The sequence below is a fragment of the Pseudomonas sp. MM227 genome (assembly GCF_947090715.1).
GTDB classification, from domain to species: Bacteria; Pseudomonadota; Gammaproteobacteria; order Pseudomonadales; family Pseudomonadaceae; genus Aquipseudomonas; species Aquipseudomonas baltica.
Genome location: NZ_OX352319.1, coordinates 3661346 through 3719016 on the forward strand (window position 1 = coordinate 3661346; position 57671 = coordinate 3719016).

Sequence of the window (57671 nt, forward strand, 5' to 3'; positions counted from 1 at the left end):
CATCGGCCGCCGAGCGCAGCAGGCTCTGGCCCTTGCCCGAAGAGCTCATGACCGGCTTGACCACGCACGGGAAACCCAGGTCCTGCACGGCCCGCGCGTAGTCTTCGAAGGTGTCGGCAAAATGGTACGGCGAGGTCGGCAGGTCCAGCTCTTCGGCGGCCAGGCGGCGAATGCCCTCGCGGTTCATGGTCAGCTGGGCTGCGCGCGCAGTCGGCACCACGGTGAAGCCTTCGGACTCCAGCTCCACCAGCGTGGCGGTGGCGATGGCCTCGATCTCGGGCACGATGTAGTGCGGTTTTTCCGCTTCGATGACCGACCGCAAGGCGGCGCCATCGAGCATGTTGATGACGTGGCTGCGATGGGCCACTTGCATGGCCGGCGCATCGGCGTAACGGTCTACGGCGATGACTTCGACGCCCAGGCGTTGCAGCTCGATCACCACTTCCTTGCCCAGCTCGCCGCAGCCGCACAGCAGTACGCGGGTCGCGGTCGGCGACAGGGGGGTTCCGATACGGGTCATTTCAGGTCCTCAGGGAATCGTCTGGATCGAGGGGCAGCACGCAGGCCGACCCGACAGGGGCGGGCATTTTAACTCAACGCGGCTTTGCGTGCGCCAGTCTCGCCGCCCACAGGCAAGGGCCGGATCAGCCGCCCGCAAATACCAGGCCCTGGGCCACGGCTCGCTCATGGGCGAGGCGCAGCACGGCGCGGCGCTGGTCGTCGCTCATGCGCCCCCACTGGGTAATTTCCGCGGCGGTGCGCTGGCAGCCCGTGCACACATCCTGCTCATCCAGGGCGCAGACACTGATGCAGGGAGACTTGACCGGCTTGGGCAGAGGGTTCACGAGTCCTGCTCGATCAGTTCGCGAGCATAGCGCTGGGCATTGTGCACATAGTGCGCGGCGCTGGCTTCGAGCATGCGCTTCTGGGCTTCGCTCAGCTCGCGCACGACCTTGCCCGGCGAGCCCATGACCAGCGACCCATCGGGAATTTCCTTACCCTCGGCAATCAGCGAGTTGGCGCCGATGATGCAGTGCTTGCCGATCCTGGCGCCGTTGAGAATGACGGCGTTGATCCCGATCAGGCTGAAGTCGTCCACAGTGCAGCCATGCAGCATGGCATTGTGGCCAATGGTCACGCCGCGACCGATGGTCAGCGGCACGCCGGCATCGGTATGCATCACGGTGCCGTCCTGCACGTTGCTGTGCTCGCCGATGTCGATCAGCTCGTTGTCGCCGCGCAGCACGGCGCCGAACCACACGCTGGCCCCGGCCTGCAGGCGCACCTTGCCGATGAGGGTGGCATTGGGTGCGACCCAGCTGTCGGGATGGGTTTCGACGCGCGAGTCGCCCAGACGGTATTTCATGTGATCTCCTCGACGCGGCAATGGTCGGCACGGCGCCCCGCCGCACTACGTTCAGATGACGGTCAGATGGCGGTGTAATGCTCGGGAGGCCGATGCAGGCTGATCCGGGCGTCATACATAAGGTTGACGAGTTCGACGATCATGATCGCCGACAATCCCCATATCTTGTACTCGCCGAAGCGATAGCTGGGTACGTACCAGCTGCGACCCTGGTAATCGATGCGGTGGGTGTGCTCGCGCGGGTCCTGCCGAAAGAACTCCAGCGGCACGGAAAACACCGCGGCGATTTCGGCATCGTTGGGTCGGTATTCGACATAGTCGGGAATGATGCCCACGAATGGCGTGACCTTGAGCCCGTGCTTGGACACCAGCGGGCTGAGCGGACCGATGATTTCCACCAGCCCGGGCGGCAGGCCGATTTCCTCTTCGGCTTCGCGCAGGGCGGTGAATATCAGGTCAGGGTCTTGCGGGTCGCGGCGTCCGCCGGGGAAAGCCACTTCGCCACCATGGGTCGAGAGCCCCGAGGCGCGCAGTGTCAGCACCAGCTCGGGCTCGTCGCTGCGGGTGATGGGCAGCAACACGGCCGCTTCGGGAAAACGGCTGTCGGTTTCCAGTGTGCGTGGCGTATGGTTGCTCACTCGGCGAAGTAGCTCGTCCAGCATGGCGTTTCTCGATCCGTGGCCTGCTGGCATGATGCACCAAAAGCCGCTGGCAGCCCAAGCTCGATTTGCCGTGCCGCAGGCTTGCGGCACCTCGGCACTACGGCCAAGATAGCGGCAGCCATCAAGGATCTGAGCATGAATTTCTGCAGCCATTGCGGCAACCCGGTAACCCTGCGCATCCCTACCGGCGATACTCGCCCCCGATTCGTCTGCGGGCATTGCCACCTCGTCCATTACCAGAATCCCAAAGTGGTCGCGGGCTGCATCGCCGTGTGGCAGGACCAGGTCTTGCTGTGCCGCCGGGCCATCGAGCCGCGCCGTGGTTTCTGGACCCTGCCGGCAGGCTTCATGGAAAACGGCGAAACGCTGCAACAGGCTGCCAGCCGGGAAACCGTCGAAGAAGCCTGCACACAGGTGACCAACCTTGCGTTGTACACCGTGTTCGATCTGCCGCACATCAGCCAGGTGCAGGTGTTCTACCGAGCCGAAATGTCCGAGCCTTCGTTTGCCGTGGGCGAGGAAAGCCTGGAAGTGGGCTTGTTCGCGCAAAATCAGATCCCTTGGGCGGAGCTGGCTTTCCCCACCGTCGGCCGTACCTTAGAATACTTTTTCGCCGACCGGCTGGAGCACAGCTACCCGGTTCGCAACGAGTGCCTGGGGCCGCTGCTCGCGCGCTGGCCACAGGCCTGACCCATCGCACCGGCGCCAGCGGCGCGTTTCCATTGCAGGAATATCCCATAGATGCGTTGCCTGACCGCCCTGTTCTGCCTGTGCTTCGCCGTGAGCGCCCAGGCTGCCTTCACCGTTACCGTTGAACGCAAGCCGGTCGACCAGATCGCCCCTGCGGTGCAATCGAGCAAGCGCCTGGGCGTGGACCCGATCGACAAGGTGCTGGTGCTCAAGACCAGTCGCCAGTTGCAGTTGATCAGCGGTGGCGAGCCGCTCAAGAGTTACCGCATCTCGCTGGGCAAGCAACCCCAGGGCGCGAAGGCGCGCGAGGGCGACAAGCGCACGCCCGAGGGCTTCTACTGGCTCGACTGGCGCAAGGTCAGCGATCGCTTCAACCTGGCGATGCACGTTTCCTATCCCAACATCAGCGACTCGGCCCGCGCTCGCCGCGAGGGCGTTCCACCGGGCAGCATGATCATGATCCACGGCACGCCGATCGACGAGGAGTACCCGGAATGGTACTTCGCCACCCTGGACTGGACCGATGGCTGTATCGCCATGAAGAACGACGACATGCGGGAGGTGTGGAGCCTGGTCAAGGACGGCACGATGATCGAGATCCGGCCGTGAGCACGGCGTTCTCTTTACCGACCCAGCCTTGACCTTCCTTCATCTGTCATAGGAACCATCCTACAACTGGTTCCTTTTTCGAATCCGCCCTTTCCTACTGTCTGTCAGATTCTTCCTACCAACAACCCCTCTCCCCTGCCCGTTCCCTGGGAAGTCCCCCCTCTTAAAGTGGCCGCCTATTGATTGGTCGACGATTGGGGCTGGGCTGCAATGACGATTTTCCGCAAGGACCGGCTGTTATCCGCACTGCTTTTCGCACCCGCCATGGCGCTGGGCGAAACCGGCGCGCAACCGCTGAATGACCAGATCCTGCGTCAGTTCGATACCCAGCGCCACGAGCGCGCCGCTGCCGAACAGGCGCAACGGCTGGAAACCCTTCGTGAAGATGCGGCGGGGCCAGCCAGCCCCGCACCGCAGCGGGTCGAGCAAGGTGATGGCGAGTGCTGGCCGGTGTCCGCGGTGCGCGTGCAGGACAACCAGCTGCTGGACACCGCTGCGCTGCAAGGTGTCCTGCAGCCATGGGTGGCGCCGTGCAGCGGCGTCGATGACATCAACCAGATGCTGCTGGCCTTGACCGGTGCCTACGTGAAGGCCGGCTATATCGCGGCCAGGCCCTATATCGCTCGCATGCCCGAAGCAGATGGCGAGCTGGTCATCGCCATGCTAGAAGGCTTCATCGAATCCATCGAAATCGCCGACGGCAGTGACGACCTGGCACTGGGCAGCGCTTTCCCTGGAATGATCGGTCGCCCGCTCAAGCTCACCGATGTGGAAAGTGGCCTGGACCAGCTCAACCGGTTGCGCTCCGTCGACCTGATCCTGGACATCGCTCCCGGCGAGCAGGTGGGAGGTACGCGAATCGTTCTGCGCCCACAGGGCACGCACAAATCCTGGACCCTGGGCACCGGCCTGAACAACCGTGGCAGCGATGCATCGGGGCGCCACCAGGCACAGCTGAGCCTGAGCCTGGACAACCCATTTCGTCTCAATGATTCGCTGGCTGCCAGCTATGCCCACAGCCTGGACGGTGGATCGGGCCGCAGCCGCCAAGGCGGGATGTTCTACGAAATACCCTACGGGCGCTGGACCCTGAACGCTTCGGCGAGTCGTTTCGAATCCCGCGCCCCGCTGCCCAACCGCCATGAGGTGGCGCAGAGCCTGGACAGCTATGGCCTGAAGCTGGATCGCAGCCTGTGGCGCAACCAGACGACCCTGCTCAATGGGCACCTGCGCCTGGACCAGACCCGTACCGATCTGCTGTTCGACGGCACTACCGTACGCAACGGTCGCACCACGCTGAGCGTCGCCAGCGTCGGGCTCAACCTGACTCACCTGGGTGATTCGGTGTGGAGTGGCGCCCTCGGCTACTCCCGCGGCCAGGGTTGGCTGGGGGGCGATCGCACACCCCTGCGGCATGATGCGCCGCAACCGCACTTCGAAAAATACCGAGGCACCGTCACTCGCCGATCGCTGTTCGACCTGCTCGATCGACGTTGGGCGTGGAGCAGCGAACTGGACATGCAGTACAGCCCAGACCCGCTACCGAGCCTGGAGCAGATGCGCCTGGCCGGCAGCGCCAGCGTGCGCGGCTATCGCCTGGACAGCCAGCCGGTTTCCAAGGGGGCCACGTTGCGCAACACCCTGAGCACTTCGCAGCTACTCGCCCAAGGCCTGTACCTGACCCCCCAAGCGGGGCTGGACTCGGGCTGGGGCCGGCACACGTACAACCAGGTCGAGACCCAGCACGCCATCGGCTTGAGCGCCGGGGCCACCCTGAGCTGGGCAGACGGCCAGATCACTCTGGATTATCAGCGCGGCCTGCATCGGCGTGCCAGCGCTTCGCCGGAACCAGGTTTCTGGACCTTCGGGCTTTCGCAAGTCTTCTGAAAAACAGGTAGATATCCCCATGACCAAACCATCACGTTGTGTTCAGCGCGACGCCTTGCGCCTAGCAATCGCCGGTGTCGTACTGGCGCCTTACATGGCCAGCGCCGACGTCATCCAGCCGGCCTTCGAGCCGGGTGCCAAACCGATCGTCATGACCAATGCCGGTGCCGCCCCGATCGTCGACATCGTGGCGCCCAATGCCGCCGGTCTTTCGCACAACCGCTACGAGCAATACAACGTCGGTGTCCCCGGCGTGGTGCTGAACAACAGCCTGCAGGCCGGCCGTGCGCACGTCGCCGGCGAATTCTTGAATGTGCGGGCCAACGGCCAGTTCAAGGGCCAGGCGGCAAGCACCATTCTCAACGAAGTGATCGGCCGACGCCGCTCAGACATCAACGGTGAACAAGTGATCTTCGGCCAAGCGGCCGACTATGTACTGAGCAACCCCAACGGGATTTCGCTCAATGGCGCACGGATCAACCTGCAAATGGACAAACAGGCGACCTTTCTGGTTGGCCGGCCGCAGATCGAGAACGGCAGAATCACCGGGCTCAATACCGACGGTGGTATCGACCCCCGCACCGCGCTGAAGGTAGACACCCGCGGGGTGACCGTGAACGGCGGTTCGCTGGCCTTGATCGCCCCCACGATCGACCAGCGCGGACCGATCAGCGCGGCGCAGAAGCTCGACATTCTGTTGGGCACACACAAGGTCGATGCCAGCGATCTGAAGGTCAGCCACGTCCAGCAGAACGCGTTCAGTACCGACGCGCGCCTGATGGGTGCAATGCACGCCAATCGCATCAATATTCTGAGCACCCGCGAAGGCGCCGGCATCAACATGGGCATCAGTCGGACCGCAGCGCGTGAAGGCATCGAGATCGCTTCGCAGGGCGCACTGAACATGATCAGCACCGCCAAGCGCGATGGCTTGGCCACGCAGGGTGTACTCGACGCCGGCGCTGGCGATGTGCGGCTGAGCTCGGCAGCGAACCTGAACATCAAGTCGGTGGCGATCAGTGGCGCGTCGATCAGCGCCGACGCCGGTGCCGATCTGAACCTGGATACGTTGACCCGCACCGTCGAATCCAGCCGCAGGAGCGGTGTGGAGTACGACTGGTACATCCTGCCGGCAGGGGCGACCACTACCACCGTCGAGATGACGCATACCGAGCATCTGGCGAATGCCCTGAACGCCACGCAGTCCGTGACCCTGACTGCGGGCAACGATGCCAGCCTCGCCGCCACCCACGTCAACAGCCTCGGCGACGTAGACATTGGCGCGGGCAATACGCTGGAGCTGACCGCCAATGTCGACCGCAGGCTTGACCGCGTCACCGTCAGCAACCGACGCCAGGGCGCTCAACGCCTGGACAGCACGGCCACCCAGACCACTCAGAGCGCAGCGTCGACGCTGATCGACGGCCAATCGATCAGCCTCACGGGACGGGCAATAACAGTCATGGGCAGCGACTTGAACAGTCGCAGCGACCTCAACCTCGCAGCAACCGAAGCGGTGGAGATCGGTACCGTCGTTCTGCATGGCTCGGTTGCGCAGGACAGTCGCGAGGGCCACGTGATCGTCCGCCGTTCGGCGACCGAACTGCACGACCGCGAGCAGACCCTGGACCACCGCGGCAGCCGGCTTGCCGCAGGCAATGGCAAGCTCGCCGCCCAGGCCGATCGCGTGGACCTGATAGCCGCGCAGCTGGAGGCCCGGGACATTGACCTGCGAAGCCTTGCGCAAGACCTCAGGGTACAAGGTGCCCAAGCCCACCAGCGTATCGAGAATGCGCGCCAGGACACCGCGCTGTTCAGCGCGTCCGACCGCCGCTACGACCGCAGGCAAAGTACCTATCAAGGCAGCTCCCTCAGCGCCAGTGGCGCCCTGCTTCTGGACGGCAAGCGCGACACCCTGATCGTGGGATCGAGCCTTGCCACCGCTGGCGATCTGACGGTCAAGGCCGAGCGCAACCTGATGGTCGCTGCCGGCCAGCAGAGCAGCGAATCCACCCTCAAGGGCAAGGACTGGAAACTGACCGTTTTCGGCGAACAGACCACGCCAGGCTCCGGCCAGCCAGGCGACGCACAGGGATCTGCCGGGCAGTGGGACGCCGGTGCCGGGATGCGCCAACAGTGGACGCTGGACACCGCCCGGCTGAACACGCATCAAGCCAGCCAGCTCAAGGGCGGTAACGTCGCACTCGAGGCCGGGCAGGGCCTGGCCATCGTCGGCTCGTCGGTACAAGCCGAACAGAACGTGCTGCTCGATGCCGATGACATGCGCATTCTGGCCACCGAGGCGCAACGCAGTTTCCGCAACCAGGAAACCGGAAGAACGGTGGGTTACGAGATCACTGCGGGCGTTGACCGTTTCGGTACCGGCGCCGCTTTCGCCTTGCAGACCGACACCGACGGCCGCAGCGAGAACGTAAACACGCGCAGCTCGATCAAGGCCGGCAACGACGTACGCCTGACCGCGAAGGCACTGACCACCCAGGCCGCGCAGGTGGAAGCAGGCCAGTTGTTGAAGGTGCGCGCCGACCGTGTCCACAATCAGGCCGTTACCGACAGCACCAAGACCGCCCTGGACTACAACAAGATCAAGCTCAGTGCGGGCAGCTCGCTGGACTACGGCGCCATTACCCGTCAGGTACAGAAGCTGTGGAGCGGGGTCGACCAGACCAGCCTGTATGCCAGTGGCCTGGAGGATGGCCTGCTGCCGTGGAGCGTGGGCATCAATCTCAAGGGTGACTACCTGGACCGCAATACCCAGTCGCTGACGCACATTGCCCGGGTGTCGCAGTTCAAGGGGGGTGAGCTCGATATCGCCGTGACCGGCAAGCTGCACGACATCGGTACCCAGTACGAAAGCACGATCGGCGCCATCGCGCTGAGCGCGGACAGGCATGTCATGGACGCTGCCAGAAACAGCGTGCGTAGCGCAATCGACGCGTTGGGGGTGGACGCCATTGCCAGGCTGGAAACCTCGACCGGCGCCGACTGGGCCATGGGCGCCGCAGCCCGCGGTCACAGCAGCGCACAATACAAGACGGTGGATACGGCAGTAGTCGGCAGTCTGCTCGGCAACAACGGTATCCGTATCCAGCTGGGCACCGATGGCCTGTATGAAGGCACGGTCATGAGCAGTGTGCAGGGGCCAATCCAGATCCACAGCGGCGGTAACCTGCAGTTCCTGCAAGCCGGCAACAGTATCGTCAAGCATGACGATGGCACGCGCGGGCGGGGCGCAGCGCAGCTCAATGGGGTGGTCGCACCAGCCCCTGTGGTTCAGGGTGGCGCCATCGGCGGCAGCGGGCAATACACCGTACTCGACAGTACCCAGACCTTCGCCGTCGGCGCCAGGCTGGACACCCCCGGCGCCGTTACATTGAGCGCGCAAGGCAACGTGATGCTGCAGGGCACTGCCATCGGCTCGCAACAGACGCCGGTGGGCAGCCTGTCGATCGACGCTGGCCAGAGTGTCGTGGCACTGGCCGGCATCGACACTGCCAGGGCCCAAGGCAATGTCTATGGCGGCAGCGGTTCGCTCAAGGTCAGCGCCAGGCCATCGACAGGCGGCTTGCCGGTGGCAGGCAGCGCAGGCTTCGAATTCGGTCAGACTGCGGAGGATTCGGCACTGCGTCGCGGCGCACAATGGCATGTGCTCAACGACATGGCGGTCACGGCAGGCAGTGACCATGCGGCAGCGATACTGCTCGAAGGCCTGCACGCCACGGCCGACCGGATCAAGCTGGACGCACGCAAGGGGGGTATCGCCGTGATCGCCGCGCGGTCGACCAGCGAGCGCGACAACAAGCTGATTTCCGCCACCTTCAGCCTCGGTGGCCATTCAGGCGGCGCGAGGCCGTCCTACGCACTCGATGAGTTCAACGTTCAGTTCAAGCTCGACTACGACAAGCTCAAGAGCGACACCTATGCCAACGCCAGGCTCACCGCGGGCACAGTGGAATACAACAGCCCGGGCGAGCTGTTGCTGGGCGGCGCGCAAGTGCATGCCGGCACAATAAGCGGTTCAGTGGGCAGCCTGCGGGCAGTCAGCGTCAGGGACAACGTTGACGCGACCAAGGTCAATGCCGAGGCCGAAGTCGGCAAGGGTGGCGATCCGTGGGGCGCGATCGGCAGCCTGGCAAAGCTGGCAGGCGAGTGGGGAAGCAAGGGCAAGCAGCGCCTGGACCAGTTGAATGCCGCCTACTCAACCGATGTCTCGGCCAAGCTGGGCTTCGACATGCGTCGCGAACTGCGCGATACCGTGGCCCAGAGTACCGTACTCAATGGCCGCGACACACTGGGCCTGGAGGTCCTTGGGACAACCCAGTTGGTCGGCGCACAATTGCAGACCAGCGGCACTGCGCTGCACCCGCACCCGAACTCGATGCAGACCACTGACCTGACTGCTCGCGACCGGCTGGTAACGGTCTCCCTGCTGGCGCTGACGCCGTCACTGGGTGCGATCAAGGACCTGTACAGCCATCTGCAGAAGGACAAGCCCGAAGAGGTGATGATCGATACCGGGCTGTTCCGCGCCGGCGGGCACAACCGCACTCAGTATCTGACAGGGGGCGTGGAAAAACTCGCGCTCTGAGCATGACTCTCCGCCGGCCCGACATCCGTTTGGGCCGCATCCTACGATGGGCCGCGCGCGCTGCCGCTATCGCGTCCGCCCCACCCTTCCTAAGGTAGCTCTCGTGCATCGGCCCCCAGGTCGATGCACAGCCAATCCTGGACCTAAGGAAAGACCTCGATGCCTCATACCATGGAACAATTGCGCCACCTGACCCTGCGCTCGCTGCCGCTGGCCATCGCCAGCGCGCTGCTGGTGCCCTGCTCCCCTGCCTGGGCCGATGGCCTGACCGCGTTCGCGGGTGGCGAAACGGCGCCAATCATCAACGGCCAGTACAAAGTACCGGTCATCGACATCGTTGCGCCCAATGCCAACGGCCTTTCGCACAACGTCTACAGCGAATACAACGTCGGCACCCAAGGCGTCGTGCTCAACAACAGCCTGGTGGCAGGAAAGAGTGAAATGGCCGGCGAGCTGAAGGCCAATCCACAACTGGGCGGCACGGCCGCCAGCACCATCCTCAACGAGGTGGTCGGCCACAACCGTTCCAACATCAACGGCCCGCAAGTGGTTTTCGGCGCGGCGGCAGACTATGTCCTGGCCAACCCGAATGGCATCACGCTCAACGGCGCAAGCCTGGTCAACGCGCCACGAGCCACCTTCGTGGTCGGTGCGGCCACTGTCCAGGACGGTCGACTGACAACGTTCGATACGCAGGCCACCGACGAGTTGCTGCGTGTCGACAGCGGCGGTGTCAGCAACCCGGCCGGCAGCCTGGCGCTGATAGCACCCAGTATCGTCAGCAGCGGGCCAATTGCCGCAGGCGCCGATATCGACCTGGTGCTGGGCAGCAATGTAGTCGACTACGCCAACAATGGTGTGGTCGGCAGCACGCGCACGACCAAACTCATCGATGCCAACCTGCTCGGCGCGATGGCCACGGACAAGCGCATCCGCATCGTCAGCAGTGAGGAAGGCGCGGGTATCAAGATGCCAGGCGCTCGACTCACGGCCGGTCAAGGCATCCGTATCGAATCGGCTGGCGACCTCACGCTGCATGCACCTGCGCGCGCCGGCAAGCCACAGACCCCCGCCGAACTGCACGGCGGAGCGGGCGAGATTCACCTGGCAGCCGGCCGTCCAGCTCAACCTGGGCGCGGCACGCCTGGCCAGCGAAGCCGATGTGCGCCTGCTCGCCGACGGTGTGCGCAGCCAGGGTGCGGAGATCAACAGCGGCGGCCTGTTGAAGGTCAACGCGACATCCATGGTCAACACCGGCGCAAGTCGCCTGCAGGGCGGCACGGTATCGCTGGATGTCAGCGGCAAACTGACTGATACCGGTACCGAGTACACCAGCACCCTGGGCAAGATCGCCATCCATGCCGACAGCCATGAGATGAAGGCGGCCATGCACAAGGTCCAGGCGGGCGCGGCAACCACCAGCACAGCCAAGGCCGGCAGCCTGAGCGCGGCCGAAGGTATCGACATCCGCCTGACCGGCAGTGGGCGCTACGAAGGCACCCGCATCGGCACCTCGCAAGGCGCGGTGCAGATCGACGCCGGTGCCAGCCTGGCGTTCAACCCGGCCCACGCCACCCTCGACCGCATGGGCAAGGACGGCGCTTACCAGCAACGCACGGCGAGCAAGGCGCGGATCGATGCGCCAGGCGATGTGATCCTGCGCGCCAGCGGCGATGTGCAGCTCAACGGTGTGGACATAGGCACGCTGGACAAGCCTGCGGGCAGTCTGAAGGTGACGGCGGGAGGCACCCTCACCAGCCTCGCGGCCGTGGACAAGACAACTCTCAAGGGTGGTGGTGAATCCAGGAGTGCCGAAGGTCTGCATACCTTCGGTCAACGAGACGAAAGCACGCAACATCAGCACGGCAATCAGTGGCAGGTAAAGGGTGACATGGCGCTGCAGGCCGGCGCTCGCAAGGCACGCGCCCTGCACCTGCAGGGTGTCCAGGCCGACGCAGCCAGCATGAAGCTGGCGGCCACCGCAGGCGGTGTCTATCTGGAAAGCGCCAGCGACCAGCGTCAATCGGACCGCAAGCAACTGAGCGCCGATGTCAGTGATCCGCTCAAGCCGGCTCTAGGCCTCAGCTACCGCAACGAGCAGCAGCAGACACAGCACAATGCGCAACTGCGAGCTGCGACGCTCAGGCTCGATAGCCAGATGGACGCACGTCTGGACGGCGCACGTCTGCAGGCCGACAACCTGAGCGGCAACGTCAAGGGCAAGCTGGCGATCACTCATCGCGCCGACAGCACGCAAATCCTCGGTGTCGAGGGGCGTGTCGTGCTGGCCGAAGGTACGGCTCCAGGCACAATGCTCAATGAAGTGGCAGCGCTGGGCGGCAAGTGGAATTCGCCGGTCAAGGAAGCTCTGGCGCAGCAGCCAAACGCTGGCAAAGGCGAAGTCGAACAGGCCAATTTCGAGTTCACCCGCACCGACAAAACGGGCGTGAGCGAACAATCCGGAATGTTCAGCAGCGAGCCCATGAGCCTCAAAGTTGCACGAGGCACGACTCACGCAATGGCAGCAGGCGCCCATGAACTGCAGACCAGCCACAAGCTAGCCACGGGCAACACAGGCCTGGAGGCGGTCAAGCGGTTGTATGAGCAGGTACGCATCCGCTGAGGGGAACGTGGCGACTCACAGATCGTGCAGTCGCCACACTTCGAAGGCAGGGGTTTCATACGGGTGGGCCAGGCGCAATGCCTGGACCACCGGTTCAATGAGTGAATCGGCCACTACCAGCTCGACCTTCCACTCTTCGACCTTTTCCAGTGTATCGGCCTGACCCAGAAATGGCTGGCTGCCATCACAGGGCCGAAACTGACCGTGCCCCAACACCTGCCATGCGCAGTTGTCGTAAGCACCGATGCGACCGCCACCGGCGGCGAATACGGCGCTCTTGACGGCTTCGACATGGCTGTCGGGAACGAAGAAGGCCAGTTTGAACATCTGCTGGTTCACCGACCTGTCAGTTCACCCACACGCGGGCATTGCGGAACATGCGCATCCAGGCGCCGTCCTCGTTCCACTCCTCAGGCTTCCAGGAGTTCTGCACGGCGCGGAATACCCGCTCCGGGTGCGGCATCATGATGGTCACGCGGCCGTCGCGACTGGTCAATCCGGTGATCCCGCGCGGCGAGCCGTTCGGGTTGGCCGGGTACTGCTCGGTGACCTTGCCGTGGTTGTCGACGAAGCGCAGCGCCACGCAGCCCGACACATCGGCTTGCACCAAGGCGTCCGCGGTGGCGAATTCGGCATGACCTTCACCGTGGGCGATGGCGATCGGCATGCGCGAACCGGCCATGCCCTGCAGGAAGATCGAGTTGGACTCCTGCACCTGGACCATGGCAACCCGCGCCTCGAACTGCTCGGACCGGTTGCGCACGAAGTGCGGCCAGAACTCGCTGCCTGGAATCAGCTCGTGCAGATTGGACATCATCTGGCAGCCGTTGCACACGCCGAGGGTGAAGCTGTCGCTGCGTTCGAAGTACTGCTGGAACGCATCACGGGCACGGGCGTTGAACAGTGCCGACTTGGCCCAGCCTTCACCGGCACCCAGGACGTCGCCGTAGGAGAAACCGCCACAGGCGACCAGTCCCTTGAACTCGTTCAGGTCGACACGCCCGGCGAGGATGTCGCTCATGTGCACGTCGATGGCATTGAAGCCGGCGCGGTCGAAGGCCGCAGCCATTTCGACCTGGCCGTTCACGCCCTGCTCGCGCAGCACGGCCACCTGTGGGCGTACGTTTTTCTTGATGTACGGGGCGGCGATGTCTTCGTTGACGTCGAAGCTGAGGTTGAAGCTCAGCCCTGGATTGTCTTCTTCGAGCAGCGCGTCGAACTCCTGATCGGCACCGGCAGCGTTGTCACGCAGACGCTGGATCTGGTAGCTGGTCTCGGCCCACTGGCGTTGCAGCAGGCGGCGTTCGCCGCTGAACAACACGTCGTCGTGGTAGCGAATGTTCACCGCGCCGTTGTTGATCGGCTGGCCGACCACCGCCACGCAGTCGTTGCCCAGGCCAGCGGCGCTGAACTGCGCGAGGATCATCGGCGTAGCGTCCTGACGCACCTGGATGAGCGCGCCCAGTTCCTCGTTGAACAGCACAGCCGCGATTTCCTCGCGGCTGTGCGCCACGGTGGCCAGTTGCAGGTTGAGACCGCAGTGACCGGCGAAGGCCATTTCCACCGTGCTGGCCAGCAGGCCACCGTCGGAACGGTCATGGTAGGCCAGCAAGTGGCCGTCGGCGTTGAGGCCCTGGATCACAGCGAAGAACGCCTTGAGGTCCTCGGCATCGTCGACGTCCGGCGCGCGGCTGGCCAACTTGCCGTGTGCCTGGGCCAGGATCGAGGCGCCCATGCGGTTCTGGCCACGCCCCAGGTCGATGAGGATCAGGTCGGTTTCACCCTTGTCCATGCGCAGTTGCGGAGTCAGGGTCTTGCGAATGTCGACCACGGGCGCGAAGCCGGTGATGATCAGCGACATCGGCGAGGTCACGCTCTTGTCGGTGCCCTCTTCGCTCCATTGGGTCTTCATGGACATGGAGTCCTTGCCGACCGGAATGGTGATGCCCAGCTCGGGGCACAGCTGCATGCCGACCGCTTGCACGGCATCGTACAGACGCGCGTCTTCGCCCGGATGGCCAGCAGCGGACATCCAGTTGGCGGACAGCTTGATGTCGGAGATTTTCGCGATGCTGGACGCGGCGATGTTGGTCAGGGTTTCACCGACCGCCATGCGTGCCGAAGCCGGGGCGTCGAGCAGCGCCAGCGGCGTGCGTTCGCCCATGGCCATGGCCTCGCCGCTGTAGACGTCGAAGCTGGTGGCGGTGACGGCGACATCGGCCACCGGTACCTGCCACGGGCCGACCATCTGGTCGCGTGCCACCAGGCCGGTGATGGTGCGGTCGCCGATGGTGATCAGAAAACTCTTGCTGGCCACCGCAGGGTGATGCAGGACGCGTTCGATGCAGTCGGCCAGGTCCAGCTGGGCCGGATCGAAGTCATCGCCCAGCTCCTGCTCGCGCACGGCACTACGGTGCATGCGCGGCGCCTTGCCCAGCAGCACTTCGAGCGGCATGTCGACCGGGTTGTTGCCGAAGTGGCTGTCGGTGACGGTCAATTGCGGCTCGGCAGTGGCCTCGCCGACGACGGCGAACGGGCAGCGCTCGCGCTCGCAGATGGCCTGGAAACGCTCGAAGTCGGCGGCGTCCACGGCCAGCACGTAGCGTTCCTGGGATTCATTGCTCCAGATTTCCAGCGGGGCCATGCCCGGCTCGTCGTTGGGCACGTTGCGCAGCTCGAAGCGGCCGCCACGGCCACCGTCGTTGACCAGTTCGGGGAATGCGTTGGACAGGCCGCCCGCACCTACGTCGTGGATGAAGCTGATGGGATTCCTGTCGCCCAGCTGCCAGCAACGGTCGATGACTTCCTGGCAGCGACGCTCCATCTCCGGGTTTTCGCGCTGTACCGAAGCGAAGTCCAGGTCCGCCGAGCTGGTGCCGGTGGCCATGGAGGAAGCAGCGCCGCCGCCCAGGCCGATGAGCATGGCCGGACCACCGAGCACGATCAGCTTGGAACCGACGGTGATCTCGCCTTTCTGCACGTGTTCGGCGCGGATGTTGCCCATCCCGCCGGCGAGCATGATCGGCTTGTGGTAGCCGCGCACTTCTTCACCGTGGGGGGTGTCGATGCGCTGCTCGAACGTGCGGAAATAGCCGGTCAGGGCCGGGCGACCGAATTCGTTGTTGAACGCCGCGCCGCCCAGCGGGCCGTCGATCATGATGTCCAGCGCGGTGACGATGCGCTCGGGCTTGCCGTAGGGTTTTTCCCACGGCTGTTCGAAACCGGGAATGTTCAGGTTGGACACGGTGAAACCGGTCAGGCCAGCCTTGGGCTTGGCGCCGCGGCCGGTCGCGCCTTCATCGCGGATCTCGCCGCCGGAGCCGGTGGAGGCGCCCGGAAAGGGCGCGATCGCCGTCGGGTGGTTATGGGTTTCCACCTTCATCAGGATGTGCACCGGCTCCTGCACCGCGCCGTACTGGCGGGTTTCAGGGTTCGGGAAGAAACGCCCGGCGACGCTGCCGACGATGACCGAAGCGTTGTCCTTGTAGGCTGACAGCACGCCTTCGCTGTGCATCTGGTAGGTGTTCTTGATCATGCCGAACAGGCTTTTTTCCTGGCTCTGACCGTCGATGTCCCAACTGGCGTTGAAGATCTTGTGGCGGCAGTGCTCGGAGTTGGCCTGGGCGAACATCATCAGCTCGATGTCGTGCGGATTGCGCGCCAGCCCCTGGAAGCTGCTGACCAGGTAGTCGATTTCGTCTTCGGCCAGGGCCAGCCCCAGCTCGACGTTGGCCCTTTCCAGCGCGGCACGACCGCCACCCAGGATATCCACCGCAGTGAGTGGCTTGGGTTCGGCGTGACGGAACAAGCCGGCGGCGTCTTCCAGACGGGCCAGCACCACCTGGGTCATGCGATCGTGCAGGACGGCACCGATCAGCTCGGCTTCGGCTTCGCTGAAATCACCAGACACATAAAAGGCAATGCCGCGCTCCAGACGCTGAACCTGGGTCAGGCCGCAGTTGTGCGCGATGTCGCTGGCCTTGCTCGACCACGGCGAAATCGTACCGAAGCGCGGCAGCACCAGGAACAGCCGCCCGGTGGGCTCCTGAACGGGAACGCTGGGACCGTACTTGAGCAGACGGGCAAGGACTTGCCGGTCGTCGCTGGCCAGCTCGCCTTCGACTTCGGCGAAGTGGGCGAATTCAGCATACAGGCCAGTAACAGCGGGGACCTTCTGGCTCAGTTGCTCGAGTAATTTACCGTGGCGAAAGGCAGAAAGGGCAGGAGCGCCGCGCAGGATCAACATCGTCGGGACAGCCTCGAAAGGGGGTGTGCTTGGAGGCCGTGCATTCTAGCCTAAACCATTCACCTAGGCACCCGACGGATGGAAAAACAGCGCGATCGTTCGTCAGATCCCTTGCTGGGGGCCGGTAAGAGGTTGCGCTGCGCTCTACCAGACTCCTTCGCCTGCTGTCGAGATATGGCTCGAGCGACCGTTTGCGTATACTGCACCCATGCTCACCCAGACCGTCTTACGCTCGCGCTGCGCCAAATGGCTCTTCGCAACCGGACTTCTCCTGCTGCTCAGTGGCTGCGTTGATAAACCCAGCACACTCGAACGGATCAAGGAGGACGGCGTGCTGCGCGTCATAACCCGCAACAGCCCGGCCACCTACTTCCAGGATCGCAACGGCGAAACCGGCTTCGAGTACGAGCTGGTCAAGCGCTTCGCCGATGACCTGGGCGTGAAACTCCAGATCGAAACCGCCGACAACCTCGACGATATCTTCGCCGGCCTGAGCCAGCCCCAGGGCCCGGTGCTGGCGGCTGCGGGGCTGGTCACCAGCGAGGCGCGGGAACAACAGGCGCGCTTCTCGCACCCCTATCTTGAAGTCACGCCGCAGGTCATCTATCGCAACGGCCAGAACCGCCCCACCGATGCCGCCGAGCTGGTGGGCAAGAAGATCATGGTGCTCAAGGGCAGCAGCCACGCCGAGCAACTGGCCAAATTGAAGTTGCAGTACCCGGCGCTCGAGTACGAAGAGTCCGACGCGGTGGAGGTGGTGGATCTGCTGCGCATGGTCGACGAGGGGCAGATCGACCTGACCCTGGTCGATTCCAACGAAGTGGCCATGAACCAGGTGTACTTCCCCAACGTGCGGGTCGCCTTCGACCTGGGCGATGGCCGCGACCAGCGCTGGGCCGTTGCCGGGGGCGAAGACAACAGCCTGCTGAACGAGGTCAACGGCTTCATCGACAAGGTCAAGGGCAACGGCACCCTGCAGCGCCTCAAAGACCGCTACTACGGCCATGTCGATGTGCTCGGCTACGTCGGCGCCTACACCTTCGCCCAGCACCTGCAACAGCGCCTGCCCAAGTTCGAGAAAACCTTCCAGGCCTCGGCCAAGCAGGAGAAGGTCGACTGGCGGCTGCTGGCCGCCATCGGTTATCAAGAGTCCATGTGGCAGGCCAGCGTGACCTCCAAGACCGGGGTGCGGGGCCTGATGATGCTGACCCAGAACACTGCCCAGGCCATGGGCGTGAGCAACCGCCTGGACCCCAAGCAGAGCATCAATGGCGGCGCCAAGTACTTCGCCTACGTCAAGGATCAGCTCGACGCCGGCATCCAGGAACCCGACCGGACCTGGTTCGCCCTGGCGGCCTACAACGTGGGCAGTGGCCACCTCGACGACGCGCGCAAGCTGGCAGAAGGTGAAGGGCTGAACCCGAACAAGTGGCTGGATGTGAAGAAGATGCTGCCGCGCCTGGCGCAGAAGAAGTGGTACAGCAAGACCCGCTACGGCTATGCCCGCGGCGGCGAGCCAGTGCACTTCGTGGCCAACATCCGCCGCTACTACGACATCCTCACCTGGGTGACCCAGCCACAGCTCGAAGGCAGCCAGGTCGCCGATGGCAATCTGCACGTGCCTGGTGTGGACCAAACAAAGCCTTCCCAGCAGACCCCGCCCTTGTAGATGTTACCGAGCGACAATCCAACGATGTCAGCGGATAGGTATTAATTCCCACGCCTGGATAGCGGACCCGGAGCACGTTGCAGCCGACATGCCTGCCATGCTCCCGGCGCCGGCATTCGGCTGAGCGCACAAGGTTCTGCCATTCTGTTTTATCTCGATGACGTTCTTGTTGAAATTGTAGGTTATGACAGCGGTGCCGGACGGCCGGACACGTGCGCTACGGATGCGGTAGTTCGAATCGATCAGAAAGGGGTAACCCACTGTCATCGACTGGATGTGATCACCGCGTAACACGAATTGCTGGTCGGCAAATGCAGAGCAGGACCAGAAATAAGCTTCCCTGTACTCGTCGTTGGCGACGAGGCACAAGCCAGACTGCTTGTTCTTGAGCATGTAATAATTCTCATTGCCGCTCCAAGTAATGACACTTGATACCTTCCCGTCCAACTGACCGCCTCCGCCTTCTCTGAACACCATCCATCCGGCCGAATCGGATGTTGTCCTTTCAAAGCTGGAGATAACGGTGGGCGCCAGAATGTCTTTAGTAAAGTAGATGTACGCCCATCCCTGATTTGTTTTGTAGTCTTTATTTCCATACAACGTCAGACTGCTCCCCGCCTTCGCTTTCAGCACTCGCAGGGATCGGGCTTCGTCATTGTCACAGTCCCCGCCAAAATTAAAGCGATCATTCCCAGCCAGAGAAATAGAACACACAATATTCTGCGTGGCATTGTTACCTTCATAAAGCACCACGGCTGAGTCAGAATAGTCGTCGGGCGGTGAGCGTTCGATCTTGATTCGTGAAACCTTTCCATCAAGTCCATTGTTGCGGCTGAAAACGAGACGATAATCGGCATTGTCTACCTCCTGCTCGAAGGAGGGGATTGAAAACCCACCTAGGTCAGCATCTTTTTTGATCACTATGATCGCATAATCGTCCTGTCTGTTCCCGGAGGCGGAATCGAACAGTGTCAGGCGTGTGCCCGCCTTGACACCGCGAACTTTCAACGATCTGGCCTCGTCATTCTCACAGCCTGTACTCTTTAACGAAATATCCCAGTCCTTTGAATTGGGTAGAACGCAAACCGTATCCCCGGTGGTGTCAGTGTTGTTTTTCTCGTAAAAATAGAATCCGCCCTGAGACAACGCGGCAGCATATGCGAAGCCATCCCCCACATGCGTGTTGTCGAGCGCGATATAGTTTGGCATCCTGCGGAACATCGAAGTTTGCGCGCAGTGCTGATCGACCCTACGCTCCAGAAAAGTCAGATTGTTATCCCGGTCCGCCGAATGCGCATCACCCCAGACATTGACCCCATGGAACTGATTCATCACGAAGAGACGTGGCCAGCGCGTAAAGCCAGACACCTGGATGCCTCGGGTCGTCATCGGGACATCGGACCAACGGGAAAGGCATTCCCAGTTATCTTCCGAGGTGCCCAGATTGTACCCATTTTGCACCTCCCATTTCTCATCTCTTAAAATAGTAAGATCGGCCCCATCGGCATCCTTAAACGTCCCTTCGATATCCGATTTTTCGCCAAAGATGATCAATCGTCGACCAGAGTTTATGATCTGCTGCAAGGTGGGCCATGCGCCAGTATCCCTATACGCCGACGCGTCAAACACCCACCGTGCCAAATCGGGAATCTCGCTCAGCGCGGCGGTCATGTTTTCCCGAGTCACAGTGGACTCCAAGTGCAGCGTTACTACAGCATCGTGATTAGCCTGGAGAAACGGAAGAAAGAAATGCTTTACCACATCACTGAAAAGAGGATCGTCCTGAGTGCAGGAAGAATTATGATGACAAATAGCAACCTTGTGCGGTGCATCGCGTCTTGGGTGCAGATCAATCATGAAGCCCCTGACGCCGTTACGCAGCAATTCACTCATATCATTGAGATATGCATTGTGCGAGGTCACCTAGCTGTATTCATTGAACGGTTTGCTGAAGTCCGTGACCCACGGTGCCGACTCTGCCACTGCCAGAACGGGTGTTGAGTCAGACCCGCTGGCTGTTGATTGAGGCACGTGGCCACAGCTGGCTATCAGTATTGACGAAACAACACACAACACTACTATAAAGCGAGCGCCAAAAGATAATAGTCGCATGATGCATCACCCCATAAAGGTGGATATTCAGGAATTGAAAGCGGTTACGCTTCGCAGACCCGTCACGAGGCGCTCGACTAAACCATAGTTTGGCGAACATCCCAGCGCAATCACTAATTCCTTACATACAGCAGGCCATTGAACACTGTTATTCAACCGAACGCTGCCGTATGCCCACGTTATTTGGCGCTACACTTTTGCGCGACGCGCTTTGAAGAACGCGCTCAATATCGCACTGCACTCTTCAGCCAACACGCCACCCTCCACCACCAACCGATGGTTCAGGAAGCCTTGGCTGAAAAACTGCCCCTGACTCTGCACCACGCCCGCCTTGGGTTCGAGCGCGCCGAACACCACCCGGGCGATGCGCGCATGGACGATCAGCCCGGCGCACATGCTGCAAGGCTCCAGGGTGACGTACAGGGTGCTGCCCGGCAGGCGATAGTTGTGCACGGACTGCGCGGCGTTGCGGATGGCCACCATCTCGGCATGGGCACTGGGGTCGCTGCCACTGATGGGGCAGTTGAAGCCGCGGCCGACGATCTCGCCGTCCTGCACCACGACTGCGCCCACAGGCACTTCGCCCAGCGCCGCACCCTGAGCGGCCAGCTCTAGCGCCTGGGCCATGAAAAACCGATCGCGGCTGCGATCAATGATCTTGGGTTGTTTCAACGTTCAGGAAACCTCTATTGCCGCCATGAGTCCGGTTTCCATGTGATCGATCACATGGCAATGGAACATCCAGATACCAGGATTATCCGCCACCAGCGCCACCTGGGCACGCTCGTTCTTTCCCAGCAAAAACGTATCGGTGAAATAAGGAATGATCTTGCGCCTGTTGGAGGCAATCACCTTGAAACTCATGCCGTGCAGGTGGATAGGATGCTGGTACTGAGTCATGTTCTTCAACTCCAGCACGTAGCTTTTGCCCAACTGCAACTTGGCGATGGGGCGGTCGGCGCAGGTCTTGTCGGTGATGTCCCAGGCGATGCCGTTGATCTGCCACAGGCTGGGCGGCTTGCCCTCGGCCGTATCCGACACCTCGCCGACCCATTCGAAGTTGAAATTGAGCTTCTCGGCATTGGCCAGGTCCGGCTCGGCGATCGGATTGGGCGGTAACGCCGGCGGCCAATCGCTCGGCGCCGCTGCGGCCTGCACCGAGCGCAGCGTGCCCAGGCGAACCGGACCGTCACGTATGGCGATCTCTTCACCGGCAGGTGGCATCTTGACTGCAAGACAAACCCGCATGCCGGGGCCCATCCAGTAATCCTTGCCGAACGCGCGCGGTTCGATGGGGTTGCCGTCCAGTGCATACAGGCGCATGTCGGCATTGCCACGGAAGTTCAGGCGATAGGTGGCTGTGTTGTCCAGGTTGAGAATGCGCACCCTGACGACTTGACCCGCCGGCAGATCGACCGTCGCCCGATGTACCCCGTTGATCGTCGACAGCCGGCCCAGGGTGCCGTTGCGCGCCGCTTCGCGGGGGATGCTGAACGGCAGGAACGCGCCCTCCTCGTCCACGTGCCAGTTCTTCAGGTTGAGCACCGCTTCGTGCGCGAAGCCGGTGGGGTCGCGCTCCTCGACGATCAACGGCCCGACCAGGCCGCGGCCCAGTTCCTCGCTGCTGGCCACGTGCGGGTGATACCAGTAGCTGCCGGCGTCCGGCACACGAAACCGGTAGTCGAAGTATTCACCGGGCTTGACCGGCAACTGCGACACGTAGGGCACGCCGTCCATGTCCAGCGGCAGGCGAATGCCATGCCAGTGGATGGTGGTTTCCACCGGCAGCTGGTTGATGAAACGCACCCGCAGCCATTCGCCCTGGCGCACCCGCAGCTCACGCCCGGGTGCCGAACCACCGAACGCCCAGGCCGGGGTCTGATGACCTGCCACCAACTCGACATCCAGCGGCGCGGCAATCAGCTGATAGTCCACGCCGGCCTGGTCCACAGGCGTACCCAACCAATAACGGGCAGCGCCCCCGGCACCCACGCCGACCGCGACAACGCCCGCCAGGCCACCGAGGAATCGTCGACGAGTGAAAGACATGGCTATGGGCACCTGCGTGATGAACGTGAAAGGCCGACACCATACACCTGCAATTGAGAAAGATTAAGACTTGCGCCGCCGCGCGGTTGGGTGTCGGACAGATCGCATGCACCGCCGACGCGGCTTGCGCCGCTGCTACAGGGGCACATGATGTCTGGCCCTGTACGTCATGGCCTGATCACGCCGGGTGGGGCCAGGGACGGATCCAGGTAGGTGAACGGCGCTTCGCGTACGGTCAGCGCCAAGCGCCAGTCCGCTTTGACCACCCCGTCGCCGCGGCCCATCGACGGCAGGTAGTACTCGCCGGGGTCCAGGGTGATGTTGGTCTGCTGGCCGGCACCGGCATCGACGATGCGCAGTGCTGTCACGTCGTGCAGTTGCGCCAGACCTGGAACACCCTTGTAGGTGGACGCGTGAGTGTCACCGACCAAGGCGATCCATTTGCCCCGGCCGGGCAATGCGGTGCGTGCTGCAATGACGCGACTGGCGTGGTAGCTGAACACCCGCTGGCGCAGCGTCTGGCCGGCGCCGTAGAGGTCGTCCATGCCATCGAGTCGATAGCTGGCCGCGCAATCCAGGGCGCGCACCTGGATACCCTCGCGCCGCGCAGCCTGCACCAGCGTGGTGAAGTTGTACTGTCGAGCCGGATCGGTACGATGGCCAAGATCCTGATCGCGCAGATAGTCCTGCAGCCCACTGGGCAGCCGGCCATCACTGGCCACCTGGTTCAGATCGGCCTGATGCAGATCGGTCATCAAGTGCTCCATGTACAGCGTGTCGACACCGTCGCCGGCCAGCGCCCGCATGTTCTCGATCAGGAAACGCTTGCTGGCGATAGCCTGATGAGACTCACCGATGACCAGTGCCCCGGATTCGTCCAACAGTCGGCGCACGGCGGTATAGGGCGGCAGCGAAGCATCGGGCACAGGCAACGGCGATCTGCCGGGCGAGCGCCACTCGGCGATGAATGCGTTGGCGTCCTCGATCAGTTGAACACGCAGCTTGTTGAGGCTGTCGAGCACCGGATTGAGCGGCGTGTAGGGGTCGAAGTATTCACCGGAGAGCATCTTGCGAAACTGGTCGCCCAACAGCTCGCCGGTGGCAGCGCGAGCCACCAGCGGTACTTCGTAGCGAGTCGCCGAAACCTCGAACTGCACGTAGCTCACCGGTGGCGGTTCAAGTTCCATTTGCCGTGACACGCTCAGGCAGCCGCCACCGCCCCGCAGGCAACCGGTCGGCATCAGTTCCCATTGCAATTGGTCGTTGAAACGCACCGGGTAATTACCGGTGAAGGCATAGGGGCGCTGCGGATCGACGATCAACCAGTAACGCAGGCTGGGGTCGTAGCGCACGCGATACAGATCGCCGTGCAAGCGGATCATCTGCTCCCCCTCGACTGCCAGCAGCCCTTCGGCACTGGGCAGCAAAGGCGTCAGCGCGGACACCTGAGGTCGCGACTGCAGTGGCTGCAGTTCGGCGCTCTGCGGGGCTCGCTGGGGAATTAGCAGGGTCATGTTCAGCAGCAACTCGATACCGCTGAATATCGATGCATACAAGGCGGCGCGACGGTCCGTGGCGTCACCCGCATTCACCGCACGTTCCACATTGAGGGCGAATTTACCGGCACTCGCCACTACCACGATCAATGCGATCGGCCAGCTGACCATGGCTGCCGCGCCGAACAAGTGCACGCCTGCACCCAGATAACCGATCCACAACTGCTGGCGCAACTCGCTGTTGCTGTGCAACTGCAGGTTGGCCTCGGCCAGCATCTGCTCGCGGGTTTGCCCTTGCAGCCAGTGCGCCGCATCGGCTGCGATGGATGGCCAGGACACCTTTGCTGCGAACAGCGCCAGCGGCTTCTTCGCCAGCAGCGCCAGGCTGCGCGTACGCGCCAATGCAGCCGCCGGCTCCAGCAGCCTGCCGTGGTCGAGCAAGCGCTCCCGGCGCTGCACGTCCTGCAGCTGCTGGTGCAACCATGCCTGCGCCGCTTTCACATCGGCGAACACTTCAAACGCCTTGTCGCGACCGGCCAGGTACAACAGACACTCGCCCCCGCTGGCCTTGAAACACAACACACTGGCGAACCCGTGGCCGGCAATCTGCAGCGTGCTGACCGTAACGCCGTGGCTCGGCGGATGGCTACCGGTCAAGTCGGCCAAGGTCGGTGCCATGGCGTACTCGCAACCCAGACCGTCGAACACACATTGCACCTGTTGGCGCATCATGGCCCCGGCCTGAGCTGCATCCACGGCGGCGCGCAGGCAGTTGATGCGGATCAGCGTCTGCACCCCTGGCCCATTGTCGGTCCAGAACGTCGCCAGCGCCTGGCGATAGGCCGCCGCAAAATCGATGTGCCATAACGCGTTGAGTACCTTGTCGGGCGCCAGTCTTACCTCGTTGCGCTCATCGAACCAACCTGCCCGCGCATCGCCCGTGTAGAACCCGCCCATGACATGCAGCAAGTCGGCATTATCCTGGTCGCTCGCGCGGAACCGCCGCATCACAAGTTCGGTAAACGTCATCGTTTCACTGGGCGGGCCCATGTGCGCGTAGCCACTGAAGGAGCGATGGCTGGACTGCGCATTGTCGAAGCGATGCCAGTAAAAGGCGTCGGGGTGGGTGTCGATGGCCATGGACGCGAGCAGTTGGGTGGCAGTGGCGACAGCCATTTGGTGCAGATCCGGCACTTGTTGTGTGACCTGCCGTGCGATGCCTGCGAGCACATCGCCTAATTGCGTATTGGGAAGTACATCAGTCATATCAAAGGGATCGGTTTCTGAAGGAGCTGCGAGTGTGGCAAGTGCCCTGGACCCTCCTGGCCTACATATTTGGCCTCACCATTCAGGCACCTCACTACGACCCGACACACTTGCTGCCACCGTCATCAAGGTAAACTCTGGCCACCCCTATATAAAGGACTCCAGGCCATGATCGACTTCAACAACAAAGGCTTCTTCAAACTCAAGCAAAACGCCGAATACGCCGAACGCGTCACCGCCCTGCTGCTGGATGACGAGCAGGTGGTCGACGCCTACAAGTCGATGCGCGACGGCGTGGTGTTCACCAACAAACGGATCATCGCGGTGAACGTGCAGGGCTTGACCGGCAGCAAGAAGGACTTCACCTCCCTGCCCTACAAGAACATCGTGGCGTACTCGATCGAAACGTCGGGCACGTTCGATCTGGATTCGGAGCTGGAGGTGTATTTTTCGGCGCTGGGGAAGGTGCGCTTCGAGTTCTCGGGGAAGACGTCGATGGTGGAGATTTCGCGGCTGATTGCGGGGCATGTGTTGAAGTGAGCTGATTGGTCATCGGCCACGGCGATTACTGTTCTTCGCGTCATTTCATGGCACAAGGGTGAGGCCCAGTAGCAAGAGCTGAATGGTGGTGCCGAAAAAACCCGAACCCAAAAACCTAAAAGCCCGCAATTACGCGGGCTCCAGGGCATTTCTTGCTAGAGGGTGCCGGACAATGCCAGCCACCCCATCATTCCCACTCAATTATCAATAGCCCCGCATAAACCAGTAAATCCGAAGTCGACAAGGCACGAAAAACTTTAAAACCATGAGAAATACCATAGAGGATCAAAATCACCTTTGAGAGCCCGTCCCGCTTGGAAAATGTCTAGGAGTCCAAGGGCGATTCATCGTCCTTTACACAATCGTTTACGCGTCGATTTCAATCACGCTTGGCCAAGTCGGCGATGGCGGGTTGAGCAGCAATCGCCGCAGGCAGATCGATGGCACTACGGGAGCCATGGTCTTGATAGCCGCAGGCTTCATGGCGGCAGCGAGCTAATAACCTTACTGCGCGTGTCGGCAGCTTCGGTGCTTGGAATTACGCTTGTGAGGTCGGTCGGGAATGAGGCATCAGAGTGCAGGCCTCTCCAGGCGGATAGTAACCACCGCGGTTTATCCACCTGCCTAGTCAGCTAGTCGGATGTGCCATGCGCCGACTAACCTGCACAATGAGCGCTGCACGAGAATTCTCAACCAGGGTTAGCAGGCAACTTGAATACATGCTCAGCGCCGAACCACGCGGTGATCTGAGCAAGCGCTGTCTGGCTCAGCAGTTGAGTGAAAAGCAGAGCCAAACGGACCTTGGGGCGAGAGCACGCAACGTAGAAGAGATTCCGATTGCTTTCGAATTTTTCACGCCTGTTCGCCGGTGGCCCCGGTTGAAACCACTCAAGCATTTCAGCGAAATTATATTGGTTCCAGCCGCGCCCCAACACAACGATCACGTTTTCGAATTCGGCTCCCTTGACCCCGTGTTTTGTGGCAAACGGCGTATGCCCATCAATGAATTGGTCTAGCGCGATCAGCTCCGTGTAGGATACTGCCCTGAGCTTTCGAAGCTGGGTAATCCTGCGTGGCTCGTCCTCACCGGGTTCAACACCGGCGGCCTGTAACCCTTGCTCATTCCGTAGCACAGCATTGGGGAGCTGCATCTGCGGCACAGCTATGATGTAGTCAATCACCTCGCCGATGGTACCGGTCAACCTCAGTTCGAGGAGTGCATCCATTGCCTCAGCCCAAGCGACTTTATCGCTGTGCCTTCGAACCGTTGGCCGATCGCTTGCCAGGTGCCCGAACATCGCACCGTATCGGCGCTGTTGGTATGCGACACACGCTGGCTCAAGCTGATCTGCCAAATACTTGATGTGAGGATCTTCCTTCTTCAACCACGGATCATTGTACTGCCCATAAATTTCACGGATCGAGGAGTACCCCTGCTCACGAGCAATGCCTTTGTGATTCAGGATGAGGATTTTGGTCGTTTTCGGAGAGAAATCCCATCCCTCCACGCTGAGCTGAGCTTTCAAGTATTCGAAGTAGGCACTAGCAGCCTCAGGACTGGTGTCGCCAGTCCAGTGTCCTCCCCCGCTTCCTGTCCGTCGCTCTCCAGGCCAGAGATTGGTGTGGAATACTCGGGCTTCACCGATCAAGTCAGGATCGCTCACTTCCTGGTGCAGGCCTGGCCGCATCTCATTCAGCACATCGACAATCCGCGATGCTGAGCGAAAATTCGCATTTTTTTCGATCTGCTGAAGGCCGTCATGCACGACTAGGCCGCAGCCCTCGTCGTAGATTTTTTGCCAATGGTCACCAAATAGGCCAATCATCGGTCCCTCACCGCGATCTAGAAACCACGACTTCAGCGCACCGACAAAATGTTCATCCGTGTCCTGATATTCGTCGACAAACAGGATCGGGTATCGGGAAGTCAATACGGCCCTGAACTTCGGAGACGGAAGCGCCTGAACCATCAATGTCAGGACATCTTCGTGCCGAATCGAGACCTCGTCCTCCGATACGCGTGGAATACCCATTTCGTAATGGATGCGCCTGTTACCTACGCCACCCACCGGCTCAAAACGCTCTCGCCAAAAAGCTTCAGCGCCAAGAAAGCCTCTCAGTGATGTTTGAAAATCTCTGAGCAACGACCAGCAAAAGCCATGGACGGTCTCGGCTCGGATTGCAGGATGCGCTTGGAAGCGAGAGATGATCTCGTCTTTCGCCACATTGGTGTAAGTGATACACGCGACTTGCTGACGCTCCCGGATCAACGCAGGACCTCGGTGTTCAATCAATCGACTGAGCGCTTTCTCCAGCGAATAGGTCTTACCAGCCCCAGCACCTGCTTCCAGGCGAAAGCTTAGACCTTCATCCAAACAAGCGAACATGCGTTCAAGTGCTTCTCGCCCTGCTCTGTCCGCGGGACTTTCGTGATTGTCAGGCATCGCCTTGCTCTCCTTCAGCAGCCACTGCCTCACCAACAACCTCCACAACTGCGGCCATGGCCCGAGCAGCCATTTGGGCATCAGCGACCGGCGCCCCAACTGCTAGCCAACGCAAACCTTCAGCAATGTATCTAGGCACGTTCCAGTTCGTATCATCGATCGCGTACTTCAGCGCAAAAGCTGATTTTTTCTGGTCCGCCGCATGCTCGTAAGCTAGGGACGCGACATCGCCCTGCCCCAGCTGAAATCGATCAAGGTTCGCCAGGATGAACGCGTCCTCAAAGCTTCTGCCTGAAGGCCCGGGTTCGTTCCCCTCCGGAATTTGGTAAGCGATGCGCCTCAACCCTATGGTCTTCTCTGCTGGCGTTTTCGCCAGCAGTTGGGCAGGAGTGACTTCGGCCTCAAACCAGTCTTTGAGGCACGCATTGCTCGTAAACAGACCCTCTGAAACGAGACAAGCTTTCCGCTTTCTTTCTGCATTCGGTTTGACGGAGTCGATGTCGGTAACGATCAGCGTGCGCAGTTCCAAGAAGGTGAGTAGATCATGAAACCGGTGTGCATACGCGCCGCCAACCTCCATAACCGTCAAGTACTGACTAGCCAACTGAGGTTCACCCACCGCAGCCGCGTCAGTTTTGGCGATCATGGTTGGTAGCAACAATCGCTCTGAAGTCCCCTCGATCAAGATGGCTTTATCTGCAAAGAAAAGGTCGCACCGAGTGAGCGTCAGGTACTGATAGAGAAAATCTCTGTCCGGTGCAGGAGCCTGGCCCATACCCTGCCTCAGGTCTTTGATCTTGGACTGCCGGATCCCGTTTTCACCGCTCACAGAGAGAAAGTAACGCATGGTTTCGAAGCGCGCTTCGTTGGCCATGTGTGGAGAGTGGGTGGAAATTACAAACTGCACTGGCCACGGACGGCTGCCATTCAGCTGCTGCTCGAACGCGCCCTTGATCATGTGCAATTGTCGGATGAAGACCTCCTGCATTTGCGGATGCAAATGGGCTTCAGGCTCTTCAATGAAGATGAGGTGTACGCTTGCGGCTGCCGGCGTAGCTTGGAACTCTCTGAAGAATTTCAGTAATTGCAGAAGGATGTACACCAGGTTACGGACGCCGAGTCCGTTGTAGCTTTCCGGGAGTGTCAGGCCGTTTACCCCCCTGTATCTGACCTGCGTGTGGTCTTTAAGCAGGCGCTCGACATCGAAGGTCGTCACAGTGGTGAGGCCTGGGTCTTCTAGCCCTGGGTAGCCGAAAAGCTCGAACGTAGGGAGCAGCGAAGTCAGTCCAGCGTTGAAACCGTCATGCAGCTCCTTTTGAATTTTCTCCACCGCTCCATGGAGCTGCTCCGCCGTCGTTCGTTTCTCGGGATCTGTGGGGTCAGTCAATGCCGATTGGAACAGCACCTCCACTACCTTCCCAAGGACATCGCGCTCTCGGTGTGTATCGTCATCCAAGCCCCGTTGCGCATTGATGAATCCGCCGCGGATCAACGTGGTGAGTGATTTTAGGTCGAGGTCCTTGCGGTTCGTAGGATCATTGGGGTCAACCGCTTCCAAACGGGGCTCATAGGCCCCCGCCAAACGCTTCTTTATCAGGCTGAAAAAGCTAGGACGTTGATCCTCCTGCACAGTTTCGGGGGCATTCGTTTCTGCGAAAAGCGTCTCAAGACCTGTCGCCCGCGGTCCATACGTCAAGACGATGCGTGCGCAAGAGCAATCTGGATCTAGGTCTACTATGCATTCGCTGAGCTGCCCCAGGTCTGGGGCATCCACGTCATAGGATATGTCCAATGTGACCCTGACAACGGGAAGCATGGCAGCAACGTCGGAGCGGGCTATTTCGCCGTGAAACGCATTGAATGCCGTCCAAAACCCTTCGTGACTCCCCAGGGAGAAATCTTCAAGCCTGAAAGAGGGAGTCCGGTCTGAAAGGAGCCGGCGGAACACCTCAGCTATGGAGGTTTTGCCGCAATTGTTGCGCCCGACGATCAGTGTTGTGCCGTCTTCTAGGCCAAGACTGACGTTCTGAAGCAGTCTGAAATTTTGAATCTCAACGCGCTCGATCCGCATGACGTCCCTACCGTGAAGTCGTATGGCCATCACTGTAGATGCTGAATTGAAGTAGTCAATACAGGCATAACTCCCCTAAAAGCACCCGCTGTATGCGACCGGCAGGTTTGGATGGTGAGCGGCCCTTCACAAATGGCAGGAATTGGCCGTTAGCTGCCGGATACCAAAGGCAGTAGTCGGCCACTAACCCCGGCGCAAACTCCTGCCTGGAACTTAGCTGGCTCCGATTCACCTGACGCGGTACAGCTTGACCTGCGTGGAGGGGAAGTCCGGCAACATCCAATAGAACGGCTTTGCCCGCGTCAAGCAGTGGATTGGAACATCCACTTTCTGACTCGCCCCGTGCGTGATTACACAAGCCGCAAAGCATGGCGGCGGGAAAACCGATAACACATAGGCCCCAATATGCAGGCTCGAACGCTTGGCTCGCCTAGCTGATTAAGCGAAAAAAACTCTGAAGCTATCGAGATAAGCCCTCTATGATGGCATTATGAGATCTTAAGATTAGGACCTCGCAAGGAATTGAGCACACCATCATCCGCCTACTGACCAGGCGTTGCTGAAGCGCTCAAACCTATTGGCAGATCATTTAAGGGTTAAAGTATGGATGCGACCAAACGGAAAATTCGAATTTATTTTTCAGATTTTTTCGATGTAAACCGGGAAAAGATTGAATCTTATGGAGCATTCAATATTTCCCTGATCAATGATCTACCCTTGTTTGTGGATCCTTTTTTGCTCTTTAATAGTGACAACCCAATATATCAGGAACTGCATAAAAAAATAATTCAATATATGCTTTTCTTAAAAAGTAAATCTTCTGTAACGTTACCTTCCGGCCTAATAAAGAGCTGGTATCTATTCCCTGAAGTCAAGCAAAATTGGTTTGGTTTTAGCAAGTCGGGAAACAGCGGGCGCGGACTCGGCCCATCTTTCGCTAAATCTCTGCAAGTTAATTTCAAAGGTGTGTTCTCTGATTTTGGCAATGAAACAAACGGGGCAACTCATATAGGCAAGCTCACACTAGTCAAACACGGAGTTGGAAAAGACCAAATTAGCGACTTTACCTGCAATTTAATTCATGGATTCTTGGCTGAATACACAGAAAAATTCGCAAAGGAATACATTGATCCGACCAAGCTTCAAAAATTCACCATAAAAAAAGCGGAGTTCAATTACGCGACTGAATCGTGGAAGTCCAAACAGTATGTGCTACCAAAATTCGGGGGTGAACATGTATTGCTAACTCCAGTGGATATTTTGACTAAAGACGAGGCGTGGATATCTCACAAAGGATTTATCGAAGACTTCAGCCAAGTAGTTGGCAGCGTACCCAACGACCAGCTGCGCGATCAAATAAACTTATATTTGACTAAGGTTATGCCGGCAGACCCTACGAAAGATGAAAGGGCTATCGCTTTCGAAAAAACTATTTTGCAATACCCTCAGCTGATGGATGTTTACGTGAGTCTACAGGAGGCCAACAAGGATGCTGCAAGTTCGTCCAGTTTCGAAAAAGTCTCTTTGGCCCAGAAACTATTTGAAGAAAACTTGCTGAGACTAGTAGCGTTACTAGACAAAACTAAGTTCTATGATGCTGAGCCCAATAGCTACGAAGCGGGAATGCAACGAGTCCAGTTCCTCAAGCATGTCATTGAAAAACAGGACGGCTACCGCCTTTTTTACATCAAAGGCGTCCCAATTTCACGCGAAAGCGATTTGCAAATCATGTTTAAACTTACGTGGTTTGCTTCTAAGTTTAGCGCTGATGCAGAGGTGAACAATGGCCGGGGACCAGCTGACTTCCTAGTATCTTATGGCAGTCAAGACAAATCAATAATTGAATTCAAATTAGCCAAAAACTCGCATATGGAAAAAAACTTGCGCAACCAGGCTAAAATATACAGCGACGCCGCCAGAGCAAACAACCCGCCAATTATGGCTATTCTGTACTTTAATTTCAGTGAGCGAGACAAAGTACAGCGAATTATGACAAAAAATGGTTTATCCGACACGAAACACATCGTACTTATCAACGCTATGCCAAAAGAGTCGGCGTCAAAGGCTGACATTGACTGACACCCAAGCGTTTTTAAAAATGACGGCACTTTTGCGATTCGAACCTGCTTAAGTGCCTGTATCCCACCCAAAAAAACTGAGCTACTTCCTCCAAAGGAGCAAGCTGCTTTGGATAAGCTTCTTCTTAGCGGATTCGCTTTCGCCCCCTTTTGTATCACATCCTCCCAGTGCAATTTCGACTTGGCGACGCAAAATTTCAACCTCACCCTCAGCACCATCAAGCAGTACTGCCTCAGCAAGGCTAGCGAGGTAATTCGGGTCAGAGCTAAATTTCTGCGCCATAGATTCATCATGGCATTGATCTTTAATGGTTTTTTCTTTCATTTTGTCAATTTAAATCTGCCCTCGTTCTTTAATTATAGAACCAAGTGCCTCCCAGGTCAAAATAACCCACTACCTTCAACTCTCCAAGCAAGCATCAATATAAGATGCACGCAATAACTTCAACGCTCCTATTCTTAATATAAGAACAGGCTTGCATGATTGAACTTCTCACTGCACAAACACAAACTCATAACACTTGCACTAACAGTGCAATCCTATTTACCAATATGAAATTAAAAACTCTACGATTTAAAAGCGCCGTTTGCCAAAATATCTTCCATAAACGCCTTACTTGTTTCCCACGCTAAACGGTGGCGTTTTTCGCTTTCCCGCATGCGCTTATGTTCCTCCTGGAACGCGTCCATTTTTGCATCAATGTCGTTTTCATTATCAGGTCCGCAGTTGATTTCTCCCGACGTGATGTGGTGGGAGGTCGCCCCCCTCAATGCTAGAGCTAGATTTGTATCGATTGTGAGGCCTGCCGATGCTGGTGCATAACGAGAGTGGCTCTGATCCGAAAATTGATTTTGAACATTGCATGTCGTGTAAATATCTAGATCTGCTAACCCCACCAAGTTCCCTTTGGGGGTAAGTCTCAGAATTTTCGTGAACAAAAAATCCTTTTTATCGCTATATCTTTCAATAACCTCCTTGTCATTATGCTCACACTCAATGAGATTTTTTTCAATATATTCGATAAAGAAACGACTAGCTTTTAGCTCATCGAAATACTCCAAGCCTAAGGGGGAGTATAAGGCTTCAGCAGCGAACGCCGGCGGGACTAATATGAACCTTGGATCAGATAACAGCATGCCTGCAAAACCACGGCCTGCCTGCTGAATGAAATTGAACCTCCAGTTGTTTTCTTGATACAACCTTAGGGCTTTAGCGATTTTATCTGAGTCACTCTGTATCAACTTTAGATAATGCTCAGCACCTTGATATGTCTCAATCCCATCAAAAAATAGCTTAGCACCTAGCTCCTCCTCGACTAGATCTTTTAATTCTTTAAACTTACGCCAGTGCTCATGGCTGCTTGTCAGTTTTTTTGCCTGAGATATTCATAGAAAACCGTTGGCCTTACCACCATATCGAAACGGTATGGGAATCGTCTAATAAGCATAAACGCCAATAGAATCGAAAGTAGCCCTTCGGAGATAACCCCTTGGCGATAAGATTCTAATCGCATAATTATATTAGAGTCTAAAACCAAGCGGTAAGGCCCCTCTAATATTACGGAGCTTTCTATTTGATCGATCAAATGAAGCAAATTTTCGCCCATCTTTTTTTGGCTTTTAGGCTTAAGCAGTTTGCTTTGTTTAATAATTTCCTCTAGATCCATTACCTTTTCTCTAAAATAAATAACTTTTTGATTTTTTCGTTCGGGGCGAATTTAGCTGTTAGGCAGCACTACGACTCTAATGCCTATTATTTCCGCTCATATACTATTCGGCTCATTAAATCCCGAACCTGTGCTTGAAGAACTCGAAAACTCACCATCAAGCTCTCAATGTCTACAGGTTCTGCACCTCGACCGTACTTCTCCGCAAGCCAAAGTTTCAGCAGTCCAGCGACCCGCCCAAGGTCGCCATTCACCTTGGCCAAGTCGGCCACGGCGGTCAGGTCAACAACCGACCTGATCGGTGTGTTCAACCCAAGGGCACGAAGGTAGCCAGACCGGGACATGCCAGCCTCTTCAGCCCGCTCTGTGATCGCCGCTTTCTCCTCATCGGTAACCCAAACCTCGATTGGCTTGCCACGTCGACGAGCTGGGGCCTTTTCTTTGGTGCCGCCTGTCATGGGCGCTCCTGATTTTTCTGTGTTTTAGCTCTTAGACGCGGCAGCGGCTGTGCGCCTCGCAGAGCAAGATCCGTTGAGCCGAAGGCGAATAAGGGGCGAGTGGTGGATGGGTATGGGCTTGCCCGTACCCGTACAACACACATCTTGCCGTCCAGCTAGACGCAAACATATGCGTATCTATTCAAACAGCTCAGAAAGAGCGGTCATACGCATACTTGCGCATGTATACGCTAGATTACGCATCGCAGATATGCAATTTTATGCGCATACTTGCGCAACCATGATTAGGCGGAGCCTGCGATGATGAAAACACCAAAAGAAGGGCCTACAGGCGCAGGCCGGGTAGCATTTTTAGCGCATCTTGAGGAATTTCGTAGCCTGATCCAGGCCGGGTGGCCGGTGACGGTCGTGTACGAGAACCACGGTGGAAAGAACACTGGTCTGAGCTACAGCCAGTTCGCCCGATATGTCGGAAAATACATCCGCAAGCCGACCAAGCGCGGAGACCAGCGACCAAGGATTACAGACGAGATGCCATCTCCAACGACGCCACTGGTAGAACAAAAGCAATCTGGCGTCTCAACGGAGCCAAGCACCATGTCGAAGCGTCAACCTGGGTTCAAGCATGATCCTAGTAGCGGCAACAATCGTGACGATCTGATCTAACGTTGGTGGATATTTGAGCCTTTCAGCCACTTCCCGTCTTTCAGGCCGTATACGGCCATTAGGGCGCAAAGATTTGCCCCCTACATGCGACGCCGACTGACTGAAAATCAAATTCCGTCGGCTCTTTGAGAGTTTTTTTGGGAAACCTGATCGGCATTCGCCGCCAGTCGATATCCTCCATGTCAACCTAATTAGCCAATCATTCCATCGATACAACCGGTATATAGGGGCACGATCAAGCACGAATAATAGTGACTGATCGAGGTCGACCTATGCATCTTAAAATCCCAAGGCCCATCAAAGACAATACGCTGTCAGAAAATATCTCGCGCAAAACAACTTCCTCTACGCTCCGGAAAATCCTTCGCCAAGCTTCCTACAGTGTCAAGATAGTCGGAGCCGCTTTTGTAGGGATGGCCGTATACATCGCTCCTACCCCGGCTTACGCGATCTATTGCTCGAATTGCTCGACGTTCTATCAGCAGATGTTCGAATACGTCGAGCAGGTCAACACGGCACTGAATACCGCCGAGCAACTGCAAACGCAGATTCATCAGTATCAAAACATGGTTTCGCAAGGAACGAGCTTGCCGAATTCGATGTTTGGCAGCATCGCGGCCGATCTGAAAAATGTGGCCAACATCTACAACCGCTCGCAAGCCATAGGGCGACAAATCCAGGACATGGATTCGAAATTCAACACGGCCTTCCCAGGCTTCGAGTCTTACCTGAATCAAGCTGCAAACTCGGCAGAGGTTCCGAACCGTGATCGCTATGAAAAGTGGTCCGTGCAGGGTCGTGACAACGTGAAAACGGCAATGAAAGCAGCGGATTTGAATACTGCCGCCTTCGAGTCTGAAGACGCTCAGCTTGCACGCATGGTTTCACGTTCACAGTCAGCCGTGGGCCGAATGCAGGCCATTCAGGCAGGCAACGAAATCGCCTCACAAAATGTCCAGCAGTTGCAGAAGCTGCGCGACCTACTGGCCACACAAATCAACTTGCAGGGCAACTACATGGCTCAGCAGGTTGATCGAAAGGCTGCGGGCGAGGCAACGGAGCAGCAGTTTGAAGCACGTGAAAACACACGCGGTGGCGTGAAGGGGTACTGAGAATGACTATTTCGAAATGGCTCATCGCGTTGATCTGCTCCGGCTCAGTACTAACCGCTTTTATGGTCACCCTGGCAGTTCAAAGCAACAGCGAATGTACCTCGGTGACTGAGCACCAACGGCGACAGAGTGACGCTGATACTTCGTTTGAAGCACGCCCGAATACTCGCGGCGGCGTTAAGGGGTACTAGCTATGGATACTCGCCTACTGTTGTTCCTCGCCTTGGCGAGTGCATTTGTGAGCGGAGATGCTATGGCCGCGACCGACCTTTCCCATGCCGACACATCGGTGCAGGGCCTACTCGACCTCGTTTTGCAGCAGTCGCATCAGTGGTCAGGAAAGCTGTATGACTATGCGATCAGATTATTCTGGCTGTTAGCCTCGATTCAGTTCGTCTGGACGTTCATACCCTTGGTCATGAAGCAAGCCGACTTCGGCGAGATTATCGGCGAGCTGCTGCGCTTCGTCTTGGTAGTCGGTTTCTTCCTCGCTGTAATGAAGTACTCGGTGGAATGGTCATCTGCCATAGTCGATAGTTTCCGCGAAGCGGCGGCATCTGCGAGCGGCCTCGGGCGCGCATTAGAACCCGGCGATATGCTGGCAGTTGCGCTGGATTTTGGCCGCACCATGGTGAAAGGCATATCAGTGTTCTCTCCGGCCAAAGGACTTCTAATCGCAGTATGCGCAATTCTTGTATTGGCGTGTTTCGCCTTCATCGCTGCATTCATGTTCGTAACGCTCGTAGAGTCTTACGTCATCATCAATGCTTCGGTGCTGTTCTTTGGCTTTGGCGGGTCACAATGGACGCGTGATTTTGCAATCGCCCCAATGCGTTTCACCGTCGCAATCGGAGCCAAGCTGTTCGTCTTAACGCTGATCGTCGGCCTGATCGTTCAGTCGGCCAAGCAGTGGTTGGCCGCCTACGCCAATGACGAAGCGTCGTTGATGACGATGGTCGGTCTGGCCTTGGTGTGCTGCTATCTGACAAAGACTATTCCCGACCTGATCGGCGGCATGATTAGCGGCTCGTCGATGGGTGGCGGATCAGCCATCGGTGGTATGGCGGCCGCCGGTGCTGCCGGTGCAGCGGCGGCAATCGCAACCATTGCCACGGCCGGGGCGGCCGCTCCTGCTGCTGCCGGTGCAGCGAGTGCCGGAGGCATCAGCGGCGGCGGTCTGGCAGGGGCGATCAACTCTAGTATTGCCGGTGCAAGCTCCGCTGGTGCTGCCTCGCCCGTAGGTGGCGCTACGTCCCCCGGCGTAGGGACCAGCACTGGCGGCGGCGCAGCGGCCAAGCTGGCAAGCTCCGTAGGTGCGAAGACTGGCGGTGGTGCAGCTACCCCATTGGCTACGTCCAGCAACAGCGTCCAGCAGACCTCTAAGCAGACCGGGAAGGCCGCACAGAGCGGCGGTGACAATGATCAGAAAGCAACACCGAAAGGGGGAACTGTTAGTTCCGGCAACGCAATGTACGAAGCGGCCAATGGTGGTGCAAAAGCGCTTGGCGTAATTGCCTCGCTGACAGTGCCGGGCATGGAGAATGCCCACTCAGCGTCGCTTGGCGCTGGTCTTCCATTGCCAGCCCCCAGTGACTCCAGTTCGCCCACGTCCGCAGAGCCAGCTGGAGAAGCCGCAGGCATGGAATCCAACGTCATTCGACCAGATACGAACACCAGCTCGAGTTCCGGCCGCCTCGACGTTTCGAGAATAACCCCAAGCAACGACCAACCGGAGAAATAATCATGAATAGCATTCTAATGTTCGCTGGATTCGTAGTGCTCGCCTCCATCTTAGCCATCGGCATGTGGGCGTTCGGCCGTTGGCTGCGAAGCAAAGGCCACGGGCCATTGCTCGATAGACTGGATCGACAATGCACCGCGTTGCAGCTTCGAGTTAGCCCGCTGGCCCTTTCGGCTTCCTTTCACATGTTTTCTGGAGTGCAACATCTGAATCGCCTCCCTCTATTGGGTAGCAAGAGCAATGCTGCTCAAGCCCAGCAAATTTTGACGGCGATCCGAGCGGCGCAGGAAGCCCAAAGGCTCGACTCCTCCGTCAACCGCTGACCCTACAATCCCCCGCCAAAGTGCGGGGGTTTGTTTCCTGGGGCCACCCAATCCAAATAGTACGCACGGACTTGTCTCAGCTCCCCCCTTCAGCCCCCCGCACGTAAGCGTAATCTCCCCCTGAGTTGGAAATCCAGGCCGGCTATTACTTCGGACCAGCACCCTACTAGCACTCCATCAGAACGACGCCCCCAGACAGCCTTGATCCAACGCGCGGAAGGCTCTGCCATTAGTAATACGCACGGACTTTGAACACTTGGACCATCGGCCCGGACGGGCCGCCGTCAAAGCGCGGGGGCTTCGCCATTAGTAATACGGACGGACTTGGTACACTGAATCTCCGACGTGTTTATGTACCTGGACACTGCCATAACTGATACACCCATTAGCTTAGCGATAGACCGTACGCTCAACCCCTCGCGCCTTAGAGCCTGTGCCTGTGTTTGCTTGGTTTTAGCGGTATCAAGGTAGGTTTGTCGGTCTACTGAACCGGCAGCTCGCCTACGAACCTCGTGGCGCCTCCTATCGCGCTCTGCAGCCTCGACCCGACTGACAATGGTCTTGAGTTGGCGTTGTTCGTCGGCAGTGATCCCGAACAGGTTGATAAGGGTGTCGTTCTTCGGCGTGTACAGTGGCGCGTAGTCCTTGCCGCCAAAGCTGACTTTCTCCCCGGCCTCGTAGGCTTTGGCCTTGCTGAACAGGGTCATAAGCTCTTTCGAGCGGCTATTCCACTGCGGATCAAGTTCGCGGGCCAGCGCGGCCGCTTCGTGGTACATCTGCTTGCTGTTGGTCGCCCCGGACAGCAGCAGGAAATTCAATCGCCAAAACAGGTGTTGCATCCGGCTGCCTTCACCGACACCACCGCGCAGCTCGGCCAGCTTGCGCAGGTCTTCCAGCCGATCCCACGCGAGCTGTCGGCCGGAAAACCCGCGCAGATTGTCAGCTTTGCTGCCGGGCACCAAAAGGAAACGCTTTCCCGTTGCGCGCTGTTCGGCCTGTTTCTGTTGCTCCTGTCGTTGCTGCTCGATAGTCCATCGGGCTGCCGGTAGCAGGGCCTCGGCCAGACACTCGAAGTTGTAGCGGATCGGCTGACCATCAAGGCCGCTCTGGATGTGAACCACGCGGCAGACTTTGCCGCTCTTGCTGTTGACCGTCTCGACGGTACGCAGCACGCGGCTGGCGTCCTTGGCCATTGGGTCGGCCCCGACGTGCGCGAGGCGATCCACAAGGTAGCGTTGGCAGGCGTTCCAGCGGGGTAGGGCCTGTCGTGGAATGGTGCCCTCCAGCAACCACTTGGCCTGTATGCCCCGACCGCTGTAGATCAGCACGGACGGCGGCGGCAAGCCCTCTTCGGCGCAGAAGTATAGGACGGACGCGGCCAGTTGGTCAGGCGCTCGCCCAGCCAGCGCGGGCACGCGGTAGGTGTCGAGGTCGGCGAACAGCAGGCCAAGCCGCAGAAGATTAACGACGCGCCGATTGGGTCGGATGAACTCTGCCTGGGACATCCAAGTGTCACGTTTTTTGTCCAACAAACTGAGCACTTTTGGCATATCAGCCAAACGATGAGAAGACTGGCGCTTTTCACCTTGGGAGTCGACGAGCAACGAAAAAAAACCGGCTCTCGTCATATCGTGATACATCTGCGCTTCGTCCTGAGAACTGAAAAGCGCAAGCTGTAAACTTGCGCTATTCAGTTCTACAAGGCCGTTTGCAGTGTCTGAGTAAGGACGCGATGTCGACCTTTTCTCAGGCCTGAACCCCACCGCTCAGACTGCCATTCCTGGCCTAGGAGCGGGGCCGGACTCCCTGCATGTATCAATCCACTCCTCTACCTCGGCTAAATCCCACACGACCTTGCGGCTACTCACCGCAATTCGACGTGGAAATTTCCCCTTCATTTCAAAGTTATAGATCGTGCGCTCACACAGCGGGATCATCGCCAGGAGTGTCTTTTTGTCGATTAGTTTTTTGCTCGATGAATGCATAGCTAGGCCCTATCAGTCACAGCGAATGTGTGCCTGATCGTGCCTTTAGGTGCCCTTTGCTTCGACAGAATGATTGGCTAGAATGGTTGACATGAAAAAACAAACGACCATAGCTATTTGGGAGGGGTGTGATGCCTCCGTCGCAGAGGCCCTTCACCGATTCCTTGATCGCTGGGAGCCCTACTCCACAGCATCTAAACGCTATCCGATCGTTCGTCTGGTCGAAGAGCTTATCGACCCTGCCGTGGCGTCATACGCCGAAACGCTTCCATCGCGTTATCAGGGCCATATACCCGGGGCAGGAACGAATGTAGCGTTCAGCGCGATTATCCAGCTTGTTGGCATTGCCGCTATGGTCCGCCTACAGCGTCAGCTGCTACGAGCTTTTGTTCTGACTCACGACAAGCAGTCGGGGGATGATCGCTGCTTCATTGCGACGCTTGAGACGTTGATAGAACTGGTGCTGGCATGTAAGCGCAAGCAGCCGTATACCAAGGATATGGACGGTTTGAACGGTCAACGCTTGAAGGGGTTTTGTAGATTCTGCGGCGCGCGAGCAGAGCTAGCATTGTTCGCAGAAGGTGAAGGTCAGCGTGACCTTGATGAACACCTACGCCTGAGCAACCTGTACTGCACCACCCACCGCCCAAAGACACCAGATGGACGCTGGAACCCGGCATACAGGCAAGCAATGAGATCTGTTGCACAGTTCGACCTAGAGCTGGCCAGATTGAGCAGACAATGCGCGATACGAGCAGAGCCTAAGGCAAAGTCAGGTGACGAGCTCGTCGACGCTTATATCTTTCGATACATGCTTAGCCAAACCCTACACCTAGCGGACGAAGCGGAGCTAAGAAATCTCGCTCGACTAATGGTGGACATGAAGCTGACAGACCGAAGAAAGCAAATCCTCGTACTGCAAAAATTCGGCTTCAATCAGTCAGAAATTGCCCGAAGGCTGCGGATCGAGCGGCAAGCAGTATCCAAAGCTCTTCGCTCAATTCCTGATTGCTTTCGACTTCCTACAGCGTGAGTGCGTCAAGCAGCGTATGGTGTATAGACGGCCGCTTTTGTCCGACTCCTGGACATTTGGCAATGAGCAGCCCGTGGCCGTTGGCGCCATGTTCAGAGAGTTGGATCTTGAGGTACACTCAAAAAATTGGGCTTCTAGGCTTTGTACGAAAAGTGCCTGGGCGACGATCATGCTGCATTGAAAACACAGCTGGTGCGCCAACCCGATCGGAATGCTCATTGACTACAGTCAAGTCGAGCGCGAATCTGACCGTTCCTCGCCTTTTTCGCCTTGCCTGATCGCCGCTCGGCGACTTTTCGTACAAACCCTAGTTTCAACTGCTGGCATCCCATTCACTCGAAGCGCTTGTAGCCCTCGAGCGCTTTTTCATGCTCGTCTGCCTGTCTTTTCAGCTTTGCCTGATAGTGGGCATATTCCGTCAGCGCTGCGACCGAAGTGCCGTTTAGTTGGTCGAGCAGGGCAGCCTTCTGCTTGAAGGGGTTGCGCTGTGGGCCGGGGAAGCACTGGCGGTCGAGAAGCTGCAGGAACAAGGTCAGTACTTTGGCTGGAGCGGGCGCATTGTCCAGCAGTGCCAGTGACAGTGGTTTCCAGTGCAGCACGTCCTGTTCCACCTCGGCCCAGGGGTAAAGCAGGCTGGCCAGGAGCGGGTAGTGCTCATCGGGCTGTGTGTTGCACCAGGCTACAAGCTGTTCGGGATCGGCGTTTGCAAATGGGGCGATACCTGGTTGGCGGATGCCGTGCAGGCGTTCGAGTAGTTGTCGATCGTTGTTCCGGGCTGCATCGGCCAGCATCTGCAAAGCCAGGCAAGGATGAGCATCGATCAGCGAGACAGCGATTCGCAAGCGGACATCCTGGGCTCCCTGCTGAGTTTTGCCTTGCTCAAGCAGGTAGGCGATGGTTTTTCGAGCCAGTGCCCCACTGTCCGCGCAACGCATCGCTAACTCGACGGTGGTTTCCGGCTCGAAGGGGCGATAAGGCTGCGCGGGCACCTCGTCAAGGTAACGAGTGAGCAGGTCGGCGGCCATGCCGGCCCAGTGTGAACTGTCCCGGTGGTCGAGCGATGCCTGGAACAAGCGCGACTCGAGCAGATCCAGCGCTGCCGGAAGGCCGTCGGGAAGGGCGGCGATGTCGTAGATCAGCGTGTGCAATGTCTCCTGAGGAATCTCCAGGTAATCAAGCATATAGGTCAGTTCTGCAATGACCGTGAGGGGTATGCGCGTCAGATTGGCATGGGTTGCGAGCGCGACATCCTGAGCGTTCCCATATGTGAAGAAATACAGATGGATGAGGTACGGACTGAGCGTGGGCTGCAGGTGGAAATCTGCTGCCAGCTCATCCAGGGCAGTGGGGTTTGCGTGTGCCATACCGTGGATGAACCCTTGGATGAAGCTAAGGTTCAGGCCCTTTTCAGGCGTGGCATCGACAATCTGCTGCCAGACGTTTTGAGGCAGCAAAGTGCCAGTGCAAAGGTGGAAACCGAGGTGCCCGGCCGAGTTGGGGCTTGATAGCACGGCAGGCAAAAACTGTGGCAACTGCTGTGGCTCGGTTAACAGCGCCTCGGCCAGGCGTCGCTGATCCTGCTCCAGTCGTGCCATGCGAGCGTCGGAAATAGCACGGCGCGGCTTATCGGCAATGTCGGGTGAGTTGATCGAAAGTTCGATCAGCGCATCGATACCGGAAGGTGTCAGCACTTCGATGGCGGCTTCGAGTTGCTGTTGCTGAAAGTCGCCGAGGTTCAGGTCTGGCGCATCGAGCAGGCCGATGAGGGCACCCCTGGCCTCGTTCCACCACTCGGTTTGCGCCAGTTGCCTGAAGTATTCCTGCAGCCAGTGTGCGGGCTGCTTGAAACGCAGCAGGCTTCTGGCGTGAGCAAGGATCGTCGCTCTTGCCGGCACGGCGCCTGGGCCTGGCGCCAAGGCCAGCGCACAGGCCAATTGTAGCGTTTGGCCTATCCATATCTCCGGGTCTTCCCTGGCCGCTGGCATCCTGATATCGACAGGCGGCTGCGCCGCCAACAAGGTGTCGGCGTGAATGGGGAAATGCTCGAGTTCGAGCAGCCCTTTCAACGCGCGTTCCCCAACCCAACTGTCTGGACCGTTGAGCAGCGACCTTGCGACATCCAGGCGCAGTACGAGTGGAGCTTCGGTGCCCCAGCTGGCAAAGTGGAACAGGTACTCGACAAAGCGCAGTACATACTCGCGTTCATCTCTATTGCGGTACGTGCGTTTGGCCAGGTGCACCAGCAGGTCTATGGCTTGGGCGAAATGCTCGGTCTTTCTTGCCAATGCGTTCACGGTCAGGGTAATGAAGCGTCGGCTGTCGATATCGATGGCGGATTGCGGTGTCACCAGCTTTCCCAATAGTGCCAGCGACTCACTGGGAGCCAAGGGCGCGATGTAGCTGAACATCCGCCACTCATCCCGATTCAACTTTGACGCGCTGCCCAGCCATCCGCCACCGTTGAACCAGCGTTTTACCAATTGAACTGCACGGTCGTTTTCGCCCAAGTAGTTGAGCCTGTGACAGAAAGAGAGCTTCAGGCGGCCCGGTGCATCGTTGAACATCTGCTCGATAGATCGCGGCGATATTGCCTTGAGGGCCTGAACAGCCAGTCGGTTGGCAATCGCTTCAGGGAGTAATGCGCGATAGAACCCACGCTCCTGAATCAGGCCACGGTTGTGCAGCCTTGAGATCTGGCGATAGAACTGACCAGCGCCCATCTGGGCCAAGGGGGCGAGATGGCATGACTCGTCGCCTTCGGGTGGTTCGCCGTCGACAGCGAACGAGTAGACGAGTGCGGCCACCTCTGCCGCGGCTTCCAGCGCCGGATCCTCGGCCTTCCCCTGGCGCAGTATGCGGTAGAGCAGTTCGGTATCGTTCAAAGTCGATACGTCCTTGCCATGCTCAGCACTAGCACCAAGCCACAGTGCGATCCGGGCATTGCCACCTGCGAACCTGGCAATGCTGGAGACAGCCAGTCCATTGAGTTGCGGATGGCTGCGTTGAACCAGCACTTGAATCATCGCGTCCGACGAAGGATGCAGTATGTACAGATTGTCGTAGGACTCGTCTGGCTGCCTGATCTCGTGTTCGATCGTCAGGACGCTAACCTTCAGCGCCAGCCTGCTCACGCGCTCTTTCAATGCACGGTGCAGTTCTGGTGGGCAGTTGTCGATTATCAGGATGGGAAAAGGCTCGCTGTCGCACAACAACGAGGCCATTTCGTCAGGCGGGGGGGTAAGCGACAAGCCAATGTCACCGTAGACCCCGCTATGGGCGGGTAGCGATTGGGCACCAACGCCGTCTTCGAACAATGCTTGCGCCAGGCGCGTCTTGCCTGTGCCTGGGAGACCCAGCAAGCGTACGATGCTGCCGGGCAGGGCCAGTGCTGTGCGGATGCTGTCCACTGCTTGTGCCACGCTCAGCGGCGCTGGATGCCCTGGGCATTCGACCCGTGGCTGGTCGTCGCACAGGTAGGCAGACGCCTGGCTTTGCTGGCCGACGGCCAGCGCTGGCTGCCAGTTGCCAATGGGGCGCTTGACCGTTTGGCGCACCCAGATGACCAGACCAGGGTAGCCGCGCACGGCCGTGGCCAGTGTGCTGGCATCATAAAAGTCGACCTTGATCATGCCTTTCAAGCCATTCTGATCAAGGGTTGCCTCCATCGCTTCGACCCTTGGCACGATCAACTCACTGGCGATCGACTTGCCACAGACGATCACATAGGCGCCGGCCACATGTGCCAGCGCTCGGACCGCCTGGCGCAATAGTTGGTCAGGGCACATCTCTGCCTTGATCCTTTCGGCGGTGATATTGTTTTTCTTGACCTGAAACACCGTGTCGGGACATGGAATGAAACCATCGGGGCGCGCGTCGGCGAACGCGCTGACACGAACATCCACCCCGCCATCCTTGGATTTTTGATCACCGCCCCAGCGCGCCTTGAGCGCAGATTGCCCAGCTCCACGCTGTTCGTACTCTGCAAGCAACCCCACGAGTGTGCGCAGCTCGTCTTCGGCCAGCGCTTCGATGTCCTTGTCCGTGATTTCCAGCATGAATTCCCTGCAGTTCTAGACGCTTGGCCGATGGATGCAAACCTGGCGCAGGATACTGACAAGCGGAAAATATTTCGAGCAAGGCGACACGGCTGGTAAGCTCGATGGCAAACACTGGGGCTAGGCTTTGCATGAAAAGTGCCTGCGCGACGATCATGCGGCGTTGAAAACAGGCTCGGATGCTCATTTACAACCCGTAAACTCCGCTTCCTCGCCTGTTTTCTCCTTGCCTGATCGCCGCTCGGCGACTTTTCGTACAAACCCTAAGCTAGGCCGCCGATGACGATAGCTTTGGCTAGATCTAAAAATTACAATTTTGCTTTCACAACATGTATTTACATTAGCTAAGTGGGTGTCTTATGGATGAGTTTGCATTAGAAAAAATGTCAGATCGTATTCATTATGGAAAAACGAAGGATTACTTCAAAGAAGTCTTATCCTCATATCATAACGGAAACCACAGATCGGCAGTTGTAATGCTCTGGTCAGTAGCCGTATGTGATCTTGTGTACAAACTACAAAGCCTGATTGATTTATATGACGATGCTTCGGCTAAATCAATATTGGCAGAGATGAGCAAAATCCAACAAGAGGACCAAAAGTCTGCGGCTTGGGAATTGAGGCTGATTGACGATATTCATGATAAAACGCATCTCTTGGACAGCTCGGAGTATGAAAACTTAAGATACCTTCAAAAGCAGAGACACCTTTCCGCCCACCCTGTTCTTAATAGAGAGCGGGAGCTGCATTCGCCTAACAAGGAAACAGTTAGGTCTCTGCTTCGTAATACCTTGACCGATGTATTAACGAAACCTCCATTTTATACTCAGCATATTCTCAAGGAACTCCTCATGGATGTCGCCGAGTCTAGTGAAATGTTGAGTGATAGGGCAAAGGTAAAAAAGTACGTTGTCAGCCGCTACCTTGAACGAGCAACTCCATCAGTTGAATTAAGTATTTTTCGTCAGCTGTGGAAATTTGTCTTTAGGCTTGAGGATGAAAATTGCGTAAAAAACCGTTTAATCAACTTGCACGTTCTAGAGGTGGTGGCAGCTCGCAACAAGGCTGCTCTTGCTGACACGATAAAGGGTGATGTTGATTATTATAGCAATATCGCCAGCTCAGAAACCCCACTGCAATATTTGACATTCTTTATTTCTAATAACCCGGAACTGTTTCCCGTCTTAAGTGAGGCGGCTCGCCTGAAGGTAGAGCATTGTATTGCTGAGGATGACATAGGAAAAGTTATAGGGTGGTTTATCAAAGAAAGCATCATGGCGCACGGCAATGACTTAGAGGGCTGGATCAAAAATGATTCGCCGGCTATCAGTCCATCCCAATTCGACTATATTTTTCAGATTTCTGATACTGAAGAGTGGCAAGAGAAATTTTGCAATATAGTCGCCACTTACTATGGCGTAAGCGGAAGCTACGACCAGGCAAATTCTCGCTTTCAAGTGGCAATACCTCAGTACATTAAATTTTTTAACAAAGCTGCAATTAAGTACCTCGCAGAAAAAATTGAAAATAATAGCCAGTGCCACGATAGGAACAAGGCACGCCACGATTACGTCATCATCAAAGCGCGCATAGATGAGTTATTTGGCAATGAGTTTGACTATACTCAATACCACTGGTTTAGTCGGAAGCTAGGTCTAGCAGACTAGTATAAAATCTTGGATTTTCAATTAATTGGATATTTAGGTAGCTGCCCTCCGTCCAGGGCAGCTTTGGGCTGTGGGTTCAATCGGACGATGCAGAGATTAGCGACATCGATCCGCAGGCGATTCTTAGCCTAGTATTTTCCTAGGCTTCTTAAGCGTCCACTCATCAATCATATCCGCCCAATCCTGCAACATCGCTCGCCGCTGATCCCGATACTCGGCCTTGTTGTAAACGGCTCGAACGCCTTTCTGCTCGTGCGCAAGACACTTCTCGATCCAGTCAGAGTTGTAACCAGCCTCATGCAGCAGCGTGCTTGCAGTGCGTCGCAAATCGTGAGGGCCGAACTTTCCTAGGGGTACGCCTTCCTTTTGAGCAAGACGGTAGGTCAGCGTTAGTACCTGGTTGATCGTGGCTGCGCTCATTGGCAAGTCGGAGTCGTAGCGTGAAGGCAGAACGTACTTAGAACCTCCGGCTAAGGTTTTCAACGCGATGAAGAAATCCAAAGCTTGCCGGGACAGAAACACCAAATGGGGATTTCGGCGCTTCATCCGCTCTTTGGGGATCGTCCATAGCGCCTCGCTGAAGTTGATTTCGCTCCATGCCGCGTTGGTCAGCTCGCTCTTGCGCACCATCGTAAGCAGAAGGAGCTTTGATGCTGCGCGGACTGAAGTCGCGGTTCCGATCCTATCCATGTACTGGTACATCAGCGCAATTTCATCAGGCGTCAACGCACGGTCGCGTGGCTCGAATTTAGCGATGCTGGCAGACCTTACTAGATCCGCTGGATTTTCAACCTTCTGGCCACGCTCAATGGCCCAACGAAAGACCTGCAGCACGATCTCACGTGAATGGACGGCAGTTGCAGGCGCACCCCGCTCCACTATCGCGTCAGTCAGCGCTCGCAGATCCTCATGAGTGATTTCAGCCAGCTTCTGATTGCCAAACTTCGGCTTCAATTCGCGCTCATAAACTGACCGGCGCATATCGCGTGTCGAATCCGCCATCTGATAGCCGCGCAGCCATTTTTCAGCCCAATCATCAAATGTCTCAGCCCCCTTCGTGCGCGCCTTCGCACGCGCCTTCTCCTTAGCTGGCGACTTACCTGCGGCGATCATCTTCTTCGCCTCCCCTAGCCTCTCACGCGCCTCTGCCAGGGTGATCCCGCCCAAGCCATAACGACCGAAGGTGACGGTTTCCTGCCGGCCATTGATGGAGTAGTTGTAGCGAAAGGAGATTGAGCCGGCCGGTGTAACCGCCACGTACAAACCATCGCGGTCAATCACTTTGTAGAGCTTGTCTTGCGGTTTGAGGTTTCGGAGCTTGGTATCAGTGAGCATGGCTTCCACTTTTCCCATGAAAAAATACCATGCTCTGAAAAGCACGGAAGAATGGGGTTTCCCCCAGTAAAACCGGGCCTCTTGGCTATCTCGATACCATGCCAGTCCTGATAAGAGGAGCATGGTATCAAGCGTCATGCATGGCATCGGATGCATTTAGTACCCCGTACCATGCCATAAAAAATACATGCTTGGCGATGCAAAACGCTGCCTGAACTTGCCAGACCCAAAAAGCCAAAAGCCCGCAATTACGCGGGCTTCAGGGCATTTTTTGCTAGATTGTGCCGGGCAATGCCGGACGCGGGATCATTCCCACTCAATCGTAGCCGGCGGCTTGCTCGACACGTCGTAGGTCACCCGCGAAATGCCTTCGATCTCGTTGATGATGCGGCCGCTCACCGTTTCCAGCAGCTCGTACGGCAGGTGCGCCCACCGAGCGGTCATGAAGTCGATGGTTTCCACGGCGCGCAGGGCGACGACCCAGGCGTAGCGACGGCCGTCGCCGACGACGCCGACCGATTTGACCGGCTGGAACACCACGAACGCCTGGCTGACCTTGTGGTACCAGTCGGCCTTGCGCAGTTCTTCGATGAAGATGTGGTCGGCGCGACGCAGCAGGTCGGCGTATTCCTTCTTCACTTCACCCAGGATGCGCACGCCCAGGCCTGGGCCGGGGAATGGATGGCGGTAGACCATGTCGTACGGCAGGCCCAGTTCCAGGCCCAGACGGCGGACTTCGTCCTTGAACAGCTCACGCAGTGGCTCGACCAGCTTGAGGTTCATCTCCTCGGGCAGGCCGCCGACGTTGTGGTGGGACTTGATCACGTGGGCCTTGCCGCTCTTGGCACCGGCCGACTCGATCACGTCAGGGTAGATGGTGCCTTGGGCCAGGTACTTGATGTTGTCCAGCTTGCACGATTCGGCGTCGAACACGTCGATGAAGGTGCGGCCGATGATCTTGCGCTTCTTCTCCGGGTCGGCTTCGCCGGCCAGGTTGCCGAGGAACTGGTCCTCGGCGTTGGCGCGGATCACCTTGACGCCCATGTTCTCGGCGAACATGGCCATGACCTGCTCGCCTTCGTGCAGGCGCAGCAGACCGTTGTCGACGAACACGCAGGTCAGCTGATCGCCGATGGCCTTGTGCAGCAGGGCCGCGACCACCGAGGAGTCGACGCCGCCGGACAGGCCCAGCAGGACGTTGTCGGTACCGACCTGGGCGCGGACCTGGGCGATGGCGTCTTCGGCGATCTTCGACGGGGTCCACAGTGCTTCGCAGCCGCAGATGTCGATGATGAAGCGCGACAGAATGCGCTCGCCCTGCTTGGTGTGGGTCACTTCCGGGTGGAACTGCACGCCGTAGTAGTGGCGGTCGTCGTCGAACATGCCGGCGATCGGGCAGCTCGGGGTGCTGGCCAGCACATTGAAGCCCTGGGGAATCTCGGTGACCTTGTCGCCGTGGCTCATCCACACGTCCAGGCCGAACACGCCATCGGCGTCGATGTGGTCTTCGATGCCTTCCAGGATGCGGCTCTTGCCGACCACGTCGACGCGCGCGTAGCCGAACTCGCGCATATCGGAACCGGCCACCTTGCCACCCAACTGCTCGGCCATGGTCTGCATGCCGTAGCAGATGCCGAAGACCGGCACGCCCAGGTCGAACACCGCCTGCGGGCAGCGCGGGCTGTCGGCTTCGTGGACCGACTCGGGCCCGCCGGCGAGGATGACGCCGCGCGGGGCGAATTGGCGAATCGCTTCATCGTCCATGTCGAACGGGTGCAGCTCGCAGTACACGCCGATTTCGCGCACGCGGCGGGCAATCAGCTGGGTGTACTGGGAACCGAAATCGAGGATCAGGATACGGTGGGCGTGAATGTCGAGGGCCATGACTCATTCTCGTCAGATGTATTCGGAAACAACACGGGGCTGTAGTGAACAGCCCCGCTGGATTGAATTTCCGTCTGCCGCCGGGTGTGCACCGGGCGGCAGGCGGACTACCGGGGTCAGCCCACGCGGTAGTTGGGCGCTTCCTTGGTGATCTGCACGTCGTGGACGTGGGATTCAGCCATGCCGGCGCCGGTGATGCGGACGAACTCGGGCTTGGTGCGCATTTCCTGGATGTCGGCGCTGCCGGTGTAACCCATGGAAGAACGCAGGCCACCCATCAACTGATGGATGATCGCCGACAGGCCGCCCTTGTAGGCAACGCGGCCTTCGATACCCTCGGGCACGAGCTTCTCGGCACCGGCCGAGGAGTCCTGGAAGTAACGGTCGGACGAGCCCTGGGCCTGGGACATGGCGCCCAGCGAGCCCATGCCGCGGTAGGCCTTGTAGGAGCGACCCTGGAACAGTTCGATTTCGCCTGGCGCCTCTTCGGTACCGGCGAACATCGAGCCCATCATCACGCAGTAGGCGCCAGCGACGATGGCCTTGGACAGGTCACCGGAGAAGCGGATGCCACCGTCGGCGATCAACGGCACGCCGGTGCCTTCCAGGGCTGCGGCGACGTTGGCGATGGCGCTGATCTGCGGCACGCCGACACCGGCAACGATACGGGTGGTGCAGATGGAGCCCGGGCCGATACCGACCTTGACGGCATCGGCGCCCGCTTCGGCCAGGGCCTTGGCGGCTTCGCCGGTGGCGATGTTGCCGCCGATGACCTGCACGTCGGGAAAGTTCTGCTTGACCCAGCGCACACGGTCGATCACGCCTTTGGAGTGACCGTGGGCGGTGTCGACCACGACCACGTCGACGCCGGCTGCAACCAGAGCGCTGACACGCTCGCCGGTGTCTTTGCCGGTACCGACGGCCGCGCCAACGCGCAGACGACCCTGGTCATCCTTGCTCGCCAGCGGGTAGGCCTTGGCCTTCTCGATGTCCTTGACGGTCATCATGCCCTTGAGGTGGAACTCGGCGTCGACGATCAGGACCTTTTCGATGCGATGCTTGTGCAGCAGGTCGCGGACCAGGTCCTTGTCGGCCCCTTCGCGGACGGTGACCAGACGCTCTTTGGGCGTCATCACTTCGCGGACGGGGATTTCCAGGCGGTTTTCGAAGCGCACGTCGCGCGAGGTGACGATGCCCACCAGGTTGCCGTCGTGCAGCACCGGCACGCCGGAGATGTTGTGCAGCGAGGTCAGTTCGAACAGGTCGCGAACGGTGGCATCAGCCTCGATGGTGATCGGGTCCTTGACCACGCCGGCCTCGAACTTCTTGACCTTGCGCACTTCGGCAGCCTGCTGCTCGATGGTCATGTTCTTGTGGATGATCCCGATGCCGCCTTCCTGAGCCATGGCAATGGCGAGGCGGGCTTCGGTCACGGTGTCCATCGCCGCGGAGATCAGCGGGATGTTCAACTCGATGCCGCGGGTCAAACGGGTCTTGAGGCTGACTTCATTGGGCAGTACTTCGGAATAACCGGGCACTAGAAGAATGTCGTCGAAGGTCAGGGCTTCTTGGCTGATACGCAGCATGCGGGGGCTCCCGAGCGGGAAAATGGAAGCGCGCCATTATACCCACACATGCCCCCACAAGAAAGGCAAAGATGGCCTGGCGGTCAATTGTCCTGGAACTTTACCAGCACCTGCGCAATCGGCTGGTCGAGCCAATCGGCGAATTCGGCGATGAACTCCGCCTTGAAGGGGGTCTGGCCCCAATTATTGAAGATGAAACCCAGATTGGAGAAGGCGCAGGGCTGCAGGAACAGAAAACCATTGATGTCATCTTCATGGCCGCACAGCGGGCAAGTGAAGTTGTCGGTCAGGCCGGGCATCCATTCCTCGAGGCTGTCGAACAGCGCTTCACCCACTTCCTGACGGCATTCGGGGCAGCCGGCCTCGTGCAGGAAACCGTCCACGGGCGTGAAAATGCAGCGATCGGTGACCACTTCCAGACCGTTGACCGTTTGTCCGTAGGGCAACACCTCAGGATTTTCGACGACCTGGCGCGCGCCCGGGCCGATGGCGTAGGCCATGCGGTTGCCGCTGCGGCCACAGGTGCTCAGCTGTTCTTCGACGATGTTCTTGCGTACCAGCCAGCGCAGGATTGCCCGCGCACGCGGCTCGTGCACCGGCAGGGTGGAGAGGCGCGGAACGAGAATGTTCTGAGTGTTCATGCAAGGGCCCGACAGTACGCAAAAGCGGCAGGATAGTCCCCTGCTCGCGCAGGTCAAGGGTTGAAATAGCGGTACAGCAACGCCAGGCCGCTGGCCAGCACCAGCCAGGTCACCAGCCGCACGAACGCTTCGCGGGACATGCGCAGGGTCAATCGTCGTCCGATCAACAGGCCTGCTGCCATGGCCGGAAGCAGGCAGAGGGCAGTCAGCAGCAGCTGGGTGTCGGCGTAGACCCCGGCAATGATGAACAGGGTCAGGCGCACGATAGTGCTGCAACTGATCAGCGCGCTTTGCGTGGCGCGCACCTGCTGTTTGTCGTCCAGCCGCGCGCCCAGGTAGATCGCATAGAGAAACCCGCCGCTGCCGAACAAGGCCCCGAACAGCCCGCCGATGGTGCCCATCGGTACGGCCCACCAGGGCGACAACCGTGCGGGTCGCGCCGTGGTCAGCAGCATGTACAGGGCGTAGCCGGTGATGAACATACCCATCAGCAGCAACAGCAGGTCGGATTTCAGGTTGAGCAGAAAGACCACGCCCAGGGTGCAGCCCAGCGCCATGAACGGCAGCAGGCGTTTGAGCTCCACGCCCACCACCGACTGCCGGGCAGGAAGCAGATTGCCGAAGGCAGCGATGAAATCGAGTACGACCAACAGCGGGATGAGCGTCGCCAGCGGCATGAAATGTATGAGTACCGGGCCTGCAACCAGTGCCGTGCCGAAGCCGGCAATGCCGAAGACGATGTAGGCGGCGGCGATTGCCAGAAGCATGATGCTCCAGTCGATGAGTGCGTAGTCCATGCGCGGATTTCCTTTTTCCGGGCACTGTGGGGGAGTGTGATCGATGGCGTCAATACGGTTGGGGGTGGGTGGTGTGCCAGAGGGTTCGCGGTGTGGCCGGACGCGGCTTGCGCCGCTGCTACAGAGGAACGCCGTACCAACGGCACAAGCGATCTCCTGTAGCAGCGGCGCGAGCCGCGTCCGGGGTCGCTGCGGTCCATCTGGATGCACCCACGCTTAATGGTGGACGCGCTCCGGGCACTGCTCCAGAATTTGCCCACGCTCACAGGAGAACCTCTGCATGCTGATGGTGATATCCCCCGCCAAGACCCTCGACTTCGATACCCCGCCGGTCATCCAGCGCCACACCCAGCCTGAATTTCTCGACCATTCCCAGGTGCTGATCGAACAACTGCGCGAGCTCAGCCCCGCGCAGATCGCCGAGCTCATGCATCTCTCCGACAAGCTGGCCGGCCTCAACGCGGCACGCTTCGGCAGCTGGACACCCGACTTCACGCCAGCCAACGCCAAGCAGGCGTTGCTCGCCTTCAAGGGCGACGTCTACACCGGACTGGACGCGACCACCTTGGACAAAGCGGGTTTCGACTACGCGCAGAAACACCTGCGCATGCTGTCGGGCCTCTACGGCCTGCTGCGGCCACTGGACCTGATGCAACCGTACCGACTGGAGATGGGCACCAAGCTGGTCAACGCGCGCGGCAAGGACCTCTATGCGTTCTGGGGCGAGCGCATCAGCCAATGGCTCAACCAGGCCCTGGCCGAACAAGGCGACGACGTGCTGTTCAACCTGGCGTCGAACGAGTATTTCTCGGCGGTCAAGCGCAAGGCTTTGCAGGCGCGCCTGATCACTGCCGACTTCAAGGACCTGAAGAATGGCCAGTACAAGATCATCAGCTTCTATGCCAAGAAAGCCCGCGGCATGATGGCGCGTTTCGTGATCGACGAAAAACTCCACGACCCCCTGCAGCTCAAGGGCTTCGACCGCCAGGGCTATCGCTACAGCGCCGAGCAGTCACGGCCCGACCACCTGGTGTTTCTGCGCGATCACCCGGATGATTGACCTGGCGTGGGTGCGCCTGCCACCGACACGCCAACGTTCTGTACGATACCCCTCTCTTCCCAACCAAGGCTGGCAGTCATGTTAATCGGCATCTTTCTGGTCATCACCTGGATCGTCTTGCTGGTCCGCTACCCGTCCAAGGCGCTGCCGATCTCCGGTGCTGCCCTGTTCAGCCTGGCGTTGCTCTCGCTGTGGGTCATCTGGAGCGACACCCGCGAAGCCCACCGCCTGGCACGCCTGGAGATGCGCATCACCTACGATCCGCAGGGCTGTCCGGGCGACCGTCCGCTGCGCCTGAACCTGAACAACGGCAACAACGTACCGATGCAGGAACTGCAGTGGCAGATAGCTGCCTACGCGCCCGGCCAGACCGCCAACCTGGCCGAAAACCTCTACACCGCACCTCGCTACCGCGGCCCTGGTGAACTGCAGGCCGGTGCCGACTGGCAGGACTGCCTGCCGCTGCCGCCACTGCGCCCCGGCTATCGCCCGCAGACCCTGGAATTCCGCGCCGAACGCTTGCAAGGCAGTTTTTCCCAATAAGCATCGGTAATGGCGAACGCTTGCGCAGTGATCACCGCAGTGCGGGCGTGACGATCACCGTGCAGGTCGTGCCGGCTGCCAGCAGCACGCCTTCGGGCACCTCGTCCAGCTGGATGCGCACCGGCACTCGCTGCGCCAGGCGAACCCAGTTGAAGGTCGGATTGACGTCGGCGGTCAGCTCGCGGCTTTGCGGGTTGTCGCGGTCATAGATGCCGCGCGAGATGCTGTCCACATGGCCCTTGAGGGTCTCGCCGCTCATCATCTGCAACTGCGCCGCGTCGCCGACATGCACATGGGGCAGCTTGGTTTCTTCGAAATAGCCGTAGACCCAGAACGAATGTTCATCGACCACGGCCAGCTTGGCCTCACCCACCCGCGCGTAGTCACCGACATGCACGTTGAGGTTGGTGACGTAGCCATCTACCGTGGCCAGCACACGGGCGCGGTCCAGGTCCAGCTGCGCGGCCTCGAGGCGCGCCTCGGCCTGTTGATAGTCGGCCAGTGCCGAGGCGGCGACGTTGCTGGCGTCCTCGCGACTTTCCCTGGAGATCACCAGTTCATCGAGGTCGGCACGACGGCTGGCATTGACCTTGCGCATGTCCCAGGCGGCCTTGCGCGACGCCACCAGCGCCTGCGCCTGCTTGACCGCCAGGCGGTAGTGCGCCGGATCGATCTGCAGCAGCACGTCGCCCTTGCGCACACGCTGGTTGTCGCGCACCGGCACCGCCGTGACGTAGCCCGACACATCGGCGGCGACGTTGATGATGTCCGCACGCACGCGTCCGTCGCGGGTCCAGGGTGTTTGCATGTAGTGCACCCACAACTGGCGACCGATGAAGATCGCCAGTGCCAGCACCAGCAGGGTCGCCAACAGGCTGAAAAACTTTTTCATTGCGCAGGTTCTCACCGGTAGACAGTCAGCGCCATGGCGCCGAACAGACAGACGAACAGGCTCAGGCGCAACAGCGCCGGGTGCCAGAAGAATCGGTACACATCGAGGCTGGCGAACAGCCGGTCGAAGGCCCAGGCCAACCCGGCGGCGAGCACGAACAACAGGGTCATGGTCGGCATGTACAGACCATGGAAGGCGATCTCACGCGGCATGCTCGGCTCCAGGCGCGGCCAGTTCGGCAAGGGGTGATTGCGGGTCCAGCAACGAGCTGCGGATGAAGTGCAGGTAACTCTGCACCCGGCGCAGCGCCGAGGTATCGAAATGTCGGGCGAAGGGCTCGTCGGTGTTCCTGACCAGGTGAATGGCCTGCTCCACGGCCGCCAACGCGCGCTGGAGGTTGCCCGCCTGGGGCTGGATGAACAGGCGAATCAGCGCACGCCCCAGCACCCGGATCGACTGGCGCCACGGCTGCCACGGGGCATAGGCCGGGTGCACCGGCAAGCGCTCCTGCTCGCGGCGCAGCTCGATGATGGCGTGCCCCACCTCCATCACCACGAACATCCAGCGCAGCAGGTTGCGCTGCACCTGTGGCTGCCCGGCCGCCAGGCCATAGGCCTGATGCAGCAGGTCGCGGGTGCGGCTCTCGAAGGCCGAGCCCAGGCCGCGCGGCTTGCCGCTGATGGCGAACACCACCAGGGCGCGCAGGTCCTGCTCCAGGCGCTGCCACATCCAGCGACTGTTGGGCGGCAGGATGACCGCGCCAGCGGCAGCGCAGAACAGCATCCCCAGGACCATGCCAATGTAGTCGTTGATGAACGCATACGGATCGTACTGGGTGAGGTTGCCGGGCACCGAGCCCATGGAAAAGAAGATCAGCAGGCCCAGTCCATAGCCAACGAAGCGAGGTCGAGAGGCAAGGAAGGCGCCCAGCGTCAGCACCGGCGCGAGGGTCAGGCACAGTAGCGCGAAGCCGTCGATCCACGGCAGCACGAAAAAGGTCGTGTAGAAGCCGACCAGCGCCCCCAGCAAGGTGCCGCAGGCCATCTGGAACGACATCCGCCGCGGGTTCGGTGACGCCGCCGACAGGCCTACGGTGGCTGCAGCTACCAGGGTCATGGTCGCGCCGCTGGGCCAGGCCGTCGCTATCCAATAGCCGCCCAGCAGCAGCAACACCAGCGCGCCGCGAATACCGGCGGCGGCGCTGGCCAGCCAGTTGGTCTGCGCACGGTACGGCTCGTCCCAGCGCTCGCGGGCATGCCGATGCTCGGCCAGCGAGGCATGGGTCTGGGCATAGCCGTGCAGTTCTTCGACGAAGCGATAGAGCAACTCGAATGCGGTATGGAAATCCAGCAGATCGTCATCTTCCGGACCACTCTGCTCGAAGCTGTCGCGCAAGCTGCGCACCTGTGCTGGCAGCGCGTCCTTGTACTGCACCATGCGCCGGGCCAAACGTGCGGCATCGGCATTGGTCAAGGCCTGCCCGGCGAAGTCGTCCAGCACGTGCGTCAATGCCTGCAAGGCCGGTTCGATGGCAGTTACCACCTGGCGATGACCGCGCGCGCGGATACGCTCGAGTGATTGGTGCAGCGCATTGAAGCGGGTGGTCACCGCCATGAATTCACTGTTCAGTCGGCTGACCCGACCATTGCGCCGGCGCATGTGCGGGTCTTCGAAGGCCGTCACACTGCGCAGGCTCTCCAGGCCCACCGCTTCGGCGATGAAGCGCACGTTGTCGGCTTCGAACTGTTCCCGTGCGCTGCCACCGCGCAGGCCATCGGCGGCGAACCGGGCGAATACGCCAAAGCGCTGATA

General features: G+C 59.1%; 44 protein-coding genes (2 of these 44 running past the window's edge). 17 read left to right on the forward strand and 27 right to left on the reverse strand.

Features of this window, described 5'->3' with window-relative positions; all coding sequences use genetic code 11:
* The 4 genes from purT to ONG87_RS16635 all read right to left on the reverse strand — a co-directional run.
* Positions 1-520, reverse strand: partial view of a formate-dependent phosphoribosylglycinamide formyltransferase gene (gene purT, locus ONG87_RS16620; protein WP_122475100.1) — the start only. 662 nt of this gene lie to the left of the window's left edge; 520 of the gene's 1182 nt are visible here — the first part of the coding sequence; its start codon is at positions 518-520; its stop codon lies off the left edge, out of view.
* Between the two features lie 124 nt (positions 521-644).
* On the reverse strand, positions 645-845 hold the full coding sequence (locus ONG87_RS16625) for a DUF1289 domain-containing protein (RefSeq protein ID WP_192054624.1): 201 nt from the start codon (positions 843-845) through the stop codon (positions 645-647).
* Positions 842-1366 (reverse strand): gamma carbonic anhydrase family protein, encoded by a 525-nt coding sequence (locus ONG87_RS16630; protein WP_122475104.1) that lies wholly within the window; start codon positions 1364-1366, stop codon positions 842-844. The genes ONG87_RS16625 and ONG87_RS16630 overlap by 4 nt, the downstream gene beginning before the upstream one ends.
* Before the next feature lie 62 nt (positions 1367-1428).
* Positions 1429-2028 carry a CoA pyrophosphatase gene (locus ONG87_RS16635; protein WP_122475105.1) on the reverse strand — a complete coding sequence of 200 codons (600 nt, stop codon included), beginning with the start codon at positions 2026-2028 and terminating at the stop codon, positions 1429-1431.
* A 135-nt stretch (positions 2029-2163) separates the two neighbouring features.
* On the opposite strand from ONG87_RS16635, the gene ONG87_RS16640 reads away from it, so the two are divergent.
* The 6 genes from ONG87_RS16640 (at position 2164) to ONG87_RS16665 (ending at position 12443) form a co-directional block, all read left to right on the forward strand.
* On the forward strand, positions 2164-2718 hold the full coding sequence (locus ONG87_RS16640) for an NUDIX hydrolase (RefSeq protein WP_264381672.1): 555 nt from the start codon (positions 2164-2166) through the stop codon (positions 2716-2718).
* Between the two features lie 51 nt (positions 2719-2769).
* The gene (locus ONG87_RS16645; protein WP_122475109.1) at positions 2770-3327 is read left to right on the forward strand and encodes a murein L,D-transpeptidase family protein; all 558 of its coding nucleotides are present in this window, start codon (positions 2770-2772) and stop codon (positions 3325-3327) included.
* 210 nt (positions 3328-3537) lie between these two features.
* A complete protein-coding gene (locus ONG87_RS16650; protein WP_264381673.1) occupies positions 3538-5214 on the forward strand; it encodes a ShlB/FhaC/HecB family hemolysin secretion/activation protein in 1677 nt (558 codons plus the stop codon).
* Between the two features lie 19 nt (positions 5215-5233).
* A complete protein-coding gene (locus ONG87_RS16655; protein ID WP_264381674.1) occupies positions 5234-9820 on the forward strand; it encodes a hemagglutinin repeat-containing protein in 4587 nt (1528 codons plus the stop codon).
* A 159-nt stretch (positions 9821-9979) separates the two neighbouring features.
* On the forward strand, positions 9980-11134 hold the full coding sequence (locus ONG87_RS16660) for a filamentous hemagglutinin N-terminal domain-containing protein (protein WP_264381675.1): 1155 nt from the start codon (positions 9980-9982) through the stop codon (positions 11132-11134).
* Positions 11135-11711: 577 nt separating this feature from the next.
* Positions 11712-12443, forward strand: a complete 732-nt coding sequence (locus ONG87_RS16665) for a hemagglutinin repeat-containing protein (protein WP_264382876.1) — start codon at positions 11712-11714, stop codon at positions 12441-12443.
* A 15-nt stretch (positions 12444-12458) separates the two neighbouring features.
* Here the strand turns inward: ONG87_RS16665 and ONG87_RS16670 are convergent, their stop codons facing one another.
* Positions 12459-12770 (reverse strand): YqfO family protein, encoded by a 312-nt coding sequence (locus ONG87_RS16670; RefSeq protein WP_122475694.1) that lies wholly within the window; start codon positions 12768-12770, stop codon positions 12459-12461.
* 19 nt (positions 12771-12789) lie between these two features.
* On the reverse strand, positions 12790-16689 hold the full coding sequence (gene purL / locus ONG87_RS16675; RefSeq protein WP_264381676.1) for a phosphoribosylformylglycinamidine synthase: 3900 nt from the start codon (positions 16687-16689) through the stop codon (positions 12790-12792).
* A gap of 208 nt (positions 16690-16897) precedes the next feature.
* Here purL and mltF point away from each other — a divergent pair, with 208 nt between their 5' ends.
* Positions 16898-18358, forward strand: a complete 1461-nt coding sequence (mltF, locus tag ONG87_RS16680) for a membrane-bound lytic murein transglycosylase MltF (protein ID WP_192058649.1) — start codon at positions 16898-16900, stop codon at positions 18356-18358.
* Between the two features lie 27 nt (positions 18359-18385).
* Here the strand turns inward: mltF and ONG87_RS16685 are convergent, their stop codons facing one another.
* The 4 genes from ONG87_RS16685 to ONG87_RS16700 form a co-directional block, all read right to left on the reverse strand.
* Positions 18386-20281: a hypothetical protein gene (locus tag ONG87_RS16685; protein ID WP_264381677.1), complete on the reverse strand. Its 1896-nt coding sequence runs from the start codon at positions 20279-20281 to the stop codon at positions 18386-18388.
* A 378-nt stretch (positions 20282-20659) separates the two neighbouring features.
* Positions 20660-21097, reverse strand: a complete 438-nt coding sequence (gene tadA, locus ONG87_RS16690; protein ID WP_264382877.1) for a tRNA adenosine(34) deaminase TadA — start codon at positions 21095-21097, stop codon at positions 20660-20662.
* A gap of 48 nt (positions 21098-21145) precedes the next feature.
* Positions 21146-22519 (reverse strand): multicopper oxidase family protein, encoded by a 1374-nt coding sequence (locus ONG87_RS16695; protein WP_264381678.1) that lies wholly within the window; start codon positions 22517-22519, stop codon positions 21146-21148.
* A 167-nt stretch (positions 22520-22686) separates the two neighbouring features.
* Complete coding sequence (locus tag ONG87_RS16700; protein ID WP_264381679.1) at positions 22687-25191, reverse strand: membrane-targeted effector domain-containing toxin; 2505 nt, start codon at positions 25189-25191, stop codon at positions 22687-22689.
* A 258-nt stretch (positions 25192-25449) separates the two neighbouring features.
* Here ONG87_RS16700 and ONG87_RS16705 point away from each other — a divergent pair, with 258 nt between their 5' ends.
* A complete protein-coding gene (locus tag ONG87_RS16705) occupies positions 25450-25821 on the forward strand; it encodes a PH domain-containing protein (RefSeq protein ID WP_122475122.1) in 372 nt (123 codons plus the stop codon).
* A 689-nt stretch (positions 25822-26510) separates the two neighbouring features.
* On the opposite strand, the gene ONG87_RS16710 is transcribed toward ONG87_RS16705, so the two are convergent.
* Together ONG87_RS16710 and ONG87_RS16715 are read right to left on the reverse strand one after the other, a co-directional pair.
* On the reverse strand, positions 26511-28265 hold the full coding sequence (locus ONG87_RS16710; RefSeq protein ID WP_264381680.1) for a UvrD-helicase domain-containing protein: 1755 nt from the start codon (positions 28263-28265) through the stop codon (positions 26511-26513).
* A complete protein-coding gene (locus ONG87_RS16715; protein WP_264381681.1) occupies positions 28258-30336 on the reverse strand; it encodes an ATP-dependent endonuclease in 2079 nt (692 codons plus the stop codon). The genes ONG87_RS16710 and ONG87_RS16715 overlap by 8 nt, the downstream gene beginning before the upstream one ends.
* 603 nt (positions 30337-30939) lie before the next feature.
* Here ONG87_RS16715 and ONG87_RS16720 point away from each other — a divergent pair.
* Positions 30940-32415 carry a hypothetical protein gene (locus tag ONG87_RS16720; RefSeq protein WP_264381682.1) on the forward strand — a complete coding sequence of 492 codons (1476 nt, stop codon included), beginning with the start codon at positions 30940-30942 and terminating at the stop codon, positions 32413-32415.
* 81 nt (positions 32416-32496) lie between these two features.
* Here the strand turns inward: ONG87_RS16720 and ONG87_RS16725 are convergent, their stop codons facing one another.
* From ONG87_RS16725 to ONG87_RS16740, 4 genes are all read right to left on the reverse strand, one after another.
* Entirely contained in the window at positions 32497-32739 is a 243-nt protein-coding gene (locus ONG87_RS16725) for a hypothetical protein (RefSeq protein ID WP_264381683.1), read from the reverse strand.
* Between the two features lie 242 nt (positions 32740-32981).
* The gene (locus tag ONG87_RS16730; protein WP_264381684.1) at positions 32982-33614 is read right to left on the reverse strand and encodes a hypothetical protein; all 633 of its coding nucleotides are present in this window, start codon (positions 33612-33614) and stop codon (positions 32982-32984) included.
* Between the two features lie 164 nt (positions 33615-33778).
* Positions 33779-34081 (reverse strand): hypothetical protein, encoded by a 303-nt coding sequence (locus tag ONG87_RS16735; RefSeq protein WP_264381685.1) that lies wholly within the window; start codon positions 34079-34081, stop codon positions 33779-33781.
* A gap of 86 nt (positions 34082-34167) precedes the next feature.
* On the reverse strand, positions 34168-34539 hold the full coding sequence (locus tag ONG87_RS16740; RefSeq protein ID WP_258603517.1) for a CopG family transcriptional regulator: 372 nt from the start codon (positions 34537-34539) through the stop codon (positions 34168-34170).
* A 300-nt stretch (positions 34540-34839) separates the two neighbouring features.
* On the opposite strand from ONG87_RS16740, the gene ONG87_RS16745 reads away from it, so the two are divergent.
* From ONG87_RS16745 to ONG87_RS16760, 4 genes are all read left to right on the forward strand, one after another.
* Positions 34840-35205 carry a TraK family protein gene (locus tag ONG87_RS16745; RefSeq protein WP_264381686.1) on the forward strand — a complete coding sequence of 122 codons (366 nt, stop codon included), beginning with the start codon at positions 34840-34842 and terminating at the stop codon, positions 35203-35205.
* Positions 35206-35477: 272 nt separating this feature from the next.
* Positions 35478-36317, forward strand: coding sequence for a P-type conjugative transfer protein TrbJ (gene trbJ / locus ONG87_RS16750; RefSeq protein WP_264381687.1), 840 nt, complete (start codon positions 35478-35480; stop codon positions 36315-36317).
* Positions 36318-36510: 193 nt separating this feature from the next.
* Positions 36511-38058 carry a P-type conjugative transfer protein TrbL gene (trbL, locus tag ONG87_RS16755; protein WP_264381688.1) on the forward strand — a complete coding sequence of 516 codons (1548 nt, stop codon included), beginning with the start codon at positions 36511-36513 and terminating at the stop codon, positions 38056-38058.
* Positions 38059-38060: 2 nt separating this feature from the next.
* On the forward strand, positions 38061-38381 hold the full coding sequence (locus tag ONG87_RS16760; protein ID WP_264381689.1) for a hypothetical protein: 321 nt from the start codon (positions 38061-38063) through the stop codon (positions 38379-38381).
* A gap of 284 nt (positions 38382-38665) precedes the next feature.
* Here the strand turns inward: ONG87_RS16760 and ONG87_RS16765 are convergent, their stop codons facing one another.
* Positions 38666-40021, reverse strand: coding sequence for a replication protein (locus ONG87_RS16765; RefSeq protein ID WP_264381690.1), 1356 nt, complete (start codon positions 40019-40021; stop codon positions 38666-38668).
* A 126-nt stretch (positions 40022-40147) separates the two neighbouring features.
* Positions 40148-40366: an AlpA family transcriptional regulator gene (locus tag ONG87_RS16770; RefSeq protein WP_082367901.1), complete on the reverse strand. Its 219-nt coding sequence runs from the start codon at positions 40364-40366 to the stop codon at positions 40148-40150.
* A 91-nt stretch (positions 40367-40457) separates the two neighbouring features.
* Here ONG87_RS16770 and ONG87_RS16775 point away from each other — a divergent pair, with 91 nt between their 5' ends.
* Entirely contained in the window at positions 40458-41399 is a 942-nt protein-coding gene (locus tag ONG87_RS16775; RefSeq protein WP_264381691.1) for a LuxR family transcriptional regulator, read from the forward strand.
* A 332-nt stretch (positions 41400-41731) separates the two neighbouring features.
* Here ONG87_RS16775 and ONG87_RS16780 read toward each other — a convergent pair whose 3' ends face one another.
* The gene (locus ONG87_RS16780; protein WP_264381692.1) at positions 41732-45454 is read right to left on the reverse strand and encodes a hypothetical protein; all 3723 of its coding nucleotides are present in this window, start codon (positions 45452-45454) and stop codon (positions 41732-41734) included.
* A gap of 359 nt (positions 45455-45813) precedes the next feature.
* On the opposite strand from ONG87_RS16780, the gene ONG87_RS16785 reads away from it, so the two are divergent.
* Positions 45814-47121, forward strand: a complete 1308-nt coding sequence (locus tag ONG87_RS16785) for a hypothetical protein (RefSeq protein ID WP_264381693.1) — start codon at positions 45814-45816, stop codon at positions 47119-47121.
* Between the two features lie 123 nt (positions 47122-47244).
* Here ONG87_RS16785 and ONG87_RS16790 read toward each other — a convergent pair whose 3' ends face one another.
* From ONG87_RS16790 to ONG87_RS16810, 5 genes are all read right to left on the reverse strand, one after another.
* On the reverse strand, positions 47245-48456 hold the full coding sequence (locus ONG87_RS16790; protein WP_218820703.1) for a site-specific integrase: 1212 nt from the start codon (positions 48454-48456) through the stop codon (positions 47245-47247).
* Positions 48457-48762: 306 nt separating this feature from the next.
* Complete coding sequence (gene guaA / locus ONG87_RS16795; RefSeq protein ID WP_122475124.1) at positions 48763-50340, reverse strand: glutamine-hydrolyzing GMP synthase; 1578 nt, start codon at positions 50338-50340, stop codon at positions 48763-48765.
* A 116-nt stretch (positions 50341-50456) separates the two neighbouring features.
* The gene (gene guaB / locus ONG87_RS16800) at positions 50457-51926 is read right to left on the reverse strand and encodes an IMP dehydrogenase (protein ID WP_122475125.1); all 1470 of its coding nucleotides are present in this window, start codon (positions 51924-51926) and stop codon (positions 50457-50459) included.
* Between the two features lie 83 nt (positions 51927-52009).
* On the reverse strand, positions 52010-52567 hold the full coding sequence (locus ONG87_RS16805; RefSeq protein ID WP_122475127.1) for a sugar ABC transporter ATPase: 558 nt from the start codon (positions 52565-52567) through the stop codon (positions 52010-52012).
* Positions 52568-52620: 53 nt separating this feature from the next.
* Positions 52621-53364, reverse strand: a complete 744-nt coding sequence (locus ONG87_RS16810; RefSeq protein ID WP_192058637.1) for a sulfite exporter TauE/SafE family protein — start codon at positions 53362-53364, stop codon at positions 52621-52623.
* A gap of 280 nt (positions 53365-53644) precedes the next feature.
* Here ONG87_RS16810 and yaaA point away from each other — a divergent pair, with 280 nt between their 5' ends.
* Positions 53645-54424, forward strand: a complete 780-nt coding sequence (gene yaaA / locus ONG87_RS16815; protein WP_192102606.1) for a peroxide stress protein YaaA — start codon at positions 53645-53647, stop codon at positions 54422-54424.
* Positions 54425-54502: 78 nt separating this feature from the next.
* On the forward strand, positions 54503-54967 hold the full coding sequence (locus ONG87_RS16820; protein ID WP_122475130.1) for a multidrug transporter: 465 nt from the start codon (positions 54503-54505) through the stop codon (positions 54965-54967).
* 31 nt (positions 54968-54998) lie between these two features.
* On the opposite strand, the gene ONG87_RS16825 is transcribed toward ONG87_RS16820, so the two are convergent.
* The 3 genes in view from ONG87_RS16825 to ONG87_RS16835 are tightly spaced (at most 11 nt apart) and all read right to left on the reverse strand, a layout consistent with a single transcriptional unit that may run on beyond the window.
* A complete protein-coding gene (locus tag ONG87_RS16825) occupies positions 54999-55859 on the reverse strand; it encodes an HlyD family secretion protein (RefSeq protein WP_264381694.1) in 861 nt (286 codons plus the stop codon).
* Positions 55860-55870: 11 nt separating this feature from the next.
* Positions 55871-56071 (reverse strand): DUF1656 domain-containing protein, encoded by a 201-nt coding sequence (locus tag ONG87_RS16830; RefSeq protein ID WP_122475134.1) that lies wholly within the window; start codon positions 56069-56071, stop codon positions 55871-55873.
* Positions 56061-57671, reverse strand: the 3' portion of a protein-coding gene (locus tag ONG87_RS16835) for an FUSC family protein (RefSeq protein ID WP_264381695.1). The gene runs 555 nt beyond the window's last position; the window shows 1611 of its 2166 coding nt (coding positions 556-2166); the start codon falls outside the window, past its right edge — the gene reads right to left on this strand; the stop codon is at positions 56061-56063. The genes ONG87_RS16830 and ONG87_RS16835 overlap by 11 nt, the downstream gene beginning before the upstream one ends.

Excerpts from the sequence above, each read along its gene's own strand:
- trbL (WP_264381688.1), top strand. The coding sequence starts at position 36,511 with ATGGATACTCGCCTACTGTTGTTCCTCGCCTTGGCGAGTGCATTTGTG.
- mltF (WP_192058649.1), top strand. The coding sequence starts at position 16,898 with ATGCTCACCCAGACCGTCTTACGCTCGCGCTGCGCCAAATGGCTCTTC.
- ONG87_RS16780 (WP_264381692.1), bottom strand. The coding sequence starts at position 45,454 with ATGCTGGAAATCACGGACAAGGACATCGAAGCGCTGGCCGAAGACGAG.
- ONG87_RS16705 (WP_122475122.1), top strand. The coding sequence starts at position 25,450 with ATGATCGACTTCAACAACAAAGGCTTCTTCAAACTCAAGCAAAACGCC.
- ONG87_RS16745 (WP_264381686.1), top strand. The coding sequence starts at position 34,840 with ATGATGAAAACACCAAAAGAAGGGCCTACAGGCGCAGGCCGGGTAGCA.
- ONG87_RS16830 (WP_122475134.1), bottom strand. The coding sequence starts at position 56,071 with ATGCCGCGTGAGATCGCCTTCCATGGTCTGTACATGCCGACCATGACC.
- ONG87_RS16655 (WP_264381674.1), top strand. The coding sequence starts at position 5,234 with ATGACCAAACCATCACGTTGTGTTCAGCGCGACGCCTTGCGCCTAGCA.
- ONG87_RS16765 (WP_264381690.1), bottom strand. The coding sequence starts at position 40,021 with ATGTATCACGATATGACGAGAGCCGGTTTTTTTTCGTTGCTCGTCGAC.
- ONG87_RS16770 (WP_082367901.1), bottom strand. The coding sequence starts at position 40,366 with ATGCATTCATCGAGCAAAAAACTAATCGACAAAAAGACACTCCTGGCG.
- ONG87_RS16720 (WP_264381682.1), top strand. The coding sequence starts at position 30,940 with ATGGATGCGACCAAACGGAAAATTCGAATTTATTTTTCAGATTTTTTC.
- ONG87_RS16660 (WP_264381675.1), top strand. The coding sequence starts at position 9,980 with ATGCCTCATACCATGGAACAATTGCGCCACCTGACCCTGCGCTCGCTG.
- ONG87_RS16665 (WP_264382876.1), top strand. The coding sequence starts at position 11,712 with ATGGCGCTGCAGGCCGGCGCTCGCAAGGCACGCGCCCTGCACCTGCAG.
- ONG87_RS16740 (WP_258603517.1), bottom strand. The coding sequence starts at position 34,539 with ATGACAGGCGGCACCAAAGAAAAGGCCCCAGCTCGTCGACGTGGCAAG.
- ONG87_RS16810 (WP_192058637.1), bottom strand. The coding sequence starts at position 53,364 with ATGGACTACGCACTCATCGACTGGAGCATCATGCTTCTGGCAATCGCC.
- ONG87_RS16735 (WP_264381685.1), bottom strand. The coding sequence starts at position 34,081 with ATGGATCTAGAGGAAATTATTAAACAAAGCAAACTGCTTAAGCCTAAA.
- ONG87_RS16805 (WP_122475127.1), bottom strand. The coding sequence starts at position 52,567 with ATGAACACTCAGAACATTCTCGTTCCGCGCCTCTCCACCCTGCCGGTG.
- ONG87_RS16640 (WP_264381672.1), top strand. The coding sequence starts at position 2,164 with ATGAATTTCTGCAGCCATTGCGGCAACCCGGTAACCCTGCGCATCCCT.
- ONG87_RS16635 (WP_122475105.1), bottom strand. The coding sequence starts at position 2,028 with ATGCTGGACGAGCTACTTCGCCGAGTGAGCAACCATACGCCACGCACA.
- trbJ (WP_264381687.1), top strand. The coding sequence starts at position 35,478 with ATGCATCTTAAAATCCCAAGGCCCATCAAAGACAATACGCTGTCAGAA.
- ONG87_RS16785 (WP_264381693.1), top strand. The coding sequence starts at position 45,814 with ATGGATGAGTTTGCATTAGAAAAAATGTCAGATCGTATTCATTATGGA.
- ONG87_RS16760 (WP_264381689.1), top strand. The coding sequence starts at position 38,061 with ATGAATAGCATTCTAATGTTCGCTGGATTCGTAGTGCTCGCCTCCATC.
- guaB (WP_122475125.1), bottom strand. The coding sequence starts at position 51,926 with ATGCTGCGTATCAGCCAAGAAGCCCTGACCTTCGACGACATTCTTCTA.
- ONG87_RS16645 (WP_122475109.1), top strand. The coding sequence starts at position 2,770 with ATGCGTTGCCTGACCGCCCTGTTCTGCCTGTGCTTCGCCGTGAGCGCC.
- ONG87_RS16820 (WP_122475130.1), top strand. The coding sequence starts at position 54,503 with ATGTTAATCGGCATCTTTCTGGTCATCACCTGGATCGTCTTGCTGGTC.
- ONG87_RS16725 (WP_264381683.1), bottom strand. The coding sequence starts at position 32,739 with ATGAAAGAAAAAACCATTAAAGATCAATGCCATGATGAATCTATGGCG.
- guaA (WP_122475124.1), bottom strand. The coding sequence starts at position 50,340 with ATGGCCCTCGACATTCACGCCCACCGTATCCTGATCCTCGATTTCGGT.
- ONG87_RS16650 (WP_264381673.1), top strand. The coding sequence starts at position 3,538 with ATGACGATTTTCCGCAAGGACCGGCTGTTATCCGCACTGCTTTTCGCA.
- ONG87_RS16790 (WP_218820703.1), bottom strand. The coding sequence starts at position 48,456 with ATGCTCACTGATACCAAGCTCCGAAACCTCAAACCGCAAGACAAGCTC.
- tadA (WP_264382877.1), bottom strand. The coding sequence starts at position 21,097 with ATGGCCCAGGCGCTAGAGCTGGCCGCTCAGGGTGCGGCGCTGGGCGAA.
- ONG87_RS16700 (WP_264381679.1), bottom strand. The coding sequence starts at position 25,191 with ATGGCTGTCGCCACTGCCACCCAACTGCTCGCGTCCATGGCCATCGAC.
- ONG87_RS16715 (WP_264381681.1), bottom strand. The coding sequence starts at position 30,336 with ATGCGGATCGAGCGCGTTGAGATTCAAAATTTCAGACTGCTTCAGAAC.
- ONG87_RS16695 (WP_264381678.1), bottom strand. The coding sequence starts at position 22,519 with ATGTCTTTCACTCGTCGACGATTCCTCGGTGGCCTGGCGGGCGTTGTC.
- ONG87_RS16630 (WP_122475104.1), bottom strand. The coding sequence starts at position 1,366 with ATGAAATACCGTCTGGGCGACTCGCGCGTCGAAACCCATCCCGACAGC.
- purL (WP_264381676.1), bottom strand. The coding sequence starts at position 16,689 with ATGTTGATCCTGCGCGGCGCTCCTGCCCTTTCTGCCTTTCGCCACGGT.
- ONG87_RS16710 (WP_264381680.1), bottom strand. The coding sequence starts at position 28,265 with ATGCCTGACAATCACGAAAGTCCCGCGGACAGAGCAGGGCGAGAAGCA.
- ONG87_RS16670 (WP_122475694.1), bottom strand. The coding sequence starts at position 12,770 with ATGTTCAAACTGGCCTTCTTCGTTCCCGACAGCCATGTCGAAGCCGTC.
- ONG87_RS16825 (WP_264381694.1), bottom strand. The coding sequence starts at position 55,859 with ATGAAAAAGTTTTTCAGCCTGTTGGCGACCCTGCTGGTGCTGGCACTG.
- ONG87_RS16775 (WP_264381691.1), top strand. The coding sequence starts at position 40,458 with ATGAAAAAACAAACGACCATAGCTATTTGGGAGGGGTGTGATGCCTCC.
- yaaA (WP_192102606.1), top strand. The coding sequence starts at position 53,645 with ATGCTGATGGTGATATCCCCCGCCAAGACCCTCGACTTCGATACCCCG.